The organism is Streptomyces albicerus (assembly GCF_008905045.1).
Lineage (GTDB): Bacteria > Actinomycetota > Actinomycetes > Streptomycetales > Streptomycetaceae > Streptomyces > Streptomyces albicerus.
The window spans coordinates 1-55,343 of record NZ_VWMY01000012.1 but is presented as its reverse complement, the minus strand read 5'-3'; the positions used below and the strand labels follow the sequence as shown (position 1 = coordinate 55,343).

Here is a 55,343-nt window from a genome sequence, read left to right as displayed (position 1 = left end):
GTGCCGGGCGGTTCTCACCGCCCGGCACACTCACGACCGCACAGCGGTCAGACGCCGAAGTGCATACGTTCGACAGCGGCTCCCCGGATGGCTAGAAGGGGAAGGCGTGCGCCTGCTCGCGGAAGGTGACCCACTGCCACTGGGTGAATTCGTCCCAGCTGCTCTGGGAGCCGAACCGGCTGCCGTTGCCGGAGGCGCCCGTACCGCCGAAGGGTGCGTACGCGTCGTTGTTCAGGGTCTGGTCGTTGATGTGGACGATGCCGGTCCGCAGCCGGCGCGCCAGATCGCGGCCACGGTCAGGGGATCCCGTCTGCACCGCGGCGACCAGCCCGTACTCGGTGTTGTTGGCGACCGCGACCGCCTCGTCCGCGTCGCGCACGACGACGACCGGTGCGACGGGTCCGAAGATCTCCTCGCGGAACGCGGGCATCGACGTGGTCACGCCGGCCAGCACGGTGGGCTGGTAGAACAGCCCGTCGTACGAGGCGCCGGCCCTGACCTCGGCCCCCGCCCCGATGGTCTCCTCCACGATCCGGTGCACATTGTCCCGCTGCCGCTCGTTGATCAGCGGCCCGAGGGCCACCTGCCCGGTGAACGGATCGCCCACCGGAAGTCCCTGCGCCCGCTTGGCCAGCCGGTCGAGGTATTCGTCGGCGACGGATTCGAGCACGATGTGCCGGCCCGCGGTCATACAGACCTGGCCCTGGTGCAGGAACGCGCCCCAGGCTCCCGCCGAACTGGCGATCTCCAGGTCGGCATCGTCGAGCACGATCAGGGCGTTGTTGCCGCCGAGTTCGAGCGAGACCCGCTTCAGCGTGCGCCCCGCGGTGGCGCCGACCTCACGGCCGACCGCCGTCGAGCCGGTGAAGGCGATCATGGCGACGTTCGGGTCCTCGACCAGTGCCGCGCCGGGCCCGGCGTCCCCGGGCAGCACATGCAGCAACCCGTCGGGCAGGCCGGCCGCCTCGAACAGCCGCGCGACCAGCGTGCCTCCTGACACCGCCGTCTGTACGTCCGGCTTCAGGACGACCGCGTTGCCCAGCGCCAGCGCCGGAGCGACGGCCCGGACGGAGAGGATCAGCGGGAAGTTCCACGGACTGATCACACCGACCACGCCGAGCGGCACCCGGCGGGCGACGCTCTCCCGGCCGGGCTCACTGGCCGGCAGCAGGTGTCCCCAGGGCTGGGTGGGCAGCGCCGCCGCCTCCCACAACTCTCCCAGCACCAGGTCGACTTCGAACGCAGCCTTGCCCGGCACCGCGCCGCCCTCGCGGACGAGCCAGCGCTCGAACTCCGCACGGTTGTCGGCGAGGACGGCGGCGGCCTTGCGGATCACGGCGGCGCGGGACGGGCCGGTCTGCGCGGCCCAGTCGGCTTGTGCCTGGACGGCTCGGGCGGTCGCGGCCGCCACGTCGTCGGCATCGGCCAGGCCGACCTGGGCCAGGACGGCACCCGTCGCCGGTTCGGTGCTGTCCAGCACACCGCCGTGGGCGGTGGTCCAGCCATTGCTGTAGATCTTGCCCTGCCAGGAAACGTCATCGAGAAGTTCGGTCATCGCGGGGTTCTCCTCAGCTTCGCGTGAGCTCGGGTTGTCAGGCGCCGGGCCGGCGGATGAGGTCCGCTGCCTTCTCGCCGATCATGATCGTGGCGGCGTTGGTGTTGACGCAGACGAGCCTCGGCATGACCGAGGCGTCGGCCACCCGCAGGCCGTCCAGGCCGTGCACCCGCAGATCGGGCCCCACGACGGCCTCAGGCCCGACGCCCATCGCGCAGGTGCCGACCGGGTGGTAGTAGGTTCCGGTGCCCCGGGCGACGAACTCCCGCAGTCCGGCCTCGTCCGTGACGTCGGGTCCGGGAAGCACCTCGCGGGCACGCCAGGGAGCGAACGGTTCGGAGGCGGCGATCTCCCGCGCGACCTCGATGCCGTGCAGCAGCCTGCGCACGTCGGACTCCGCGCCCAGATAGTTCGGATCGATCAGCGGCGGCGTCTGCGGATCGGGCCCCGCGATCCGGATCGAGCCGCGTGCCTCGGGCACCGTGGCGACGCCGAAGGTGAAGCTGTTCTCCGGGGCCTGAAGCGTCGGTGGGTGGAACGGCAGGTGGATGAACATCAGCTGCATGTCCGGGCCCGCGAGGGCCTGGTCGCTGCGCCACAGCATCGACACCTCGGCATGGTTGGCGAGCCCCGGCGGAATGGGCCGGCTCGCCTCGTACACGATCCCGCACAGCGGATGGTCGTGCAGGTTGCGGCCGACACCGGGCAGGTCGTGTACGACCGCGACACCCGCCTGCTCCAACTCGTCGGCCGCGCCCACACCGGAGAGAAGCAGCAGCCGAGGCGAGTCGACCGCGCCCGCGCTGACCACCACCTCCGCATCCGCGTACGCGGTGACGACCTCGCCGCGGCGTTCGTACTCGACACCGGTGCAGCGTGTGCCGTCGAACAGCAGCCTGTGGGCACGAGACTCCGTCGCGACCGTGAGATTCGGACGGCTGTCACGGACCGGGTGCAGATAGGCCGCCGCGGTGCTCTGGCGGTGCCCGTCCGTGATCGACAGGTCGTGCCAGCCGGCACCCTCCTGCACCTCTCCGTTGAAGTCGTCCGTCAGCGGATGACCGGTCGCCGCCGCCGCGTCGAGGAAGACCTGTGACAGCGGATTCGGCTGCGCCGACGGAGCCGGACGCATCGGGCCGCCCTCACCCCGGTACTGCGGATCCCGGCCGCTGACGGTCTCCATGCGACGGAAGTAGGGCAGCACGGAGGCGTAATCCCAGCCGTCGCAGCCCGCCTTGGCCCACGCGTCGAAGTCCGCGCCGTGCCCACGCAGGTACACCATCGCGTTGATGCTGCTCGACCCGCCGAGCGTGCGCCCCCGAGGCCAGTTGTGGACCACCCCGCCAGTGCCGGACTGAGGAACGGTGTCGTAGGAGTAGTCGACCTCCGTGCCCCACAGCGCGGGCCACGCGGGTGGCACGGCAATCTCGGGCGCGTCGTCGGCAGGACCGGATTCGAGCAGGAGAACGCGGGTGTCGTGATCTTCCGACAGCCGCGCGGCCAGAACGCAGCCGGCCGACCCGGCACCGATCAGCACGTAGTCGTAACGAGCAGCCATGGCCACCACAGCCCACCACCTCTGGTTCGGCGGTCCGGCGGGCCCCGTCGCCCGCGCGGTGAAAAACCTGCTACAGATTCTTGTCAGTCACGTTGCAGAGTTGTTGACTAATCCCGCCTCGGCCTTTGTCGTGCAAGGACAAGTCTGGTGGGAGGGCGCACACAGTGATGTCGTCGACCGCATGGACAGAACAGTCAAGCCCTCACCCGGCCGAACTCTGGCGAGAGCAGTTGGGCAGTGCTTTCGGTCGGCTCGTCCCCGAGGCCATCGGAGCGCGGGACGCCCATGGGCAGATGGCCGGTACGCAGCTCGGGGCGATCGCGGCCTACCGGGTGAGCGGCACGCCGCAGGTCGTGCGGCGCACTCCCCGGGCCGTCCGGCAGACGCCGATCGACCTGCTCAAGGTCTGCGTGCAGTTGAGCGGGTACGCCACCGTGTGCCAGGACGATCGCGAGATCTCGATCGCGCCCGGGCAGATGGCGATCTACGACACCGGCAGGCCGTACCACCTGCGACTGGAGCGGCAATGGTCGTGCGCGGTCATGGCTTTCCCCCGGGGCGCGTTGAGCCTGCCCGAGCGCATGGTCGTCACGTCGATGAGCCGTGCCCATCCACTCGCGGACGGACCAGGCGCGGTGCTGGCCGGCTACGTGTCCTCCGCGGTATCGCAGCGAGATTCGATCCACCGGACGTCCGCCGACCGGCTCGGTGAAGCAGGGCTGCATCTGGTGGCAGCGGCGTTGAGCGACGCCGCCCCCTGTGGCGACGATGGCGCAGCGGACGCATTGCGGTTGCAGATCCTGAACTACATCAGAGCGCACCTCGCCGAACCGGATCTGACCCATGCGCGGGTCGCCGCCGTGCACCACATGAGCGCGCGCACACTGCACCGGCTGTTCGAGCACGAGTCATGCACCGTCACCGACTACATCCGATCTCGCCGCCTCGAAGCGGCGATGCGTGACCTGGCCGACCCTCTGCTCGCCCATCGCAGCATCGCGGCGATCGCCGCCCACTGGTGCTTCGTCGGCCAGGCGCACTTCACCCGCGCCTTCCACGCCAAGTACGGCGTGAACCCCTCGGCTGCCCGTCGCGACGCCGTGTAGTCGCCGGACCTCACGAGAGCCTCGCCGCCCCGTGGATCCGGCCATGTAGAAGGGCCGTCGGCCGTACCTTCCCTGAGGGAGGAGCACGGCCAACAGACGGCCCCAGGAGCGCGGTTACCCACCCTGACCTGAGGTGCTGACGAGCGGGCCGGCCTCAGCGCACCGCTCACACGCCGACGTCATCTGGACGGCGACCATGTGGTGGCCCGCACTCGGAGTCACATCAGTGGCTGGTCCGCACCACCGAGAACACCGCGCCCTCCGGATCCGCCACCGTGGCGATGCGGCCGTGGGGGGTGTCGCGGGCCGGCTTGAGGACGTGCCCGCCGAGGTCGAGGACGTGGGTGAGGGCGGCGTCCACGTCGGCGACCTCGAAGTACGTCATCCAGTGCGGGCCGCGGTCGCGCGGCAGGGCGTTGCCGACACCATGGATGCCGGCCACCGGGCGGCCCTTGATGTGGAGGGTGATGTAGTCGAAGTCGGCGGAGACGACGGGCTCCTCCTCAAAGCCGAAGACCGTCTCGTAGAACTTGGCGACGCCGGCGGAGTCGCGGGTGATGAGTTCGTTCCAGGTGGGAGTGCCGGGGACGCCGGTGATGCCCGTGCCGAGGTGGGCCGCGGCCTGCCAGACGCCGAACACGGCGCCCGAGGGGTCAGAGGCGATCGCCAGGCGGCCGGCGTCTTCGGCGTCCAGGGGACCGACGCCGACCGTGCCGCCGCAGTGCCGGACCGTCTCGGCCGTCAGGTCCACGTCGTCCGAGGCGAGGTAGGGCGTCCACGCGATGGGCAGATGGCGGTCGGGCGGAAGCTGGCCGATACCCGCCACCTCCTGGCCGTCGAGCTGCGCCCGCACATACGCGCCCAGCTGCTGTGGGCCCGGCTGGAAGTCCCAGCCGAACAGTTCCCCGTAGAACTCCTGGGTCGCGGCCATCCCGTGCACCATCAGACTCACCCAGCAGGGTGTGCCGGGCGCGTGCGCAGTGCCGTTCAGGCCGGCCGACCCCCGTGCCTCGGTCATCGTCACCCTCTCCTCGGCGCCTCGTGAGGCCGCTTCACTTCCGCTTCCGAAACGCGCGTACCGCCGCCGAGCGCTTCCGCGCCCGGTGCCGATGTTCGCACCACCGGGGGCTGGGCGCGCCCCGGCCGAACGGCCCACGGCGGGAGGATGCCCGATTTGCCGGTGCCCATCCGTTTCCCCGCGATTGCCTGCTGGTGTCCATCGGCTGTACAGCGTGTGGCCGCGCCCGCACGCCGTGTGGTCGGGCCGGTCCGGCCGAGCAGAGTAGCCGGAGCTGGACGATGCGGCCACCCCGTGCGCAAGGATGGTGGCCATGAACGCCATCATCTCCGCATCCCGACTCGCGAGCGACCTGGCGGGTCCGAACCCCCCGGTCGTGCTGGACATCCGCTGGCAGCTGGGCGGTCCGAACCTGCGCTCCGCCTATACGGAAGGGCACATTCCAAGGGCCGTCTACGTGGACCTGGACTCGGAACTCGCTGCTCCGGCCGGTGCGGCGGGCCGTCATCCGCTGCCCGACATAGAGGTCTTCGGCGCGGCCATGCGAGCGGCCGGCGTGTCCGCGGACCGCGATGTCGTTGTGTACGACGGAGGGCTCGGCTGGGCCGCCGCACGTGCCTGGTGGCTGCTGCGCTGGACGGGTCACCCGTCGGTGCGTGTGCTTGACGGCGGCCTCGCGGCCTGGGGCGGCCCGCTCGAGTCCGGCGAGTCGACTCCGGTCGCCGGCACCTTCGTACCGGCCCCCGGCGCGCTGCCCCTGCTCGACGCCGACGGCGCCGCGGCGCTGGCCCGCACGGGTCTGCTTCTCGACGCCCGGGCCGCCGAGCGCTACCGGGGCGACGTCGAGCCGATCGACCGGGTGGGCGGCCACATCCCCGGGGCGGTCTCGGCACCGACCACGGAGAACGTGGCGGAATCCGGCCACTTCCTCCCGGCCGCCGAACTCGCCGAACGCTTCAAGTCCCTGGGCGCGACCGGCACTTCCGAAGTCGGCGTCTACTGCGGCTCGGGCGTCTCCGGCGCGCACGAGGTCCTCGCACTGGCGGTCGCGGGCATCCCGGCCGCGCTGTACGCGGGCTCCTGGTCGGAGTGGTCCCAGGACGACAGCCGCCCGGTCGCGACCGGGCCCGACCCGCATTAGTTCCGCGACGAGGGAGTGGGCGCCCTCGGAAAGGCCCGCGGAAGCGGAAAGGGCTCGCACCGAAACGGTGCGAGCCCCAGCCACGTACAACCGATTAGTCCTGCTTCTTCCGGCGCGTCCCGAAGACGATCTCGTCCCAGCTCGGCACGGCCGCTCTACGGCCCGGTCGGACCCCGTCCGCCTCGGCCTGCCGGTCGGTGGAGCCGACGAGCCGGTCGCGGTGGCTGCCCACCGAGCGCGGCATGAGCACGTCCGCGTAGGCGGAACCGGCCGAGGCCGCGGGAGCCGGGGGCTCCTCCGCCTCGGGCTCCGGGGCCAGCGGTTCCTCCGCCTCGGGACGCTCCGTGGTGGAGGTGGTCGAGGCGGCGGGAGCGGTCGACGGGCGCTCGGGCACCACCATGTCGCCGCGGAAGCTGGGCACCGCCTCCAGGAGGCTGGTGAGCGAATCGCGTTCGCGTTCGCGCTCGGCGGGGCTGTCCTCGACGTCCGGCTCTGGCGACGGCGAGGGCAGGCTCGGCCGCTCCGTCTGCCGGTCCAGGGCCCGGTCCATCTGACGGTCGCGCGGCAGCCTGGCGATGCGCGGCACGAAGGGGAAGCTGGGCTCGGACGTGGCGAGGTCGTCGGTCTCGCCGATCAGCGAGCGCGCCTCGTCGTCGACGGCCTGGACGAGCCGCCGCGGCGGGTCGTACGTCCAGCTCGCCGAGTGCGGTTCGCCCGCCACCCGGTAGACCAGCAGGACCTCCCAGGTGCCGTCGTCGCGGCGCCAGGAGTCCCACTGGACGGTCTCCTTGTCGGCGCCGCGCAGCAGGAGCCTCTCCTGCACCGCCTCGCCCAGCTGGGGGCCGGTGGTTTCGCCTGGGCGGCGGACAGGGGTCTTCCGGGCTCGCTCCGCCATGAAGGCACGCTCGGCGAGAACGGGACCCTCGAAGCGGCGCACACGGTCGACGGGGATACCGGCGAGCTGGGCGACCTCTTCGGCGGACGCTCCCGCACGTATACGCGCCTGAATGTCTCGGGGGCGGAGATGGCTCTCCACCTCGATCTCGATCTGGCCGAGGCGGGGACGGTCGCCGCGAACGGCGGCGCGCAGACGCTCATCGATCGGAAGCGTGTACTCCGTGCTGTCCGCAGCCTTCAGCACCAGCCGTGTGCCGTCGTTAGAGACGGCCACGACACGCAGTTCGGGCATGGGGACCTCCCGGGTGGTGCCTGCCGACGTCACGTGCGTCGCTGCTTCCGCTAGTCGAGTGTGGCCTGCCCGGGTGCAGCCTGCCACAACCTTGCCGAGTTGCCCGGCGTGTCGGGCGGTGGCCCTGGATCGCCGTTATGGCACGGTTACCTATTCGCAACGCTAAGTGACGAACCTCATCACCCTGTGCAACGAGCCCCCTCCCGGCGGTCCTGGAAGGCCCCGGACGCCCTGGCGAGTGTCCGGACCCAGGGCTCGCAACAGTACTCCATTCGGGCCACTTGCGTGGATCGGCACGCCGCCGAACTTCTGTCCGGGGGCGGGAGTTGGCCGCCCGGGGCGACGTTCTCGTGACCATGACGCGCGACGCGCCATGCGGAATCACCAGAAACGGAACTTATCGTTTCGCCCGTACGTCCCCTTCTCGCGCAAACTTCCCGCGTCTCGTGCACACTTCCGGCCCGAATCTTTCGGGCGACCCACCGACCGGCGCGGTTACGTCCCCAGCACCCGGCGCAAGTAGTCGTTCCCGAACCGACGTTCCGGGTCGAGCCGGTCCCGCAGCTCGGTGAACTCGCCGAAGCGCGGGTAGACCTCCGCGAAGTACTCCGCGTCGCGCGAGTGGATCTTGCCCCAGTGCGGCCGCCCCTCGTGCGCGGTGAAGATCCGCTCGGCGGCGCTGAAGTACGCCTGGTACGGCGTGCCTTTGAACATGTGCACTGCGATGTACGCGGTGTCCCGGCCGGACGCCGTGGAGAGCGTGATGTCGTCCTCGGGCGCCGTGCGCACCTCCACCGGGAAGCTGATCCGCAGCGGTGAACGGTCGACCATGGCCTTCAGTTCGCGCAGCGTCTCGACGAGGGCCGCACGCGGGACCCCGTACTCCATCTCCATGAAGCGCACCCGGCGAGGGGAAGTGAAGACCTTGTAGGGAATGTCGGTGTAGGTGCGCGCGGACAGGGCGCGACTGGAGATCTTCGCGATCGAGGGGATCGTGGCGGGCACGGCCCGGCCGACGTAATTGGCCACCTGGAAGACGCCGTTGGAGAGGAACTCGTCCTCGAAGAGGCCACGGACGGTGCCGACCGGCTTCTCCGGGCCCGCGCTGCGGTTGTTGCGCTTGGTGTTGCAGTTGCCGGTGTGCGGGAACCAGTAGAACTCGAAGTGCTCGTTCTCCGTGAACAGTTCGTCGAAGGTGCTCGTGACCTCGTCGAAGCTCATCGGCTCCTCACGGGCCGTGAGCAGAAAAATGGGCTCTACGGAGAAGGTGATCGCGGTGACGACACCCAGGGCGCCTATGCCCATGCGAGCGGCCGCGAAGACCTCGGGGTTCTCCTTCTCGGAGCAGGTGAGGACCGAACCGTCGGCCGTCACCAGCTCAAGACCCTTGATCTGGGCGGCGATCGAGGCCGAGTCACGCCCGGTGCCGTGGGTTCCGGTGCTGGTCGCCCCCGAAACCGTCTGCTCCATGATGTCGCCCATGTTCGTGAGCGACAGTCCCTCGCGCGCGAGAGCCAGGTTGAGACGCTTGAGCGGGGTGCCCGCCTCAACGGTGACGGTGCCTGCCTCACGGTCGATCCTGCGGATACCGGTCAACAGTTGAGGGCGGATCAACACGCCGTCGGTCGCGGCGGCGGCCGTGAAGGAGTGGCCGGTGCCGACGGCCTTCACCCTGAGCCCGTCCTCCGCGGCCTGGCGCACGGCGGCGGCGAGTTCCTCGACGGAGGCCGGAGTGACCTCCCGGGCCGGCCGGGCGGTGACGTTCCCGGCCCAGTTACGCCAGGTGCCGCTCTGCCCGCTCGCTGTGCTGCTCATGGGTCCCTCCCCGCTGCGGAACCGGCCTGCTGAGCCGGCGATACCCGAGGAAACCGACCGCGACCGCGACGGCCCCGGCGGCGACCGGAACCCCGTACCCGGCCCGCGCCCCGGCCGTGTCGATCACCCAGCCGGACAGGGAGGAGCCGAGCGCGACCCCGACCGCGAGTCCGGTGCTCACCCACGTCATGCCCTCGGTCAGTTTCGCGCGTGGTACGTGCAGTTCGACGAGGGCCATCGTCGTGATCATCGTCGGCGCGATGGACAGGCCCGCAACGAACAGCGCCACGGCCAGGAACGGCAAGTTTCCGACCAGTAGGAGGGGGATCATACTCACGGCCATGGCGCATACGCCCAGCACCCACCTGCGGGCGGGCGCCCCCTTGAAGCGCAGCAGCCCGAACACGGCCCCCGCCGCACAGGAGCCCGCCGCGTACACGGCCAGGACGACGCTCGCTGCCCCCTTGTGGCCCTCCTCGTCGGCGAAGGCGATGGTGACCACGTCGACCGCGCCGTTCAGCGACGTGTGCGCATAAGGTCGCATTAGCTCGATCGTGTGATGGTCCGGTCGCAGGCTTGCAGGGTCCTGGGCCGACCGGGTTAGCGTGTCCGTGCGATCTGGGACGCCGGATACGGCGCCAGCGTGCGGGGCCCCTGCTCCACCGGAGTGATGGTTCAGGGCCTCCCCGTCGCCTCTGGCCGTGTCCACTGGCCAGGTCGCAAGGGAACTGGCCTCCTGGGATCGGACCACGCACGGGATGCGTGTCGCCGCCCCGGGGTTGAGTACGCCGGGGACCAGTGCGCCCAAGACCGTTCGGGGCGTGCGGCTGATCGGGCTCACTCCCGCTCGGTCTTCAGGAACGGTTCGGTGGCGCGCTGGGTCGTGAAGACGCCGGCCGCCAGGAAACAGCCCGCCAGCAGCAGTCCGGGCGCGGCGGTGAGGGCGAACAGCGTCGCGGGCCATAGCGCGCGGCGCTGCCCGTCCTGGTCCACAAGCCGCGAGATCTGCGGACCGATCACTGCCGCGGACAGCGCGAGGGTCGCCGAGAGGGCGCCCGCGAGCCTGTACCGCCCGGTGAGCTGGGAGATCATCGTGACCACGCCGATGCCCATCATCGACAGCGGCATCCGGCCGAGGAGGCCCGCGGTGGTGAAGCCCTTGGAGCCGGGGGCGGCGAACAGGGCGCGGTAGGGGCTGGGCACGGGGGTCTCCGGTGAGAATCCGGTAAGGCGTGAATTCGGCTGATACAGCTTACGAGTTAGGCGACCCTAACGCATCTGCCGACTTCGCCCGTCACCCTGCCCGCCTGCCGTCCGGCCCCCCACCGTTGTCCGGCTGTCGGAGCCGGGTGGCAGGATCGAGGCATGCGAGACGTGCTCGATGCCAGCCCCTACGACGCCCTGCTCCTGCTCTCGTTCGGCGGCCCCGAAGGTCCCGACGACGTGGTCCCGTTCCTGGAGAACGTGACGCGTGGACGAGGCATCCCCAAGGAACGCCTCAAGGAAGTCGGGCAGCACTACTTCCTGTTCGGCGGGGTCAGCCCGATCAACGACCAGAACCGCGCCCTGCTGGACGCCCTCCGCAAGGACTTCGCGGACCACGGCCTGGACCTGCCCGTGTACTGGGGCAACCGGAACTGGGGCCCGTATCTGACCGACACCCTGCGCGAGATGGTCGCCGACGGCCGCCGCCGCGTCCTGGTCCTCGCCACGAGCGCGTACGCCTCGTACTCGGGCTGCCGGCAGTACCGCGAGGACCTCGCCGGAGCCCTGGCGACCCTCGAGGGCGAGGGCCTGGAGCTGCCCCGGGTCGACAAGATCCGGCACTACTTCAATCACCCGGGCTTCGTCGAGCCCATGATCGAGGGCGTCCTGAAGTCCCTCGCCGAGCTCCCCGAGGACGTCCGCGCGGGCGCGCACATCGCCTTCACGACGCACTCGATCCCGAACGCGTCCGCGGACACCTCCGGGCCCGTGGAGGGCCACGGCGACGGAGGGGCGTACGTGCAGCAGCACCTGGACGTGGCCGGGCTCATCGCCGACGCCGTGCGCGAGCAGACCGGGATCGACCACGCCTGGCAGCTCGTCTACCAGTCGCGCTCCGGCGCCCCGCACATCCCGTGGCTGGAGCCGGACATCTGCGACCACCTGGAGGAGCTGCACGGCGCCGGTGTCCCGGCCGTCGTGATGGCGCCCATCGGGTTCGTCTCGGACCACATGGAAGTCCTGTACGACCTGGACACGGAGGCGAAGGTCAAGGCCGAGGAGCTCGGGTTGCCGGTGCGCCGCTCGGCCACCGTGGGCGCCGACCCGCGGTTCGCCGCCGCGATCCGCGACCTCGTCCTGGAGCGGGCCGCCGCCGAGAGCGGCAGGGCCGTCACGCCCTGCGCCCTCGGCACGCTGGGCCCGAGCCACGACCTCTGCCCCATGGGCTGCTGCCCGGCCCGCACCCCCAAGCCCGCCGCCGCGGGCGCCGACAGCCAGTACGCGTGAGGAGCGCCGTGACCGCCACAGCGAACGACGAGCTGAAGGCCGAGCTCCTGGAGATCGCACTCGACGCGGCCCACCGCGCGGGCGCCTTCCTGCGCGACGGCCGCCCCGAGGACCTCGGCGTGGCCGCCACCAAGTCCAGCGCCGTCGACGTCGTCACCGAGATGGACATCGCCTCCGAGAAGCTGATCACCGGTCTGCTCGCCGACCGCAGGCCGGACGACGGCGTGCTCGGCGAGGAGGGCGCCAGCGTCGAGGGCAGCAGTGGCGTCCAGTGGGTGATCGACCCGCTCGACGGGACGGTCAACTACCTGTACGGACTGCCCAGCTGGGCAGTGTCCATCGCGGTCCGCAAGGACGGCGAGACGGTCGTCGGCGTCGTGCACGCCCCGATGCGCGGCGAGACCTACCGCGCCGTCCTGGGCGAGGGCGCGTACGTGAACGACCGCCCCGCGCGTGTGCGGCCCGCTCCCGCCTTCGGGCTGGCCCTGGTCGGCACCGGCTTCGGCTATCTCGCCGAGCGCCGGGTCCGGCAGGCCGAGGTGGTCGGGCAGCTGATTCCCCAGGTCCGGGACATCCGCCGTGGTGGCTCGGCGGCGATCGACCTGTGCGATGTGGCGACGGGCCGCCTGGACGCGTACTACGAGCGCGGGCTGAACCCCTGGGACTACGCCGCCGGTGACCTGATCGCCCGGGAAGCGGGCGCGCTGACCGGTGGACGCCCCGGAGAGCCCCTCTCGACCGACCTGACCGTGGCGGCCCCACCCGACCTCTTCGAGCCGCTCCAGACCCGCCTGGAGGAACTGGGCGCCTGGCACGACTGACGGTGCGTACACGTCCGGCGCCGCTGACACCGAGTACAACCGCGCCTGACACCGAGTCCAACAACGGCGACAAGTGAACCGCGTACACAACAGCGGCGAGTGAGCCGAAGGGGCGCGCCTGTGTCGAGAGAGCGAACGCGCGGAGGCCCGACGAAGGAGGGTCGAGCACGATCGTCGTCTCGACACAGGCTTTGGCGCCCCGGAGGCGAACCGAGCCAAAAAAAGGGGCGCCCCGGCACTGGATCGATGCCGGGGCCCCGCTCTCGTGCGAGCTGATCAGACGCGTGACGCGCCGACCTCCACGCCGTGCTCGGCGGCAAGGCGGTGCAGGTCGTCGAGCTCGGCCTGCTCGACCTCCGCGAGGAAGTCGTCGCCGGTCTCGCGAGCCATCGTCAGGTCGGACTCGGTCGCCCTTATGCGCTGCAGAAGTCCTGCGGTGAATGCGTCCATGCTGCGCCCCCTCGTCCTGGGTCGTGGGTCGGTGGCACGGGGGTGTGCCGTTCGGAAGGGGCGATCACGTCTCCTGGGTGCCCAGCGCTGCCCGGGCTGGGCGGCGACGGTGCCGGACACCCACGCCCGCCCTGCGGAAAGCGGACCATGGTGTACCGCATGGTGGTGCGGCACAAGCAGAGCGTGATCGCGGGGTGTAAAGCCGTCCTCCCCGCGCTCCCTTCCACGGAAACCTCAACCGCACGAGAAAATCTCGCATTCCCTGGCCCCCTCACCCGTCTTACAGCCGACTTATGGCCGAAAAGGGCAGGATGGAGGTCCAACCCCCATCAGGCCCTGCCCGCGTGCGCCGAGAAGGCGCTACGCGGGTGGACAGAGGAAGGACAAGCGACGTGCGCGTACTCGTCGTCGAGGACGAGCAACTGCTCGCCGATGCGGTGGCCACCGGACTGCGCCGGGAGGCCATGGCCGTCGACGTCGTGTACGACGGTGCGGCCGCCCTGGAGCGCATCGGAGTCAACGACTATGACGTGGTCGTCCTCGACCGCGACCTCCCGCTGGTCCACGGCGACGACGTCTGCCGCAAGATCGTCGAGCTCGGCATGCCCACGCGCGTGCTGATGCTGACGGCCTCCGGGGACGTCAGCGACCGGGTCGAGGGCCTGGAGATCGGTGCCGACGACTACCTCCCCAAGCCTTTCGCGTTCAGTGAACTGACGGCACGCGTGCGTGCCCTCGGCCGGCGTACGAGCCTGCCGCTGCCGCCCGTCCTGGAGCGGGCCGGCATCAAGCTCGACCCCAACCGGCGCGAGGTGTTCCGCGATGGCAAGGAGATCCAGCTCGCGCCCAAGGAGTTCGCCGTCCTGGAGGTGCTGCTGCGCAGCGAGGGCGCCGTCGTCTCCGCCGAGCAGCTCCTGGAGAAGGCCTGGGACGAGAACACCGACCCGTTCACGAATGTCGTGCGCGTCACCGTGATGACCCTGCGCCGGAAGCTCGGGGAGCCCCCGGTCATCGTCACGGTGCCCGGCTCCGGCTACCGGATCTGATTGTGGTGGCCACGAAGCACGCGCCCCCCATGGCGCCTCCGAAGCCCACCTGGGACCCGCGGAGGCCGGAACCCCCGTTCCCTTGGCTGCGCCCGACCATCCGGATACGGCTCACGCTGCTGTACGGCGGGATGTTCCTGATCGCCGGCATCCTGCTGTTGTCGATCATCTATCTGCTGGCGGCACAGGCGCTGAACACGGGCAGCGATCCGCTGTTCAAGATCGCGGGCGGCACCGATATCAAGGTCACCAGCGAGAACTGCCCCGCGGTCAACTCCAACCAGACGCTCGGCGAGTTCAACGCGGCGATCAGCAACTGCATCGACTACCAGCGCCGGCACGCCCTTGACGACCTCCTCAGCCGCTCCCTCCTCGCCCTCCTCGGCCTCGCTGTGATCGCGTTCGCCTTCGGCTACGCGATGGCCGGCCGGGTGCTCTCGCCGCTCGGCCGGATCACCCGCACTGCGCGCGCGGTGGCCGGTTCGGACCTGTCGCGGCGGATCGAGCTGGACGGTCCGGACGACGAGCTCAAGGAGCTGGCGGACACCTTCGACGACATGCTGGAGCGGCTGCAGCGGGCCTTCACGGCCCAGCAGAGGTTCGTGGGGAACGCGTCGCACGAGCTGCGCACGCCTCTCGCGATCAACCGCACGCTCCTGGAGGTGCATCTCTCGGATCCAGGGGCACCCGTGGAGCTGCAGCAACTCGGCAAGACCCTGCTCGCCACGAACGAGCGCAGCGAGCAGCTCGTCGAGGGCCTGCTGCTGCTCGCCCGCAGCGACAACCAGATCGTCGAGCGCAAACCGGTCGACCTCGCCGAGGTCGCCTCGCAGGCCATCGACCAGGTACGCGGCGAGGCGGAGGCGAAGGGCGTGGAGATCCGTGGAGAGCAGTCCGCCGCGGTCGTCCAGGGCAACGGCGTCCTGCTGGAGCGCATCGCCCTGAACCTCGTACAGAACGCCGTGCGGTACAACGTGCCGGAGCACGGCTGGGTCGAGGTCACCACCGAGATTCAGCACGGCCAGGCGGTCTTCGTGGTGTCCAACACCGGGCCCGTGGTCCCCGCGTACGAGCTCGACAATATTTTCGAGCCGTTCCGGCGGCTGCGTACGGAGCGCACGGGAAGCGACAAGGGCGTTGGTCTGGGCCTGTCGATCGCGCGATCGGTGGCCCGTGCCCACGGCGGTCATATCGTCGCGGAACCGCGCGAGGGAGGTGGGCTGGTGATGCGAGTCACCCTGCCTGTCTGAGACCATGTCGCCCACACACGAGGATGTTCGCTTTGCGCGGAATTTTCTGGGCATGCACCTGGCGGTCTCGTGTGTGATCGATCACAAGGGCGAATTTCCGGCCATCTACTCTCCGTGATCAAGAAGGCTGTCGGAAAGCCGGGAAAATCCGGGTTTTCGGGGGTCGAGATCACGGGAAGTACACGGTGAGACGCCTTTGAAGTGCGGCATTCGGACCGTGTACGGTCCCGTTCGCCATCCAAGCCGATCACTCTTGAGGGGTCCGGTTGGGTGTCGATTGAGTAACAGACCTTGATGTGAGGCAAAATCTCCGCCTCGGGTCGGGCACAAGTCCGGCCTCTCACGCGTTACGTGCGCTGGAGACACCGCAGACACCCAGAGGGGGAGAGCGACATGGCAACGGATTACGACACCCCACGCAAGACCGACGACGACGTCGATTCGGACAGCCTTGAAGAACTGAAGGCTCGCCGGAACGACAAGTCGACTTCGGCGGTCGACGTGGACGAGTTCGAGGCCGCGGAAGGCCTGGAGCTGCCCGGCGCGGACCTCTCGAACGAGGAGTTGGCCGTCCGGGTCCTGCCGAAGCAGCAGGACGAGTTCACCTGCATGAGCTGCTTCCTGGTCCACCACCGCAGCCAGCTGGCCCGCGAGAAGAACGGCCAGCCGATCTGCCGCGACTGCGACTGAGGCAGGGTCGGCCGTGACTGGCTCGACCCCGCCCTGGAAGCGCCGCTTTCGTGACCAGGGAGCGGCCGGTCCGTCTCCGGACGGCATGCGTGACGACGAGCGGGGCCGCCCGGCCTCGCTCGAAGCAGTGGAAGCGACAGGCGCCTCGGGTGCCCTGGCGGTGCCGGATTCGAAGGCGCCTGTCGCCAAACGCAGAGCGGCCGCCGTCGGCCACGGGGTCAGGGAAGGTGTCCGCAAGGGCGGCAGCCGGGCCAGGGCGGGCCTGGCGTACCTCACCGACCGGATCATCGAGAACGCCCCGCGTATCCCCGTACGGGACCTCGCGACGCTCCGGAAGCAGTTCCCGGGCCTCGGTCCCGAGCAGCTCGCGGACAAACTCGTCGCGGGCGCCTGCAACGCGACGTCCACGGTGGGCGCGGGAGTCGGCGCCGCCGCGATGATGCCCGTACCGCCCGCGATGCCCACGGAGCTGGCCGCCGAGGTGACCGGCGTCGCCGCGATCGAGCTGAAGCTGATCGCCGAGCTGTACGAGGTCTACGGCCTGCGGCCGCCGGGCAATCTGAAGCAGCGCACCACCACGTATCTGAACTCGTGGTCGGAGGAGCGCGGCATCGACGTGACCAAGCCGTCGACGCTCAACGCGGCCCTCGGGGGCCAGATGAAGCGCGAGCTGCGCCAGCAGATCATGAAGCGCATGGTCAGAAACCTGCCGAACCTGATGCCGTTCATGGTCGGCGCCGCCGTCGGGGCGGTCATGAACCGCCGTGACACGAGAAAGCTCGCGGAGCGCATCCGCAAGGACCTCCGCAAGGCGCAGGTGCCGTGGGACGCGCTTCCCGCGCTGCCGCCCCTGGAGAAGCCCGCCGACCCACTGACCATGGGGGAGATCCGCAAGGAGCTCGGGCGCTGAGTCGAAGGCGGACCTACTCCGACGTCCGCGCCGCCTCCAGCGCCGCCGCCAGGCGCTCCGGCTCCCGGGTCGACAGGTACACGTACGGGGTCGGGTCCGACGGGTCCGTGATGTCCACCCGCAGAGCCGTGGGGACGTAGGCGCGCAGGAGCATGAAGGCGCGGGGATCGGCCTTGAATGTACGCCAGGCGCGCGCCTCTTCGGGGTCGAGGATGTGGGTCTCGCCCAGGGCGGAGACCGGGATCTTGGCGTCGCCCGCGATCAGGGAGCCGGCCACCACGCGGATCCGCGCGGAGCCGTACGAACTGGCCACCACCGCCGCGGCCGCCGTGCCGCCGACGAGGCCGCCCAGGAGGGGCAGCGTGCCGAACGGCAGCAGGATCAGGGCCATCGAGACGCCCACCAGGAGGCAGATGAGCCACCAGGAGCGGGGCGCGGTCAGACGTTCTTCGTACGGCGAGGCGGAGGGCTGCATACGGCCAAGCCTGCCACGGTGCGTGCGGTCCGCTGACGCGGAGGTAAGGTCTGCGCCTGTGAGTGGTACATCTTCAGCTCTGCGGCCCCCGGCCGACGCCGTGGCGCCGGTGCGGCACCCCGACGCGCCCGCCCCGGGCGAGCTGCTCGGCGCGCACTACGGCCAGTGCTTCGGCTGCGGTGGTGAGCAGCCGCACGGGCTGCACCTGGAGGCCCGCGCGGGTGAAGGCGTGAAGATCATCGCCGAGTTCACCGTGAAGCCCGCCCACCAGGGCGCTCCCGGCCTCGCGCACGGCGGAGTCCTCGCGAGCGCCCTCGACGAGACCCTCGGTTCGCTGAACTGGCTGCTGCGCACCATCGCCGTGACCGGACGGCTGGAGACCGACTTCGTACGGCCCGTACCCGTCGGTACGGTGCTGCATCTGGAGGCCGAGGTCACGGCGGTGGCCGGACGCAAGATCTACTCGTCCGCCACGGGACGGATCGGCAGCCCCGACGGGCCCGTCGCCGTCCGCGCGAACGCCCTCTTCCTCGAGGTGAAGGTCGACCACTTCATCGACAACGGCCGCCCGGAGGAGATCCGGGCCGCCATGGACGACCCGGACCAGGTCCGCCGTGCCCGTGCCTTCGAGGTGAACCCGTGACCCCGCCCCCGACTCCCGTGGGCGTGCTGATCAAGCGCGTCGACCCGGATGTACCGCTGCCGGAATACGCGCACCCCGGCGACGCCGGCGCGGACCTCCGGACGACGGAGAGCCGCGTACTCGAGCCGGGCGAACGTGCCGTGCTGCCCACGGGAGTGTGCATCGCGCTCCCCGAGGGGTACGCGGCCTTCGTGCACCCGCGTTCCGGGCTCGCCGCCCGCTGCGGTGTCGCTCTCGTGAATGCCCCGGGGACGGTGGATGCCGGGTACCGTGGGGAGATCAAGGTGATCGTGGTGAATCTCGACCCGCGCGAGTCCGTGCGGTTCGAGCGCTTCGACCGGATTGCCCAACTGGTCGTCCAGCAGGTCGAGAAGGTGCGCTTCCAGGAGGTGGCGGAGCTTCCCGACTCGGCGCGGGCCGCAGGGGGCTTCGGGTCCACCGGCGGGCATGCCGCTGTGGGCGGCACAGCGGGTGGGAATCGATACGCTTCGGTCGTATCCGACCGGGAAGGACAGTGACGTGTTCGGACGTCGCAAGAAGGGCAGTGCCGCCGAGGACGCGGCGGGCGAGGCCGAGCAGGTCGTCGACAGTGTCGACACTGAGGCGGACGAGGCGGAGCGCGTGCGGCTCGAGCCGGAGCCGCGCCCCGACGGCCCCTGGGACAGCTCCGAGGTACGCGATCCGGCCGAGGGCCGGGTCGACCTGGGCGGTCTCTTCGTGCCCGGGGTCGACGGCATGGAGCTTCGTGTGGAGGTCGCGGGCGACGCCATCGTCGCGGCGACCGTGGTGCTGAAGGACAGCGCCGTGCAGCTGCAGGCCTTCGCCGCCCCCAAGCGCGAGGGCATCTGGGGCGAGGTGCGCGAGGAGATCGCCACCGGCATCACCCAGCAGGGCGGTGTCATCGACGAGGTCGAGGGCCCGCTGGGCTGGGAGCTGCGCGCTCAGGTACCGGTGCAGCTGCCGGACGGGACGGGCGGCTTCCAGGTCGTCCGGTTCGTCGGCGTGGACGGCCCCCGCTGGTTCCTGCGCGGAGTGATCTCCGGCCAGGGCGCGGTGCAGCCGCAGGCCGCCGGTCTGCTGGAGCAGATCTTCCGGGACACCGTGGTGGTCCGCGGCGAGGGTCCGATGGCCCCGCGCGACCCGATCGTCCTGAAGCTGCCGGACGACGCGCAGATGGTCGCCGAGAACGTCCAGCAGGAGGAGCAGGCCGGTTCCCGCTTCTCCGGCGGCATGGGGCAGTTGCAGCGCGGACCGGAGATCACCGAGGTCCGGTAGGCGCGTACACGGAAGTGCGCGATGGGCCGCACTCCCCTCGGGGGAGTGCGGCCCATCGCCGTTCCCGGCGGCGCGGATCAGCCGGCGTCCGGGATCCACGAGCCGTGGATCATCGCCGGTACGCGGCGCGGCAGACGGACCGTGGCGACCGGTGGGACGGACAGGTCGGAGGCGTCCAGGACGAGCAGCCGGGAGGCGTCGGCGTTCAGGTCGCTGACGACGGTCAGCAGATAGCCGGCGTCCTCGTCGGTGGCGTCGGCCGCCGGTACGAACACGGCCTCGCTGGGCAGTTGGCCGTTGCCCACCGGCAGCAGCCGGCGCGTGCCGTTCCGGCGGTCGTACTTGACCAGCGTGTGGTTGCCGATGCCCAGGTCGTCCGGGAACGAGAGCGCGTACTGGTAGCGGTGCTCGCGGCCCGTGAACGCGTCGTTGATGGTGGGGAACTCGACCGTGAGGTCGTCGATCTGCTCCTCCTTCACCCGGCCCGCCGCGAGGTCGACCGTCCAGCGCCTCGTCCGGGACCCGGAGTTGGGCTCCGCCCCGCGGTCCGGGGCGCCGACCCACCAGTTCCAGGAGCGTTGCCAGCCCGTACGGCCCACCGTCGGGCCCTCGACGACGATCCGGCCGTACGCGTCCTCGTAGGCGTTGGCGAAGTGCATCCCGTACCCCTGGTCGATCTCGAACCAGCGGATGCGGGCCGCGCCGCCGGTGCCGCGCGGCATGATCCCGATACGGGACTGCTGGGCGTCGCTCCAGCCGTACGGGATGCCCGAGTGGTCGGTCGGGTCGAAGGTGACCGAGCCCTCCAGGAACACGACGTGGTTCTCGGTGATGGCGAAGTCGTGCTTCAGCGCGGCGCTCGCGCCCGGGACCTCCTGGCTGTCGAGGACCTTGCCGTCCGGTGAGGCCACGTGGTGGATGAGGAAGGGCGGGAACGGGGACGAGGCGAAGAAGTGCAGCTCGCCGGTGGTCGGGTCCTCCTTGGGGTGCGCGGTCATCGCCGAGGTCAGCTTGCCGCCGAAGTCGTACGCGCCCACGGTCTCCAGGTCGGCCGTCAGCTCGAACGGGAGGTTCGCCTCGCACAGCGCGAGGAGGCGTCCGGCGTGCTCGATGACGTGCGTACCGGCGGTGCTGGCCGTCAGATCGGGGCCCCTGTCGGTCATGTAGGGGGCGCCTTCGAGCGCTGGGGTGTGCACCCAGCGGTTGCGGTACCACTCCGCGCGCCCCTCGCGCAGCCGGACGCCGTGCACCATGCCGCTGCCCTTGAACCAGTGAGTCGGGGTGATGCCGGGCTTCGGGTTGTGGCTGTTGCGGATCAGCCGGCCGGTCAGCTCGGGCGGCAGGCTCCCCTCGACGGTGAGTTCGGTGGCGGTGATCTCGTCGGTGACGGGGGTGTAGTGGCCGGTCATATAGGGCTTGTCGATACTCATGACGGGTGACCTCTCTGGTGGTTCGTCGTGGGGTCTCGCTCAGGGGGCAGGAAGGGGCGCGTCTCACCGGCGTACGTGGACACCTCACGTGCCGTATGGCGTCACCCGCGGCGCTCGGCCTCGGACTTCAGCAGTCCGAGCCAGCTCTCCAGGGACTGCCGGAGCGCCTGCCGCAGCTCCTCGGGGCGCTCCTCGACCGGCGCCCCGGCCCAGGACTCCTCGGTACGGACCGTCACGGCCCCGTCGCCGGTCTCCTCGAAGGTCCAGACGTGGACGCCGTCGATGCCGTGCGCCGGGCCGCCCCACACGATCCGCTCGCCGGGCACGACCTGGCTGACCGTGGAGGTGATGTCGAGGCCGTGGGTGAGCCACCGGAAGGAGGCGCCGGGGGCGAGAGGGCCGGTGAAGTCGACGGACTCGATGTCCGTGTTCCAGTCGGCCCAGGAGCCGATGTCGGTGTGCAGGGCCCATACGGTCGCGAGCGGGGCGTCGACGACGGTCGAGAGGCGTACGACGACGGGGGCGTCTTCGTCGACGGTGTGGAGGGGCGTGTTCATGGCGTTCATGACGGGATCTCCTTCAGTGGACTTCGGTGGACTGGGTGGATGTTCAGCGGGTCTTCAGTGAGTCGGAGTGGGGACCTGGGCCTGCTCGGTGAGTGGCGGTGCCGGGACGCGGCGGGCCAGGAGGGGAGTCAGTGCGGCGCCGGCGGCGAGTACGGCCGCCGAGACGAGGAAGGCCAGCCGGTAGCCCTCGGTGAGCGCCTCAGCAGGGGAGTGGTGGTGCGCGGCGGCCGCCGTACGGGACGCGGCGAGTGTGCCGAGCACGGCCAGGCCCACGGCTCCGCCGATCTGCCGGGTGGTGTTGACCAGACCGCTGGCCAGTCCCGTGTCGGCGGGCCGGACGCCTGTCACGGCGGCCCCTGTGAGCTGGACGAACGCAGTGCCGAGGCCGAGGCCGATCACGAGGATCGGGCCGAGTACGTCGGTCAGGAAGGTGCCGTCGGCCGTGATCCGGGACAGCCACAGCAGTCCGGCGGCCTGGGTCAGCAGGCCTGTGGCGAGGGTGACGTGCGGGCCGAGACGGCGGGAGAGCCGCGGGGCCAGTGAGGAGCCGAGCATGTTGGCTGCGGCGAGAGGGAGTTGGGAGAGTCCTGCCTCCAACGGGCCTGCGCCGAGTACCTGTTGCTGATAGAGCGGCAGGAAGAAGAAGAGGCCGACCCAGACGGAGCCCAGCAGCGTCATCACGAGATTGGCGGGGGCGACCAGGCCCTCCGACCACAGCCGGGGCGGCAGCAGCGGGGCGGTGTGCCGCCGCTCGACCAGGAGGAACAGCGCGAGCAGCACGGCGGCGGTGCCCAGGGCGCCGAGGACCCACGGGTCGGTCCAGCCGGAGCGTCCGGCGGACGTGAGGCCGTACACGAGGGCGACCAGTCCGGCCGTGACGGTGAGCGTGCCGAGCAGGTCGAGCCGCCGGGGGGCTCCCTCGTCGGGCGGTGCGGCGGGGACCAGCGCCACGGTGCCGACGAGCACCAGCGCCGCGCCGAGTCCGGAGACGTGGAAGATCCACGGCCAGCCCAGGCCCTCGGTGAGCACCCCGCCGAGCAGGACTCCGGCCGCTCCGCCGGCGCCGGACACCGCGCCCCAGACTCCAAGTGCCTTGGCACGCCCCGGTCCTGGCGGGAACAGCCGCATCACCAGCGAGAGCGCGGCGGGTGCCACGGCGGCGGCTCCGACGCCCTGCGCGGTGCGGGCGGTGATCAGCGTCCAGGGGCTGGTGGCGAGACCCGCGGCGACCGAGGCCGCGGCGAACAGCGCGAGGCCCGCGAGGAGTACGCGGCGCCGTCCGACCAGGTCGGCGGCCCGTCCGCCGAGCAGGAGCAGCGCTCCGAAGGCGAGCCCGTAGGAGTTCACGACCCAGGACATGCCGGTGTCGGACAGCCCGGCACCGTCGCGGACCGCGGGCAGGGCGACGTTGACGATGGACGTGCTGAGCGCGACCGCGAACTGCGCGGCGGCGAGGACTGCGAGCGCGGCGCCGTGGCGGACCGCGGTTGCTCCCTCTCGCGTGCTGAACATCGGGTTCCTTTCCCTGCACCGGCATGACGTGCATGAGCGGCCGAATGAGTGGTCAACCACTCACTCTTCAGGTCGAAAAAGACGGCGGGACTGTGGGGCTGCGAAAAACGGTCCCTCGTCCCGCCGCGGCGGGCTCGTCAGTAGTGCCGGATGCCCGCCGTGAGCGTGCGCGTCCAGGGCGCGTCCACTTCCTGCGCCTCCATCGACACCACCAGATGACAGAGCATGCCGACGGCGAAGAACTCCTGGACCTGGCGGTCGTCACCCCCCGAGGCTCCGCGGACGTACTCCACCGTGCGGGCGTATCCCGCTCGTACGGCGTCCCGGATCGCGGGGACCGAGACCGCGGCAGCCTGGGCGTGCAACTGTACGAGCAGTAGGTCGTTGTCGCTGATCAGGTGGGCGTAGGCGTCACCCATGGAGGAAAGCACCGCCTCCGGAGAGCTGCCCTTCGCCTCGGCCGCGCCCGCTTCCAGGCTCTCCCGCACCTTGACGAAGCAGTGCTCGACGACCGCGGCGAACAGGGACTCCTTGTTCGGGAAGAGCCGGTAGACGTACGCCTGGGAGATGCCGGCGGCCTTCGCCACCTCCGTGGTCGTCGTGCCGAAGTAGCCACGCGAGGCGAAGGCGCCGATGGCCGTGCGGAGCACCGTTTCGCGGCGTTCCTCGGCGGTGGACAGGTGGCGGCGTCGTTCGGTCTGCATGTGAGTACTTAACCACTCACGCTTTTCTGTCGTCAAGAGCCATCAAGAGCGGAGGGCTTGTTGGGCTGAACGAGTGAAGAAATGCCTGAGCCGGAACTTGTCGGCGGCTACGCTGCGTCACCCAGGGGAGAGGTGACGCTGAACCGTCAACTCGCCTGTACCGCACACGACTTACCGACTCAGCGACCTACACGGGGGACCCGGAATGAGCACGATCTGGATCGAGAAAGCGCAGCGGCTGGGCGACGGGAGCATCGGAGGCGCGATGGACCATCCGTCGGCCCCGGCCCGCGTCGTCTGGCACACCACGGAGAGCGGCACCGGCGACGACGCGTTCCGTGCCGTTGCGGCGCACCTGATCCGCGTTTCCGCCGAGCCGCACCTGCTGTACGACCCGACCACCGACCGGCTGGGCCAGTTCGGTCCGCTGGACAAGAGCGCCCGCGCACTCAAGAACGACGGGTCGACGAGGACCAACCGCGTCGGAAAGGCCTGCATCCAGATCGAGGTGCTCGGGCGGGCGGCCAAGCCGTTCACCGCCACCTGGAAGCCGGGGCCGAACTTCAAGGTCATGATGGCCGCGATCCGCTCCTGGAAGATCCCGGACGCCTTCCCCGCGGGCCGCCTCGCGACCTCGGCCGCCGACGCGACCAACCGCCCCCGCACGGTGTGGATGACCAAGGGCGGCCACTACGGCCACGCGAACATCCCCGGCAACGACCACTGGGACCCGGGCAACATCGACAAGTCCGCCCTCTTCGAGGCGGCCCCGGCCGGGAAGCCGGCGCCCGGCACCGGCACCAAGCCGCCCAAGCGGGTCGTCGACCTCAGCAACCTCGTCGCGGCCGCGCGTCGCGACCCCGGCCTGCCCCAGGGCGGCACGACCCACAAGGCCGACGTCCTGGTCGTCGAAAAGGCCCTCGTCGCCGAGGGGTTGCTGCCCGCCCAGTGGGCCGACGGCTCCTTCGGCACCAGGACCGTCGAGGCGTACGCGGCCCTCCAGCGCCGGTACGGCTTCAGCGGGGCCGACGCCAACGGCATCCCGGGCCAGACCACCCTGAGCAAGCTCGGCAAGGAGCACGGCTTCACGGTCAAGGCCTGACTGAGCGGGCAGGCCGGTCAGACTGGGCAGGCCTGACCGGGGTCGAGCCGGTAACCGGCTCTTATCCGAGCTGAACCGTTGCCCGTCCGGGCGTCAGTTGGTGATACTGGCGCCCGGCCTACGGGGGAGGGGCATGAGCCAGGTCGCCACGGAAACCATGGTGCGCGTCGAGAACGTCCACCGCTCGTACGGGAGCGGAGCCACCGCCGTACACGCCCTGCGCGGGGTCTCCTTCGACGTCCCGCGCGGTGAACTCGTTGCCCTCAAGGGGCGTTCGGGTTCCGGCAAGACGACGCTGCTCAACCTGGTCGGGGGGCTCGACGAGCCGGACGAGGGGCGGATCACCGTCGACGGGCTCGACCTCTCCGGGCTCGGGGAGAACGGGCTGCTGGAACTGCGCAGGGATCGTATCGGCTTCGTCTTCCAGTCCTTCGGGCTCATCCCGATCCTGACGGCCGCCGAGAACGTGGGCGTGCCGATGCGGCTGCGCAGGGCCGACCCGCGCGAGCGCGAGGAGCGCGTCGAACTGCTGCTCTCACTCGTCGGGCTCGCCGATCACGCGGCACAGCGGCCCGGAGAGCTGTCGGGCGGGCAGCAGCAGCGCGTGGCCATCGCCCGCGCCCTCGCGAACGACCCCGCGCTCCTCATCGCCGACGAGCCCACCGGCCAGCTCGACGCCGAGACCGGTCTCGCGGTGATGGAGCTCCTGCGGGCGGTCGTCCGCAGCGAGCGGGTCACCGCGCTCGTCGCCACCCACGACGCGGCTCTCCTGGACCTGGCCGACCGGGTCCTGGAGCTGAGCGACGGCGAGATCGTGGAGCACTGAAGCCCGAGTTCGTGGACCACTCAAGCCCGAGTTCGTGGAGCACTGAAGCCCGGAGGGGCCTGCGAGCCAGCGCCGGTTCGCGTACGCCGGGCGCCTCAGGGCCGGCCCCGGCGCATCAGAGTTCCGTCAAAGACGCCCGTACGCCCGCCCCTCACCCCATTTGTCAGGATTGTTGGCCGTAAGGTCGACGCAGCGTACGCAGTGCGTTTGGGAAGACAATGAGGCCATGGGACGCGGCAAGCTTCGGATCTACCTCGGTGCGGCACCGGGCGTCGGCAAGACGTACGCGATGCTGTCCGAGGCGCATCGCCGTGTCGAGCGGGGCACCGACTGCGTCGTGGCCTTCGTCGAGCACCACAACCGGTCGCGTACGGAAGTGATGCTGCACGGGCTGGAGCAGATTCCCCGCAAGGAGCTGGAGTACCGCGGCGGCGTCTTCACCGAGATGGATGTCGACGCCGTCCTGGAGCGGGCTCCGGCCGTCGCGCTGGTGGACGAACTGGCCCACACGAATGTCCCCGGCTCGCGGAACACCAAGCGCTGGCAGGACGTCGAGGAGCTGCTCGCCGCCGGGATCGACGTCGTCTCGACGGTGAACATCCAGCACCTGGAGTCGCTCGGTGACGTCGTCGAGTCGATAACCGGCGTGCGGCAGCGCGAGACCGTGCCGGACGAGGTGGTGCGGCGGGCCGACCAGATCGAGCTGGTCGACATGTCGCCCCAGGGGCTGCGCCGCCGGATGGCGCACGGCAACATCTACAAGCCCGACAAGGTCGACGCGGCCCTCTCCAACTACTTCCGGCCCGGCAACCTCACCGCCCTGCGCGAGCTGGCCCTGCTCTGGGTGGCCGACCGGGTCGACGAGTACCTCCAGCAGTACCGGGGCGAGCACGGCATCCGCTCCACCTGGCAGGCCCGCGAACGCATCGTGGTGGGGCTGACGGGCGGTCCCGAGGGCCGGACGCTGATCCGCCGGGCCGCCCGGCTCGCCGAGAAGGGCGCGGGCGGTGAGGTACTTGCGGTCTACATCGCGCGCAGCGACGGGCTGACCTCCGCATCGCCGAAGGAACTGGCTGTCCAGCGAACCCTGGTCGAAGACCTCGGCGGAACGTTCCACCACGTCATCGGGGACGACATCCCGTCCGCGCTGCTGGAGTTCGCACGCGGCGTCAACGCCTCCCAGATCGTGCTGGGGTCCTCGCGGCGCAAGGCCTGGCAGTACGTGTTCGGCCCCGGCGTCGGCGCCACGGTCGCCCGGGAGTCGGGGCCCGACCTGGATGTGCACATCGTCACGCACGACGAGGCGGGCAAGGGGCGCGGACTTCCCGTGGCGCGGGGTGCCCGGCTCGGCCGGTCCCGGATCATCGCCGGCTGGCTGGTCGGTGTCGTCGGGCCCGCGCTCCTCGCGCTGCTGCTCACCCACAGCGACGCGGACCTCGGCCTCGCCAACGACATGCTGCTCTTCCTGACGCTGATCGTGGCGGCCGCCCTGCTCGGCGGACTGCTCCCGGCCCTCACCTCGGCGGCCTTCGGCTCGCTGCTGCTGAACTACTTCTTCACCGAGCCGTTGCATCGGCTGACCATCGCCGATCCCAGGAACATCGTCGCGATCGTCATCTTCGTGGCTGTCGCGGTGGCGGTCGCCTCGGTCGTCGACCTGGCGGCCCGCCGCACCCACCAGGCGGCCCGGCTGCGCGCCGAATCGGAGATCCTCTCCTTCCTGGCGGGCAGTGTGCTGCGCGGCGAGACCAGCCTGGACGCCCTCCTGGAGCGGGTCCGCGAGACCTTCGGCATGGAGTCGGTGGCCCTGCTGGAGCGGGAGAGCGACGTCGACCCGTGGACCTGCGCGGGCAGCGTGGGCCCGCACCCGCCGACGCTCCCCGAGGACGCGGACGTCGACATGCCGGTCGGCGACCACACCGCCCTCGCCCTCTCCGGCCGGGTGCTGCCCGCCGAGGACCGCCGGGTGCTCGCCGCCTTCGCCGCCCAGGCCGTCGTCGTCCTGGACCGCAAACGGCTCCAGGAGGAGGCCGAGCAGGCCCGTGCGCTCGCCGAGGGCAACCGCATCCGTACGGCCCTGCTCGCCGCCGTCAGCCACGACCTGCGCACGCCGCTCGCCACCATCAAGGCCGCCGTGTCGTCCCTCAGGTCCGACGACGTGGCCTGGTCGGAGGAGGACGAGGCCGAGCTCCTGGAGGCCATCGAGGCGGGTGCGGACCGGCTCGACCAGCTGGTGGGCAATCTGCTCGACATGTCCCGCCTGCAGACCGGCACGGTCACGCCGCTGATCCGGGAGATCGACCTGGACGAGGTGGTGCCGATGGCGCTGGGCGGCGTGCCGGAGGACAGCGTGGAACTGGAGATCCCCGAGACCTTGCCGATGGCCGCCGTCGACCCCGGGCTGCTGGAGCGGTCGGTCGCCAACATCGTGGAGAACGCCGTCAAGTACAGCCCCGCCGGCGCGCGGGTGCTGGTCGCCGCCAGCGCCATGGCCGACCGGGTGGAGGTGCGGGTGGTGGACCGCGGCCCAGGCGTCCCGGACGAGGCCAAGGACCGCATCTTCGCGCCCTTCCAGCGCTACGGCGACGCGCCGCGCGGCGCCGGCGTCGGGCTCGGCCTGGCGGTCGCCCGCGGCTTCGCCGAGGCCATGGGCGGCACCCTCAACGCCGAGGACACCCCCGGCGGCGGCCTCACCATGGTCCTCACCCTCAGGGCGGGCCCGGCCCACCCGAGAGCACTCGTGGAAGTCGCAGAACTCGTACAACCGGAAAGGCAGGCTTCATGACCCGCGTCCTCGTGGTCGACGACGAGCCGCAGATCACCCGAGCCCTCGTGATCAACCTCAAGGCACGCAAGTACGAGGTCGACGCGGCCGCCGACGGCGCCACCGCGCTCCAGCTCGCGGCCGCTCGCCACCCCGACGTGATCGTGCTGGACCTGGGCCTGCCCGACATGGACGGCGTCGAGGTGATCAGGGGGCTGCGCGGCTGGACGCGCGTGCCGATCCTGGTGCTGTCCGCCCGGCACTCCTCCGACGAGAAGGTCGAGGCCCTCGACGCGGGCGCCGACGACTATGTGACCAAGCCCTTCGGCATGGACGAACTGCTCGCCCGTCTGCGGGCCGCCGTCCGCCGGGCCGAGCCCACCGGGGCCGGCGAGGACGACGTGATCGTGGAGACCGAGGACTTCACGGTCGACCTGGCCGCCAAGAAGGTCAACCGGGACGGGCGAGACGTGCGTCTCACGCCGACCGAGTGGCACCTCCTGGAGGTACTGGTGCGCAACACGGGCCGCCTGGTCGGCCAGAGACAGCTGCTCCAGGAGGTCTGGGGCCCCTCCTACGGCACCGAGACGAACTATCTGCGGGTCTACATGGCCCAGCTGCGCCGCAAGCTGGAGGTCGACCCCTCGCATCCCCGGCACTTCATCACGGAGCCGGGGATGGGGTACCGGTTCGAGAAGTGAGCCGATGTGAGAAGCGGCCTGTTCGAGAACTGACCTGTTCGAGAGATGGCCGGTTCGAGTGTCGGCTCACCGGAAAGCGTGTTCGAATGGCGGGTCGTGGGGGTACGTAGCTTTCAGCGCCCCCCGGTACGCTTCAGATATGAGTGCTGTTCCTCGTTCCGAAAAGCCGGCGGGCCGGTTCCGGCGCATGATCGACCGGCTCTCCTCGTCGCAGGAGGACCTGGAGTCGGAGGAGCTGCGCGAGGACGCCGAGACCGCCGGCTGTACGCGTATCGGTGACTGCCACGACCGACAGGTGGTCACCGTTACTGGTACCTTGCGCACGGTCACCCTGCGCCCGAGGGCCGGTGTCCCGGCCCTGGAGGCCGAGCTGTTCGACGGTTCGGCCGCCCTGGACGTGGTGTGGCTCGGCAGGCGCTCCATAGTGGGGATAGAACCGGGGCGCAAGCTGATCGCATCGGGCCGGATCTCGATGAGCCGGGGCCGCCGGGTGCTGTTCAATCCCAAATACGAACTCAGACCCCTCGGACGGGAGTAGCCGGTGACGTCGCTCGACAAGCCGACCGAAGACGCCCAGCACGATTCGCGGGCGGTGACCGAGGCCGCGCTCTTCGAGGCGTTCGGTGGTCTGCGCGGCATGATCGAGACGGTCCTGCCCGGCCTGCTCTTCGTCACGATCTACACGATCAACAAGGATCTGCACTCGGCGGCCATCGCGGCCCTCGGTGTCTCCATCCTGCTCGTCGTGGTCCGCCTGGTCATGAAGGACACCGTCAAGCACGCCTTCAGCGGTGTCTTCGGTGTCGCCTTCGGCGTGGTCTTCGCGATGATGACGGGCAACGCGAAGGACTTCTATCTGCCGGGCATGCTCTACACGCTCGGTCTCGCCCTCGCCTACATCATCACGACGCTTGCGGGAGTGCCGCTGATCGGGCTCATTCTCGGCCCGGTCTTCAAGGAGAACCTCTCCTGGCGTACGCGTAACCCCGGCCGTAAGACGGCTTACTCGAAGGCCAGTTGGGCCTGGGGACTCATCCTGCTCGCCAAGTGCGCGATTCTCTTTCCGCTGTACTGGTGGGCGGACACGACTCAACTCGGCTGGGTCCTGGTCGCGTTGAAGATTCCGCCGTTCCTGCTGGCGGTGTGGCTGACCTGGGTGTTCCTGGCGAAGGCTCCGCCGCCGATCGACGTCTTCGCCGAGATGGAGGCGGAGGAGCGCGCGGAGAAGGAGCGGCAGGCCGCGCAGCGGGCCGGCGTCACCGAGGAGTGATCGCCCCCGCCGCCCCTACCCGCCCCATCCCTGGTGGCTGCCGCCCCCAGACCCCCGCTTCGGCCTGAACGGCCTCGTCCTCAAACGCCGGACGGGCTGGGTGGGTCTGGGCTGGCGTGGATGGGTGGGATGACCCGGGTGGGGAAACGGCCTGAACGGCCCCGTCCTCAAGCGTCGGACACGCCAAAAATGGGGCGCCCCGAGATCTCGGGGCGCCCCATCCTCGTATCTCCGGGGACGGTCAGCCCACCGCGTCCTCGCGGCGTACCGACAGCAGGTCTTCCAGTTGTTCCTCGCGGGCCTGGGCCGCCACGAACAGCAGCTCGTCGCCTGCTTCCAGGGAGTCCTCCCGGGAGGGGGTGAGGACGCGGGTGCCGCGGATGATGGTGACGAGGGAGGTGTCCTCGGGCCATTCCACGTCGCCGACCCGGGTGCCGGCGAGGGCGGACTCCGGGGGCAGGGTCAGCTCGACGAGGTTGGCGTCGCCGTGGCTGAAGCGGAGCAGACGGACGAGGTCGCCGACGCTCACCGCCTCCTCGACCAGGGCCGACATCAGACGCGGGGTGGAGACGGCGACGTCGACGCCCCAGGCCTCGTTGAACAGCCACTCGTTCTTGGGGTTGTTGACGCGGGCGACGACCCGCGGGACCCCATACTCGGTCTTCGCGAGCAGCGAGACGACCAGGTTCACCTTGTCGTCGCCCGTCGCGGCGATCACGACGTTGCAGCGCTGCAGGGCCGCTTCGTCCAACGAAGTGATCTCGCAGGCGTCGGCGAGCAGCCACTCCGCCTGCGGGACGCGCTCGACCGAGATGGCGGTCGGCGCCTTGTCGATCAGCAGGACCTCGTGCCCGTTCTCCAGGAGCTCGCCCGCGATCGAGCGGCCCACCGCACCGGCACCGGCAATGGCGACCCTCATCAGTGACCGCCTTCCTCTTCAGGGCCCTCGGCGAACGACGCCTCGACCTTCTCGACGTCGTCCGTGCGCATCATCACGTGCACCAGATCGCCCTCCTGCAGCACCGTCTGCGAGGAGGGCAGCATCGCCTCGCCCAGCCGGGTGAGGAAGGCGACGCGCACCCCGGTCTCCTCCTGGAGCCGGCTGATCCGCTGGCCCACCCACTCCGTCGACGTGTGCACCTCGGCGAGCTGCACACCGCCGGTGGGGTCGCGCCACAGCGGTTCGGAGCCCGAGGGCAGCAGCCGACGCAGCATCTGGTCGGCGGTCCAGCGGACGGTGGCGACGGTCGGGATGCCGAGGCGCTGGTAGACCTCGGCGCGGCGCGGGTCGTAGATACGCGCCGCCACGTTCTCGATGCCGAACATCTCGCGGGCCACCCGGGCGGCGATGATGTTCGAGTTGTCACCACTGGAGACGGCGGCGAAGGCGCCGGCCTCCTCGATGCCCGCCTCGCGCAGGGTGTCCTGGTCGAAGCCGACTCCGGTGACTCGACGGCCGCCGAACCCGGAGCCCAGACGTCGGAAGGCGGTGGGGTCCTGGTCGATCACGGCGACCGTGTGCCCCTGTTGCTCCAGGGTCTGGGCAAGAGCGGAACCCACTCTTCCGCAGCCCATGATGACGATGTGCACGACCGTCCTTCCGATGTTAAAAGTTGCTGCTCAGGCTGACACGCGGAAACAGCGTCTCAGACCGACGCCCAAGCTACACACGCGCGGTCCGCCCGTGGCACCCCCGTGCACGTTCGTCCACGGGTTCCCGGCGATCAGCGGCGGCTGATGCTGCGGACACTGACGAGGGTGAGGATTCCGAGGCCGACGAGTCCGGCGGCGGCGCCGATGAGTTCCGCGGTGGCGTGCATGGGACCTCCAGGAAGTGGCAAAGGGGGGCAAAGTTTTGGCTTTTTTCATATAGGCATGCCGATCCGCCCGGCGATGGAATCCGCAACCGGGCCCGTCCCTGATTTCACTCGGAGGGCAGATGGCGGACTGAGGTCCCCACCTTGAGCGTCGCCGAGGGCGGGGGAGGGTGGGCGAGGGCCTGTTCGACGGCTTACGATCCTCTGCGTGTCCAAACTGACCGACGTGCCCAAACGGATTCTGATCGGGCGCGCACTGCGCAGTGACCGGCTCGGAGAGACACTCCTGCCGAAGCGCATCGCACTCCCCGTCTTCGCTTCCGACCCGCTCTCCTCCGTGGCGTACGCACCTGGAGAAGTGCTCCTGGTCCTCTCCATCGCGGGCGTGTCGGCCTACCACTTCAGCCCCTGGATCGCCGTCGCGGTCGTCGTGCTGATGTTCACCGTCGTGGCCTCGTACCGGCAGAACGTGCACGCGTACCCCAGCGGCGGCGGCGACTACGAGGTGGCCAACACCAACCTCGGCCCCAAGGCCGGCCTCACCGTCGCCAGCGCGCTGCTCGTCGACTACGTCCTCACCGTCGCGGTGTCGATCTCCTCCGGCATCGAGAACCTCGGTTCCGCGATCCCCTTCGTGGTCGAGAACAAGGTGCCCTGCGCGATCGCCGTCATCGTGCTGCTCACGCTGATGAACCTGCGCGGAGTCAAGGAGTCCGGCAGGCTCTTCGCCATCCCGACGTACGTCTTCGTCACGGGCGTCTTCGCCATGATCGCCTGGGGTGCCTTCCGTGGCCTGTTCCTCGGGGACACCATGAAGGCGCCGACTGCCGACTTCGAGATCAAGGCCGAACACCAGGGGCTCGCGGGCTTCGCCCTCGTCTTCCTGCTGCTGCGCGCCTTCTCCTCCGGCTGTGCCGCGCTCACCGGCGTCGAGGCGATCAGCAACGGCGTCCCGGCCTTCCGCAAGCCCAAGTCCAAGAACGCGGCCACCACGCTCGCGATGATGGGTCTGCTCGCCGTCACCATGTTCTGCGGCATCATCGGCCTGGCCATGGCGACGAACGTGCGCATGGCCGAGAACCCGGCGCACGACCTGCTCCGGGACGGCGTCGTGGTCGGCGCCGACTACGTCCAGAACCCGGTGATCTCGCAGGTCGCCGAGGCCGTGTTCGGCGACGGCAGCTTCATGTTCATCCTGCTCGCCGCGGCCACCGCGCTCGTGCTCTTCCTGGCCGCGAACACCGCGTACAACGGTTTCCCGCTGCTGGGCTCGATCCTCGCGCAGGACCGCTATCTGCCGCGCCAGCTGCACACCCGCGGCGACCGTCTCGCCTTCTCGAACGGCATCGTGCTGCTCGCGCTCGCGGCCGTGCTGCTCGTCTGGGTCTACGGGGCCGACTCGACCAAGCTGATCCAGCTCTACATCGTCGGCGTGTTCGTGTCCTTCACGCTCAGCCAGACCGGCATGGTCCGGCACTGGAACCGGCATCTGCGTACGGAGAAGGACCAGGCGAAGCGCCGCCACATGATCCGCTCCCGGGCGATCAACACCTTCGGCGCCTTCTTCACCGGGCTCGTGCTGGTCGTCGTCCTCGTCACCAAGTTCACGCACGGCGCCTGGGTCGCGCTGCTCGGCATGGTCATCTTCTACGCGACGATGTCCGCGATCCGTAAGCACTACGACCGGGTGGCCGAGGAGCTCACCGCGCCCGAGGGCCCGTCCGACGACAGCGTGCGCCCCTCCCGTGTCCACTCCGTCGTCCTGATCTCGAAGATCCACCGGCCGACGCTGCGGGCGCTGGCGTACGCCAAGCTCATGCGCTCGAACACGCTGGAAGCGCTCAGTGTCAACGTGGACCCGGCCGAGACCAAGGCGCTGAAGGAGGAGTGGGAGCGCCGCGGTATCGACGTACCGCTGAAGGTCCTCGACTCGCCGTACCGGGAGATCACGCGGCCCATCATCGAGTACGTGAAGGGGCTGCGCCGCGAGTCCCCGCGCGACGCGGTGTCGGTGATCATCCCCGAGTACGTGGTCGGCCACTGGTACGAGCATCTGCTGCACAACCAGAGCGCGCTGCGGCTCAAGGGGCGGCTGCTGTTCACGCCGGGCGTGATGGTGACCTCCGTGCCGTATCAGCTGGAGTCCTCCGAGCTGGCCAAGAAGCGGGCCCGCAAGCGGCAGGACTGGAACGCGCCGGGTTCCGTGCGGCGTGGTCCCGCGGAGCAGCGGTCGAAGGAGTCGTCGGCTCCGAAGAACTGAAGGGCCCTCCGGGTTCGAGTGCCGGCGGGCTCGTGGTGAGCGGTCGGGCGGCGTCCACGTAGACTGGTGGGCTGTTGTCCGGCCGTTTCCCATTTCGCATCTGGAGTCACCCCGCCATGCAGGCAGAACCGAAGAAATCGCAGGCGGGGTCGCTGGTGGGGCAGGAGTACGAGGTCGAGATCGGCCCCGTCGCCCACGGCGGGCACTGCATCGCCCGTACCGACGCAGGTCAGGTCCTCTTCGTACGGCACGCGCTGCCCGGCGAGCGGGTCGTCGCGCGCGTGACGGAGGGCGAGGAGGACTCGCGCTTCCTGCGCGCGGACGCGGTGACGGTGCTGGAGGCGTCCAAGGACCGTGTCGAGGCCCCGTGCCCGTACGCCGGTCCCGGGCGCTGCGGCGGCTGCGACTGGCAGCACGCCAAGCCGGGTGCGCAGCGGCGCCTCAAGGGCGAGGTCATCGCCGAGCAGCTCCAGCGGCTCGCGGGCCTGACGCCCGAGGAGGCCGGCTGGGACGGCACGGTGATGCCCGCCGAGGGCGACAAGCTGCCCGCCGGTGAGGTGCCCGCGTGGCGTACGCGCGTGCAGTACGCGGTGGACGAGGACGGCAACGCCGGTCTGCGCCGCCACCGTTCGCACGAGGTCGAGCCGATCGAGCACTGCATGATCGCGGCTGAGGGCGTCAGCGAGCTGGGCATCGAGGAGCGCGACTGGTCGGGTATGGAGTCGGTCGAGGCGATCGCGGCGACGGGTTCCCAGGACCGCATGGTGATCCTCGAGCCCAGGCCCGGCGCGCGACTGCCTCTCGTCGAACTCGACAAGCCCGTCTCCGTCATGCGCGTCGAGGAGAAGGACGGCGGGATCCACCGCGTCCACGGCCGCGCCTTCGTCCGCGAGCGCGCCGACGGCCGCACCTACCGCGTCGGCAGCGGCGGCTTCTGGCAGGTCCACCCGAAGGCCGCGGACACCCTGGTCCTGGCGGTCATGCAGGGCCTGCTGCCGCGCAAGGGCGAGATGGCCCTCGACCTGTACTGCGGCGTCGGCCTCTTCGCCGGCGCCCTCGCCGACCGCCTCGGCGACAAGGGCGCGGTCCTCGGCATCGAGTCCGGCAAGCGCGCGGTGGAGGACGCCCGGCACAACCTCGCCGCGTTCGACCGCGTCCGCATCGAACAGGGCAAGGTCGAGGCGGTCCTCCCGCGCACCGGCATCACCGAGGTCGACCTGATCGTCCTCGACCCGCCCCGCGCCGGCGCCGGCCGGAAGACGGTCCAGCACCTGGCTTCCCTGGGGGCACGCCGGATCGCGTACGTCGCCTGCGATCCGGCGGCGCTGGCACGGGACTTGGGGTACTTCCGGGACGGGGGGTACCGGGTGCGGACGCTACGGGCGTTCGACCTGTTTCCGATGACGCATCATGTGGAGTGTGTCGCGATCCTTGAACCGGCCGCGAAGGGTTCCTGACCTGCGGTTTTGCATATGTGCTTTATGTGCGGTGTGGGCGTTACGGACGATATCTTGACGCTTGTCCCGGAAGGGGCGAGCGAGTGCGGTGACCTGGCGTGATGAGGGCGTGGTGGCCTCTGAGTTGCGCGAATGGACTTTCGGTTGCTTCACGCTCGTGTCGGTTGAGGCCGGAAGTCCCAGAGGACTCCCACGGCTGGCGGATGCCCTTTCGCTCCACTCGAGGTAAGGCAGCGCGGCATGGGTTGGAGCCTGTGCGCTGGTGGTCGGCCTGGATCGAACGGCAGCACGGGCTCCCCGGGCGCGATGTTGTCGACGAGAGCGCTCGAACCTCGGTGCCAAGTGGCTGGCGTTAGGCCGATGCGAGCGGGATCGTTGGCTCCTGATGATCGACGACGACTTTACGGTCGCCGACGGCGGTGAGCCGACGGAGCCTGCCAAGCCTCGGTCGCCCTATAGCGAGCGGCCCATCGCGCGCGCCCGGCGGGCGAAGGCGCAGGCACTGATCGAGCGGCTCGTCGCCGAGGGGCGCGTCCGGATCGCTGATCCCGATGACGACGAGGTCGCGGAGTGGCGGCGCGTCGTCAATTACGCGAAGCGCCACGGCCTGGAGCCGGCGGGTAAACGCATCGAGAAGGTCCCTTATGGCGGGCCGGGGCTGGAGCTGTTCCTTGCGGAGGGCCTGCACCCCAACGCGCGGAGTCAGCGGCCGAAGGCGGCCGGGGGGCCGATTCCTGTCCCCGCACGGCTGGGACACCTGCATCCGGTGGTGGCTGCGCTCAAAGACGACGAGAGTCCGCTGGTGATGCCGTCTGCGCTGCGCCGTAGGTCGCTTCTGCTGCTGCAGGGTCTGGCGGCTGAGGCAGTACGGCGGGGGTATGAGGTGCGGAAGGCACGGTCGTCCTTCTTCCCACGCGAGGGCGGAGTGGACGTCGCTGTCGACGGCTTCGCGTGCACCGTCTCCGTCAGGCAGGAGTTCCCGGAGTCCATGGATCCGGAGCGCTCCACTCGTCTCGTCGTGGAGCTTGCCCATGGTCTGACCGGTCGGCCCGGGCGCTGGCGGGATCGGAAGAGCCGGACGCTTGAAGAAGCCTTGGGTGTGAGGGGAAGGTCCCGTCCGGTGCCGTGCCGTGCCGTTCGGGCGGGACCATACGCACGGGTGGAGGGCAGGTGGGGATTCCCACTGCTGCGGATATGTAATGGCTCCGACCTGGCTGCGCACCCAGTGAGCGCTCATTCCGAGCCCGGCAGGGAGGAGTGCGACAGCAAACCGAGGAATGGCCGAGAGTCTGCTGGGGGTGAGCTGAGAGAGGGGTCGGCTGTCTCAGGAAGTACCGCTCGGGATCACGCAGTTCTTCGGCTGTTCCTTGCCGGTGGGCCAGCCCAGACCGACGAACTTCAGGGTCCCGCGCACGCCCTGGCCCGGGTTCAGTTCGACCACCGCGACCGGCTTGTCGTACGGATTCCCGCCGCTGGTCAGGCAGATCAGGCCACTCGTGCCCCTCACCCGGTGCACCGACTGGAGTTTCGACCACTCCTGGCGGACGTCCGCGAGGCCGGGCGCCTGCTCGGCGTCGTTGCCCTGTACTTCGTGCAGGGCCGTGCCGATGGTGACGAGGCCGTCGTAGACGAGCATGGTGCGGGAATCCTCCAGGTTCGGGGTGGAGCCGAGGTCCGTGCCCGCCTTGCTCGTGCTCTTGATCAGGTCGCTGAGGGCGTCCAAGGCAGCCTTGGGCTCCGCGAGGTAGTGGGGGAGTTCGTTCGCGGTGGGCTCGCGGTCGTGGGTCGCCTTCCACTGCTTGGTCCAGGCGGCCAGTTCGGTGTCCCAGGCGGCCGGGTGCGCGGGGGCGGCGTACTGGACCGTCACCTTCGCCCCGCCGTCCTCGCCGCGCATCTGCGCCCAGTCCTTCTCGGACATGGCCTGCCGCAGCGAGGCGGCGTCGGAGCCGCTGACCAGGGTGAAGTGTCGGTCCGCGCAGGTCTGCTTGGCGAGCGTGAGTGCGAAGATCCGCAGGTGCAGCGTGCGCCCCGCGAAGTAGACGGTGTTGGCCGCGGAACCGCAGATGTTGTTGGCGATCTGCTCGAACTGGCTGCCGGTCGAGCCGGCCTCGTCGATCCCCGGGGATTCGAAGGGCATATCGGCGGGACCGGCGGGACCCGTCTCCTTGATCCCCCGGAACGCGCTCGCCAGCGACTCGACGTAGGCGTCCGGGCGGGTGTCGTAGACCAGCACCGTCCTGGCGTTCTCCCGGCCCCGCTCGCCGTTGAAGTTGGCCAGGGCCTCGGCCGCGTTGCCGTTGGTGGGGATGATCCGGGCCAGGCCGGGGAATCGTTGCTTCTCCCCGTCGACGTTCGCGATCCCGTCTCCGCTGATCCGGGAGGCGAGCACCGGGACGCCGTTTTCCGTCAGACGTTCTACGGCCTCCTCGGTGGCGTCGAGCGTGAGGTTGAAGCCCGTGACGGTCCGCAGCTTGTGCTTGTCGGATTCGGCCATGTCGAGCAGCGTGCTCACGACCTTGTCCTGATGGCCGTAGTTCAGCCCGGGGTTGGCCAGCACCAGCCGGATCTTGGGCACTTGGCCCTCGCCCGAGTTGGCCTGCCGCTGTCCCAGATACGCGCCCTGGAGGTCGCTGCGCATCTGCCGCCGCAGCCCCGCCGTGTCCGACTGGAGGGGCAGCATCATCGCCACGGTGACGTGGGGCTGGTTCGCGATCCTCTTGTTCTCCTCCGAGATGGCCTTGGCCACGGCGCTGATCTCCGGTGTGCCGAAGTCGTAGCCGGCGCCGTCGACGCCGATGCACTCGCCGTCGATCTTCTCGATGCCGTCGTGGCAGGTGTCCGGCTTCTGGAAGGCGGGAACGCCGTATACGCCGGCGGCCACGAGCACCGTCACGCCCGCCAGCGCGTAGAGGATCTTTCCCCACCTGGGCAGTCTGTTCCACCTGGGTATCCAGCTTGGCATCCCGGTTACCTCCTTCGGCCGAGCTCATCGGTGCAGTCGCAGCGCAGCAACGGCTGCTCGTTCGCGGCCAGTTGGCTCCACTCGGTGGCTGTCGGGCCGAGTTCTCCGGCACCGTCGAAGTCCATGGTCGAAAGTTGCCTCAGCAACTGCTCCAGCGTGCGGGCCATTTCGCTCCCGGTCGGCCTGGTGCGCTCCTCGCACAGCCATACGGCGTGCAGCAGTTGGTCGACGGTGCGGCGCAGCGGCGGTCCGTCCACCCGTACCAGACCCTGGGCGCGCTTGCGGCGCTCGTCCGCCCCGCCCGGATATGGCGCCTGGGCGGTCTCCAGCAGTTCCTCGCACCACTGACGGGGGCGGCCGGGGAGGGCGGCGGCGAGGTGGCGGACCACGTCGTCGACGCCGCCGGAGACGAGGTGGTGGTTCATATGGTGGGTCGTCACCGAGTGGAACGCACCGCCGCTCGGCCCGCCCACGGCGTAGTGGTCGCGCAGCAGATGGTGGTCGGCGTACCAGGCGGCACCGTCGCGCGACAGCCCGTACAGCCGGTGCACCAGCAGCTGGCGCAGGCCGAAGTCCCCGATGAAGTGCCGCTCGCAGCTGGGCCACCCGGTGTCGTTGAGCAGCCGCGCGACCTCATCTGCCGTCAGGCTCAGGACACGGTCTGCCTGGTGATGGCGCAGCAGGACGTCCGCGCACTCCGGGTCGTGCGCCACGGACAGATGGGTCAGGAGATCGAGCCACTGGTCATGGTGCTCGTCCGCCAGCCGCACCGGCAGCTGGTCGAGGATCAGCTCCTGGAGCAGTACGTCCGTCACCGGCCGCTCGGGGGCGCCGTCCGGGTGGTGCAGCTTGGCGTCCAGGATGGCCCGGTCGTTGGCGTCCGTCTCCATCCGGTGGTCGGCGGCGGCGGTGGCCAGCCGGATCACCGTGTGCGGCCGTCCGCCGCTCAGCTGGGCCACGGCGGCGGTGATACGGCGGCGATGCGCACCGTCTTCCCGCTCCGCGCCCAGCTGTATTCGCTCGGTCGCCTTGCGGAGCTGGTCGCCGGAGAGGAAAGGCATCCGCAGCAGGAGCACCCCGGCGGACAGCGGGCCCCGGTCCCCCTCCGGGTCCCTACGGCGGGACCAGGTGGCCGGTACCCCGTCTGCGGGCCGGAACGCCGCCACCTCCCTCGGTGGCAGACCTCCGTGCAGGAAGTCGCCGCCGTCCGCCCGGCGCGCCGTGCCCACGATCACCACGCGGTCGCGCTGCCCGCCCCGGCGGTCGGTGAGCACGGCGCGCAGCAGCCGCTCGCCCAGCGGTTCTTCGGCGTGGTCCAGCAGCAGTCCCGGGCGGCCGACCCGGCCCAGCCAGCCCCCCAGCCCGCCGTACGCCGCCTCCAGATCCTCGCGCAGCGCCCGGAACAGGAAGCGCTCCGCGTCCTCCCGCCGCTCGTCGCCGGTCCGGAAATCGGCGGCGAGCCTGCGCAGCCCGTGCTTGGGCTGGCCGGCCGCGCCGGGATACTCGCCGTAGATCCGGGTCAGTTCCGCCTCGCCCCGTGGCGTCAGGCGCTCGAAGAGGGAGTCGAGCAGCGCGGTGAGCGCGGCGGCCCCGTACGGGCCGAGCGTCTGTCCGGCCAGGACCTCCAGCATTTTCCGTACGGCCCCGAGGAGCGCGCCGCGCCAGAAGTCGCGCGCCCCCAGACCGCGCAGGCGCGGCTGCTGGATCAGTTCCTCGTACCGCTCGACCTCTGTCCTGATCGCCTGACGGGTGTCGTCCGCGACGCCGGTCGCGATCACCGCCAGGCCCGCGAAGAACCGCGGGAAGGTGAACGCGCCGCCCGTTCCCCGCCAGGTGTGCAGCAGCAGGGCGGCCTCGACCAGGGCCTCGGTCACCGCCGAGCGGGCACCGGGCTCCGGCGCGGCCCGGTCCGCATACACCAGTGAGGCGCAGTCCAGGCGGATTACCGGCACCTGGCGGGCGAAACGGTCGTGCACCGCCCGCAGCAGCCGCCCCTTGCCCATCCCCGGGCCGCCGGTGAGCAGCACCACGGGCAGGTCGGGTCCGTACAACAACTTGCGGTCGGCACCCGACGGCGACCGCCCTAACAGGTGTGCGAAGAAACCGTCCGCGCCGAGGAGTTTCTTGAAGCCCAAGTCCTCATACACGCATCTCCCCCGTGGATGCTCTCCCGCCCGGGAGCGGGTGGCCGATGTGGTGGATGGAGATTAGTGGAACACGAGACCTTCAGCCAGGACAACGGCCGTTATGTGAAAGGAAGTTGGTGGTGGGGATCCTTGGTGCGTCATGTCGTTGCTTCATGGCGCGGTGGGGACCGACGTGCCTGAGCTCCAGAGGGTATGAGTACGGCCGCCCAGCACGGAGTTGGAAGTCAGCGTGGCGTCGTCGTGACGGTGTCGCCGCGGTCGGCTTCCTTCGCGTCCAGCGTCGACGCGCTCACCGCGTCGCGAGTGCGGCGAAGGCCTCGTCGAGCAGGTCGTCGAGATCGACGCTGCCGTCGGACGCCGTCCAGTGGTTGACGGCGATGTTCAGGCAGTCCACCGCGGCCGCGGCCCGCACCAACGGACCCAGCGTCGCCGGGCGTGAGGGATCGGTGCGCTCGGTGAGGGCCTGGGCGATGGCGGGGCGCCAGCCGTTCTGCTTCTCCAGGCTCCGGGCGCACAGGACGGCGTCCTCCTTGGTGCCGAAGTAACGCAGGAAGGTGCTGCGGGACACCCCCGCGGCCTTGGCCAGGCCGTCGAAGGTGACCTTGTCGAAGCCCTGTCGACGGAACAACTCGAAGGCCACCTGGGCCAGTTCGGCCCGGATCGCGGCTCGTGCGATGTCCCGTGTGCTCGTACGCGCTGCTCCACTCACCTCGTGATGGTATCTCTTGGACGAACCTGGATTGCAGTAGAGAGTCTAAGTGGCTACTGTGAAACTCAGTTTCACAACGGGTATGGATATCCATCGAATGAGAGACATGACGCCGTGACCCAATCTCAGCCCCAGACCCAGACCCAGACCCAGACTCAGCCCCAGGCCCCCCGGGCCCAGACTCTCGGACTCATCGGCAGTGGCATGATCGGCAGCGCGCTGGCCCGTCTGGCCGTCGCCGCCGGCCTGGACGTCGTCCTGAGCAACTCCCGCGGTCCCGGGACGCTCACCGACCTCGTCGCCGACCTCGGCGAGCGGGCGCGGGCGGCCACACCCGCCGAGGCCGCGCGGGCCGGCGACCTGGTGGTGGCGACCGTCCCGCTCAAGACCCATGGCCGGCTGCCCTCGGCCGCCCTGGCCGGCAAGACTGTGATCGACACGATGAACTACTACCCGGAGCGCGACGGCCGGTTCGCGGAGCTGGACGCGGGCGAGCTGACCTCCAGCGCCCTGGTGCAGCGGCACCTGGCCGACTCGCACGTGGTCAAGGCGTTCAACAACATCGACTTCCGCCGCCTGTTCACCAGCGCCCGGCCCGCCGGCGCGGCCGACCGCAGCGCCCTGCCCGTCGCGGGCGACGACCCGGCCGCCAAGGCGGACGTGACCCGGCTCCTGGACGCCCTCGGCTACGACGCGGTGGACATCGGCACCCTCGCCGACAGCTGGCGCAGCGAACCCGGAACCCCGGTCTACGTCAACCCGTACATGGCGGAGCGGCCCGAGGGGCTGAGCCAGGAAGAGGCGGGACGCTGGTTCCTCGAGACCCCGGGCGTCCCGGTGCCCGCCGCCTGGGTGAAGGAGCTGACCGACGCCGCAGTCCGGGGCCCCGCGGACGGCTCCCGCGCGGCCGTCTCCGGAGACTGAGTCGGCTTACAGGTCTGCGACGTGAACGGCCCTCTCCTGCAAGCCAGTTCAGTGCCGACGGCCCGGACCCCGCGTCACTGCGGGACGGTGACGAGGACACGGCCCCGGCCGCCGGTGTCGACCCGGTCATGGGCTTCGGCGATCTCGTCCAGCGGATAGCGGTCGCCGACGCCGACGGTGAGGGCGCCGACGGCGGCCGCGGCGGTCAGGTCGCGGGCGGCCTGCCGTTTCGCCTCGGCTGGAAAGTCGTCGCTGCCGAGCAGGCGCAGGGTGACGTTGTTGAACAGCAAGGGCGAACTTGCGGGCGATGCCCCCTGCGGGGTCGGGGATGCGCTCGACGAACCTGGCCCGGCTTCCGCTGGGGTGCAGCCCTTCGGTCGGTGTGGCGGTCGGTGCCGGCGGTTCGGCATGTGCGATATGTGCCATGCATCAGATATGTATGATGCACATTCTGTGCATGATGCATCCCGAGGGTGCGGTGCGTCGCGCCATGGTCCGGAAGCGCAAGAGGGAGCCCCCGGTGGATAGTTCCGACAGTCCCAAGGCCGAGACCCGCTCAGGCGGTGTCGTCGGCATCCTCGCCTTCGCGGGCATCGTGGCCGCGATCACGCAGACCCTGGTCGTGCCGCTGATCGGGGAACTGCCGACGCTGCTCGACACCAGCGCCTCGAACGCCTCGTGGGTGATCACCGCCACGCTGCTCGCCGCGGCGGTGGCGACACCCGTCGCCGGACGCCTCGGTGACATGTACGGCAAGCGGCGCATGCTGCTGGCCTCGCTGGTCCCGCTCGTCGTGGGCTCGGTGGTCTGCGCCCTGTCCTCCTCGGTGATCCCGATGATCGCGGGACGCGGACTGCAGGGCCTGGGCATGGGCGTGGTCCCCCTGGGCATCAGCCTTCTGCGCGACGTCGTGCCGACCGAGAAACTGGGCTCGTCCATCGCGATCATGAGCGCGTCCATGGGCGTGGGCGGCGCGCTCGGCCTGCCGTTCTCCGCGGCGATCGCCGAGAACGCAAGCTGGCGCGTGCTGTTCTGGATAGTCGCCGCCCTGGCCCTCGCGGTCGCCACCCTGATCTGGTTCGTCGTGCCCGCGGGCCGGGTGAACACCGCTGTGGGCGGCTTCGACCTGCTCGGCGCGGTCGGCCTGGGCGTCGGACTCGTCTGTCTGCTCCTCGGCATCTCCAAGGGCGCCGACTGGGGCTGGGGGAGCGGCACCACCCTCGGGCTGCTCGCCGCCGCGGTCGTCGCGCTGCTGGTCTGGGGCTGGTGGGAGCTGCGTACGAGTGAGCCGCTGGTCGACCTGCGTGTGACCGCCCGCCCGCGGGTGCTGATGACGAACGCGGCCTCGATCCTGGTCGGGTTCGCGATGTACGCGCAGTCGCTGGTCGTGCCCCAGTTGCTGCAGCTGCCCGAGGCCACCGGCTACGGCCTGGGCCAGTCAATGCTGGCGATGGGTCTGTGGGTGGCCCCGTCGGGCCTGATGATGATGGTGATGTCGCCAATCGGCGCCAAGGTCTCGGCCGCCTTCGGACCCAAGGTGACACTGAGCGTCGGAGCGCTCGTCATCTCCCTCGGCTACGGCCTCTCCCTGCCGTTGATCGGTTTCGACTCCCCCTGGGGTCTGCTCGCCGTGACCATCGTCGCCAACACGGGTGTCGGCTTCGCCTACGGCGCGATGCCGGCCCTCATCATGGGCGCGGTGCCCCAGTCGGAGACCGCCTCGGCCAACAGCTTCAACACCCTGATGCGTTCGATCGGCAGCTCCGTGTCGGCCGCCGTGATGGCCGTGGTTCTGGCCCAGATGACCACGGACTTCGGCGGTTTCGTCCTGCCCTCCGAGGACGGTTTCCGCGTCGCCATGCTGATCGGCTGCGGTGTGGCCCTCGCGGCGGCGGTCGTCGCCTTTCTCATCCCGGTCCCGAAGGCGGCCGCGCAGCCGGAGCCCGACGCGGCAACGCCGTCCGCCCCCGAGGCTGCTGAGGCCGAGGTCAAGGCCTGACCCGAACCTCACCGAGCCGGCCGCCACCGCTTGTCGCGGGGGCGGCCGGCCGCGTCAGCGCCCGAACCGTTGAGGACCCGGACTGGAGGAGCCTGAACTCCCTGGTGGGCAACCGGAGTTCGTACGCCGCGGAGGTGTGCCGGGTGAGCCCGGCCGGGGCCGCGTGACCGGCCCCTCGCACGCCGAGCACGCGCGTCCGCAGAGGGAGGGAGCCGGGCGCCGCAGCAGCCTCGGATCTTCCTACCAGCGAGACCGCATCTGCCATGGTGAATCACCCAAAACATTGCAAGTGCGAGATCAGAAGACTTAATCTGTCGCATATGCAGTCCTACACCATCGGTCAGGCGGCGCGTCTGCTGGGCGTCAGTCCCGACACCGCGCGGCGCTGGGCGGACGCCGGCCGGGTCGCGACCCATCGCGACGAGGGCGGACGCCGCCTCATCGACGGCCGGGATCTCGCCGCGTTCTCCGTCGAACTCGCCCAGAGCGGCGCCGCGGGCACCGGCGAGGACGACACCGCGTACACGTCGGTCCGTAACGCGTTTCCCGGCATCGTCACCGCCATCAAACTCGGTGATGTCGCGGCCCAGGTCGAGATCCAGGCGGGCCCGCACCGGCTGGTCTCCTTGCTGACCCGGGAGGCCGTCGAGGAACTGGGCCTGGAGGTCGGTATGCGGGCCACCGCCCGTGTGAAGTCGACGAACGTACACATCGACCGCACCTGACCAGGACGTCCGCCCGCCGCCCGCAGTCCCAAGGAGCCTCCACCGTGTCCCCCGCCTTCACCCGCCGTCGAACCGCTGTCGCCGGTCTGACCGTCGCCCTGCTCGTGTCCCTTGCCTCCTGCGGCGACGGTGACGGCGGTACGAAGGCAGCGGGCTCCTCCCGAACCGATCTGACCGTGCTGGCGGCCTCCTCGCTCACCGACGTCTTCAAGACCGCGGGCGCGGCGTACGAGAAGGAGCACCCCGGCACGAAGATCACCTTCTCCTTCGCCGGTTCCCAGGAACTGGCCGCCCAGGTGGAGCAGGGCGCCCCCGCCGACGCGCTCGTCACCGCCGACACCAAGACGATGGACGGGCTGGGGTCCGACACCGGCACCCCGGCCGTCATCGCCAAGAACCGCCTGGTCATCGCCACCGACAAGGGCAACCCGGAAAAGATCGAGGGGCTGGGGGACCTCGCCGACACCAGGCTGAAGGTCGTGCTCGCGGCCCCCGAGGTCCCGGTCGGCCGCTACAGCCGGCAGATCCTCGACACCCAGAAGATCACCGTGAAGCCGGTCTCCGAGGAGGCCAACGTCCGCGCCGTACTCAGCAAGGTCGAGCTCGGCGAGGCGGACGCGGGCATCGTCTACAAGACCGACGCGGCCGCGGCGACCGACAAGGTCGACACCGTCCCGATCCCCGACGACCAGAACGCCATCGCCTCCTACCCGGCAGCCACGCTCAAGGAGTCCCAGCACTCCGCGGCGGCCGCGTCCTTCGTGAAGTGGCTCTCCTCGGCCGAGGCCCAGAAGATCCTCCGCGACGCCGGCTTCGAGAAGCCGTAACAGACCATGAAAGGCGTACGCACGACCGGGCCGGACCGCGAGAGCAGGCGCTCGCGTGGCTTCCGTACGCCCCTGCCGCTGGCCCTTCCCGCCCTGCTCGCCATCGCCTTCCTGGTGCTGCCGCTGGCCGGCATCCTGGCGCGCACGAGCTGGGGCGATCTGGGCGGGCACCTGACCAGCCTCGGCGCGAGCCAGGCGCTCGAGCTCTCGCTCGTCGTCTCCTTCTGGTCGCTGGGTCTTTCGCTCGTCCTCGGTGTCCCGCTGGCCTGGCTGCTCGCCCGGGTGCCGTTCCCCGGCAAGGCCCTCGTCCGCTCGCTCGTGCTGCTGCCGATGGTGCTGCCGCCGACCGTCGGCGGGGTCGCGCTGCTGCTCGCCTTCGGGCGGCGCGGGCTGCTCGGGCCCTGGCTGGAGGACACCTTCGGCATCACGCTGCCGTTCCACACCTCGGGCGCGGTCCTCGCCGCCACCTTCGTCGCGATGCCCTTCCTGGTGATCAGCCTCGAAGGGGCGATCGCGGGGCTCCGGCCGCGTTACGAGGAGACGGCCGCCTCGCTCGGAGCCTCGCCGGTACGGGTCTTCGCGACCGTCACGCTGCCCATGGTGGCCCCGGGTCTGATCGCCGGAGCCGCGCTCACCTGGGCCCGCGCCCTCGGTGAGTTCGGCGCCACGATCACCTTCGCGGGCAACCTGCCGGGCACCACCCAGACCCTGCCCCTCCAGGTCTATCTGCTCCTCCAGGACAACCCGGAGGCCGCCACCTCGGTGTCCCTCCTCCTGCTCGCCATCGCCATGGCGGTCCTCGTCGCCCTGCGCGGCCGCTTCACGGGCACACCGGGCGGCGCCCGCACGTATGTGGCCAAACCGTTGGTCGAGAGCCCGGCCAAGTCCCGGGCGGAGGAGGACAGTTCACCGGCCGCCGACACGGACCCCACCGCCTCCTACGGCGAACTCTGGTCCCTGCACGCCGAAGTCACCGGCTTCAACCAACTGGTCCTGGACGCCGACCCCGGCACCACCATCGCCGTCGTCGGCCCCAACGGCGCCGGCAAGACCACCCTTCTGCGGGCCCTGCTCGGCCTGACCCCGCGCGCCCACGCCGAGCTGCGCCTCGGCGACACGGACGTCACCGAACTGCCCCCGCACCGCAGGGGAGTTGCCTGGGTACCCCAGGACGGTGCGCTCTTCCCACACCTCACCGCGCTCGCCAACACGGCATACGGGCTCCGGGCCCAGGGCGTGCGCAGGGCCGAGGCCCGCCGGATCGCCCAGCAGTGGCTCGACCGGCTCGGCGTCGGCCATCTCGCGCACCGCAAGCCGTCCCAGATCTCCGGCGGTCAGGCCCAACGCGTCGCCTTGGCACGGGCGTTGGCCACCCGTCCGCGTCTGCTCCTCCTCGACGAACCCCTCGCGGCCCTCGACCAGACGACCCGCGCCCAGGTACGCCACACCCTGCGCCGTCACCTCGACGGCTTCGGCGGGGTCTGCCTGATCGTCACGCACGATCCGGTCGAGGCGGTGTCCCTCGCGGACCGTGTCCTCGTACTCGACGACGGCCGCGCCCTCCAGGACGCCCCGCCCGCCGAGGTCACCCGGCACCCCCGCTCGCCCTGGGTGGCCCGGATGCTGGGCCGCAATGCCTGGCCCGGCACCGCGACCGCCGATGGACTCCGACTCGCCGAGGGCGACGGCCGGTTGGTCGTCGCCGACCCGCTGCCCGAGGGCACCGAAGCCCTCGCGATCATCGCCCCGGAGGCGGTCTCCGTCCATCGGGACAGGCCCGGCGGCAGCCCCCGTAACGTATGGCCCGGAACCGTGCGCGAGATCACCGCCACGGGCAGCAGGCTGCGGGTCCTGATCACCTCGGACCGGGCGCCCGACCTGGTCGCCGAGATCACCCCGCAGGCAGCCGCCGAACTCGGTCTGGCCGACGGCACCGCGGTGTGGACCAGCGTGAAGGCGACGGAGACGACCGTCGTGACGCTCTGACTCCTTGAAGCGCGCAGCCGTGTCCCGGTCGCCGGGTGATCAGTACACGTCGCGGACGTACCGCTTCTCCGCCGCGAGCTGCTTGACGTACGCGGCGGCCTCGGCCTCGCCCAGGCCGCCGTGCGTGACGGCGATGTCCCGCAGCGCCCGGTCGACGTCCTTGACCATGCGGGAGGCGTCACCGCAGACGTAGAAGCGGGCGCCGCTCTGGAGCCAGGACCACAGTTCGGGCCCGTGCTCGCGCATCCGGTCCTGGACGTAGACCTTGGCGCGCTGGTCGCGGGAGAACGCGGTGTCCAGGCGGGTGAGGGTGCCGTCGTCGAGGAAGGCGGTCAGCTCGTCCTCGTAGTAGAAGTCGGTGGCCCGGTGCTGTTCACCGAAGAACAGCCAGTTGGGCGCCCGGTGCCCGAGGGCCCGCCGCTCCTCGAGGAAGCCGACGAAGGGCGCGACTCCGGTGCCGGGCCCGACCATCACCATCGGGGTCGCCGGGTCCGCCGGGGGTCGGAAATGCGGGGAGCGCTGTACGAACACCGGTACCGGGGTGTCCGGTTCGGCGTCGGCGAGGAAGGGCGAGCAGACGCCGCCGCGGGCCTGTCCGCCGAGGTTCTCGTACCGCACGACGGAGACCGTCAGCGACACGAGGTGCGGGTCGACGAGCGGGCTGGACGATATGGAGTACAGGCGGGGCTGGAGCCGCTTCAGGACCCCGGCCCACTCCTGGGCGCTCGCCCGCACGGGATGCTCGGCGATCACATCGACAGCCTGCCGCCCCCAACTCCACTTCGCCAGCCCGTCCTTGTTGTCCGGCCGCATCAGCCTCTTCAACTCCCGGTTGTCACCGGTCCGTTCGGCCACGAAGCGCAGCAGATCCGGGGTGATCCTGGTGATGTCGAGATGCCGGCCCAGCGCGTCGGCGAGGGAGGTATGGCCAACTCCGTTCACTTCCACGGTGGTTGAGGCGTCAAGCCCGGACACCTCCAGCCATTCCCGAACCAGGCCGGGCGAGTTGACCGGCCGCACACCGAGCGCGTCCCCGGCCTCGTACGTCAGCGGGGTGTCGCTCTCCCGCGTGTCGAACGTGAACCGGCGGACCTCCTTGTCCGCACCGGGCAGGCTGAGCAGCCGGTTGCCGGTGAGTCGGGCGGTGACGGGCGCGGGCTTCCTCGATGTCGATGCCGGAGCGCTCGGAACCGGCGCCGGGGCGGTTTCCTGACCAGGGGCGAGCGCGGTGAGCACCTGGTCCAGCCAAGCCTGCGCGGAGGGCTCGTAATCCGGCTCGCAGTCCGTACGCGGGGCGAGCCGGACCCCTCCCAACTCGTCCAGCCGCTGGTCGAGTCGGCGCCCGTGCCCGCAGAAGTCGTCGTACGAGGAGTCCCCGAGGGCCAGCACGGCATAGCGCACACCGTCCAGGCGCGGCGACTCGGGCGTGTCCAGCGCCGCCCAGAACCCGGAGCCGTTGTCGGGCGCATCCCCGTCGCCGAACGTACTGGTGATCAGCAGCAGATCCGCCCCCGGTGGCAGCGCGCGCGGATCGGCGTCGTCCATGTCGACAAGCGTGGCCTTGTGCCCGGTCGCGGCAAGCCGCTCGGCAGCGGCCGTCGCGACCTCCTCGGCGTTCCCGGTCTGCGAGGCCCACAACACGACGACCTCACGGAGGGGAGTGGCTGTCGCTTGTGGTGCGTCGGCCGCCCGGGAGTACATCCCGGCGAGCACACCGTTCACCCACAGCGCGTGCTCAGGCATGAAGGGAGCGTCGGACGGAAGCACGGGCACACCGGGCGCGCCGGCGGAGAGCCCGGCGAGAAAGCCGGTGAGGTACTGGCGTTCCTGGGCGGTGAGGACGGGCGGAGGGGCGGGCGCGAGCCCGAAGACGAGGGCAGTGTCAGCCCCTCCGGCGATAGCGGCAATTTCAGCCCCTCCGGCGTTTGAGGAGCGGGGGTCTGGGGGCAGCGCCCCCAGGGGGGTCCGGGGCAGCGCCCCGCTTTCGGGAAGGGGTGGGGTGGGGGAAGAAACCCTCGCCACAGCCACCGCACACACCTTCAACTCCGGCTGAAACGAAACCGGATCCACGGCGTCACTAGTGACGGCATTGACGCTCAGATACTCCCCGAACAGATCGTTCCAATGGAACGGCGCGAACAGACACCCACGCAGCACCCGATCCGTCACCACCGCAGGCAACACGGCCCGCCCCCGCCGCGAGGCAACCTCGACCCTGTCACCCTCGACGACACCGAGCACCGCGGCATCCTCCGGATGCACCTCCACGAACGGCCCGGGATTGAGCTTGTTGAGCTTGCCCACCCTCCCGGTCTTGGTCAGCGTGTGCCACTGATGCTGAAGCCGCCCGGTGTTCAGCACGAAGGGAAAGTCGTCGTCGGGCATCTCCGCGGCGGCCATGTGCGGCCGAGCGTGGAACACGGCCCGCCCACTGGCGGTAGGAAATACGGGACCCTCGTCCACGGAATCCACGTACCGGATCGGATTCCGGTCGGGCCCGTCCTCCCGCCCGGCCGGCCACTGCACGGACGTGTCCCGCAGCCGCTCGTACGTCACACCCCGCAGATCCCACCCGGTCTTCGGATTCCACGCGCGCTTGATCTCCTCGAAGATCTCCTCCGCGCTCTCGTACGAGAACCCCTTCTCGTATCCCATCGCGCAGGCCACCCGCGCGATGATCCGCCAGTCCGCGAGCGCCTCGCCGGGCGGCTCCACGGCGGGCCGCGCGAGCGTGAGGTTGCGCTCGCTGTTGATGAGGACGCCCTCGGTCTCGGTCCACATGGCGCCGGGGAGCACGACATCGGCGTACGCGTTGGTCTCGGTCTCGGCGAAGACGTCCTGCGTGACGACGAACTCGGCGGCCTCGAGCCCCTCGATGACGGTCCGGCGATTGGCGACCGAGGCGACGGGATTGGTGCAGATGATCCAGCAGGCCTTGATCTCGCCGTCGGCCATCTTCTGGAACATCTCGACGGTGCCCTTCCCGACCCCGTCCTTCCGAATCGAGTCGGGCGGCAGCTCCCACAGCTCCTCGACGAAGGCACGCTCGTCGTCGACGAGTACGGACCGCTGTCCCGGCAGACCGGGCCCCATGTACCCCATCTCGCGGCCGCCCATGGCGTTCGGCTGCCCGGTGAGCGAGAAGGGCCCGGAGCCCGGGCGGCAGATGGCACCGGTCGCGAGATGCAGGTTGACCAGGGCGTTCGTGTTCCAGGTGCCGTGCGTGGACTGATTGAGGCCCATGGTCCACAGGCTCATCCACTCGTCCGCCTCGCCGATCAGCCGCGCGGCCTCACGGATGTCCGCCTCCGGGATGCCGGTGATCTCGGCGACGGCCGCGGGCGTGTAGTCGGCGAGGAAGCCGGGCATCGCCTCCCAGCCCTCGGTGTGGGCGGCGATGAAGTCGGGGTCGGTGTGCCCGTTCTCGTGGAGGAGATACAGGAGCCCGTTCAGCAGGGCCAGGTCCGTGCCCGGCTTGATCTTCATGAACAGATCGGCCTTGTCGGCGGTCGCGGTGCGCCGCGGATCGACGACGATCACCTTCGCGCCCGCCGACTTCACCCGGTCCATCATCCGCAGGAAGAGAATCGGATGGCAGTCGGCCATGTTCGAGCCGATGACCAGGAAGACGTCCGCCTTCTCGAAGTCCTGGTACGAGCCGGGCGGCCCGTCGGCACCCAGCGACAGCTTGTAACCGGCGCCCGCGCTCGCCATGCACAACCGCGAGTTCGACTCGATCTGGTTCGTCCGTACGAAGCCCTTGGCCAGCTTGTTCGCCAGGTACTGGGCCTCCAGGCTCATCTGCCCCGAGACATAGAAGGCGAAGGCGTCCGGACCGTGCTCGTCGATGATCGCGCGCAGCCGCCGCGCGGTCTCGGCGATCGCCGCGTCCACGGGCGCCGCCACCGGCTCCGCGCCGCGGTCGTCCCGTACGAGCGCGGTGGACAGCCGTCCCGGCGCGGCGAGCATGTCGGCCGTGGTCGCGCCCTTGGTGCACAGTCGGCCGTGGTTCGCCGGGTGCGCCTTGTCCCCGGAGGCCTTCAGGACCGTACGCCGCCCGTCGGGGCCCATCCCGATGTCGAGGACCATGCCGCAGCCCACACCGCAGTACGAGCAGACCGTGCGCACCTGCGTCGTGGGGGTGGTCGTGGTCACACAGCTGCCTTTCGCCGGCCTTCTTCGGTCCTCGGGCCCCTTCTCGAAACGGAACCTCCGTCCGTGAGCGTACGAATTGCCCGTTACGCCTGTGTCACATGTCGCGATCATGAGGAGTTACACGCGCCACACAGCCGCCGTCGGCGCGATGTGAGGGGCCCCATAGGACCGCGGTCGCTGCGGACCGTGTCGCATTGGGCCGAACGGGTGACCATGCGCAAGAATGGCCGGTGCAGACAGTCAGTGCGGCAATGCGGCAATCAGCGCGAGTCAGGTCGGGGGGAGCCGGTGAACAGCCACGACGTCACCGATGAACAGTGGGAAGGGCTCGCCCAGGTCGTACCGCTGCGCGGCCGCGATGCCTGGCCGTCGGCGGTCGACCACCGGTCGATCCCGGAGGCGGCGACCGAGGCGCGGCGCCGCTTCGTGGTCCTGCGGGTCAACATCTTCGCGGACGCCCGCGACGTCGCCGAGACCCTGATGGCCGGCGTTCCGGTCCTCCTGGACCTCACAGGCGCGGAGACGGACGTCGCCAAGCGCGTACTCGACTTCAGCACGGGCGTCGTCTTCGGACTCGCGAGCGGGATGCACCGGGTCGACCGGAACGTGTTCCTTCTCACGCCGCCGGGGACCGAGGTGGGCGGGCTGATGGAGGGCGCGGGGATTCCCGGGGCGTGAGCATCCCTCCGATCCCTCCGATCCCTCCGATCCCTCCGATCCCTCCGATCCCTCCGATCCCTCGATCGTAGGAAGGTCTGCCGGGCGAAACGGTTCGGCCTGACGGCGGAGCTCTACCGTCCGGATATGACCCTGTCATCTCCCGGGACCCGCCCGTCGGCCGAGGCACGCCCGGACCGGCCCAGCGTCACCGAACTGCGGCTCGCCGCGTTCGCCGCGCACCGCCGCGCCGGCTTCCCGCTCGGACCGCTCAGCCTCTTCGCCGGGCCGAGCGGCAGCGGCAAATCGAGCGCTCTGCGGGCGTACGAGGCCCTGGCCCGGCTCGGCGGCGGGGCCGAACTGGCCGAGGTGTTCCCGGATCCGGTCGCGTGCGTGCCCGAGCGGGCCCGGCCCGACGCCCAGCGGCGGCGCGGGTTCCGCATCGGCTGCACGGCGGACGGTCCCGAGGGCCCGGTACGGCTCGACGTCGCCGTGCAGGCCGAGCCCGAACTGCGCATCGTGGGCGAGCGGTTGACGACCGGCGGCCTGACCCTGCTGGAGACGGCCCTGCGCGATCCGAGCCGGCGTGCCGTGCAGGCGGCCTGGCACACGGCGGGCTCGTCCCCGGTGACGAGGGCGCCCCTCCCCGACGACCGCCTCGGCACGGCGCTCCTGCCCCTGCGCGTCGCGGGCAAGACGGACGGCCAGCGCCAAGTCATCGCCGCCGCCGAGCAGATGGTGGTCGCCCTGCGGTCCGTCTTCGCCTGCGACCCGCTGCCCCGCTCCATGCGCACCGCCGTACCGCTCGGCGCGGGACGGCTGCTGCGCGGCTGCGACAACCTCGCCGAAGTGCTGTGGCGTACGCGCTCGGAGTGCGGCCGTCGGCACGGGCTCCTGGTCGACGCGGTGCGGGCGGGATGCGCGGGGCCGGTCCTCGACGTCCTGGCCGAGCGGCCGGCCGGTGGGATCGACGGGACGGTTCGGGCGCTGCTCGACCGGGGCGACGGGCTGCGGACGCCGCTCGGGCTGCTGGGCGACGGGGAGTTGAGGTATCTCGCGCTGTCCCTGGTACTGCTCACCGGCCCCGGCGTCCTCGAGGTCGACCCGGCCGGTGAGGTGCCCGCGGCGCTGCAGACGCTCACCGTGCTCGCCGACGGGTTCGACCGCGATCTGGACGTACGGCAGCGGGAGGGGCTCGTGCGGCTGGCGGCGCGGATGTGCGAGCGCGGGCACATCCGGCTGGTGGGGGCCGTGAGTGACGCGTCCTGGGCGGCGGGGGTGGGCGGGGTGACGGTGGTAGACCTTGAGCCGTGACTGAACTTGATGTGGCGACGCTGCAGCGCAGGCTGGCCGAGTTCGCGGCGGCGCGGAACTGGCAGCCGTACCACACGCCCAAGAACCTCGTCGCCGCGCTCAGCGTGGAGGCGTCCGAACTCGTCGAGATCTTCCAGTGGCTGACGCCCGAGGAGTCGGCCCGGGTGATGGACGACCCGGAGAGGGCTCCCCGTGTGACGGACGAAGTCGCCGACGTGCTGGCGTACTTGCTGCAGTTGTGCGAGGTGCTCGGTATCGATCCGCTTGCGGCGCTCGATGCGAAGATCGACCGGAACGAACGGAGGTTTCCGGTGGGAGAGGGTTCCTGACCGTCTGCCGGTCGCCCTTGGAACGGACTCGAGGACCCCGAATGTCACTCTCCGGAGTTATCGATCTATCCACATCCAATTCCGTGTCCGCAGATTTCAGGCTTCCTCTGGCTTTTCGTCCCCAGTCACTTCACTCTGGGTAGTGGACAGGCGGAGTTCGGGCAGGCGTGTGAAGAGCGCGTCGGGACAGACGGGGACAACGCATGGACGCGGTGCGGCTCATCGGCGCGAGCAGATGTGCCCTGGTGGGGAGCGGGGACGCTCCCGGGATCATGGCGGAGGCCTGGCAGGCGCAGGCCCTCGCCCAGGCGATAGGCAGCCGGCTGGCGGTGTCCGGGCCTCCTGAACTGCGAGGTGAGGCACTGGGGTTGACCGAGCTGGCCGGTCGGGGATGCGGGGTGCTGGACGCGCCGGCGCTCGATGCGGGAAGCCTGCGGGCCGCCCAGCTCACCGAGCTCGGCGATGCGCGCCGCGCGCTTCTCGACCTCGGCGGGCTGCTCGGCGAGGTCGGTATCGCCCTCGTCGGGATCGCCTGCGCGGCGGACGACGAGGGGACGTACTGGCAGTGCATGGAGGCCATCGACGCGGCGGACGAGTCCCGGGACCGGGTACTCGAGATGCTCCGAAGACTCGCGGTGCGGGATCAGGGGGCGGCGGCGGGGTAGTGGGGGTTTTGCTCGCCCCCGCCGCCCCTACCCGTCCCATCCCTGGGGGCTGCGCCCCCAGACCCCCGCTATCGGCCTAGCGGCCTCGTCCTCAAACGCC

Annotated in this window: 45 protein-coding genes and 2 pseudogenes; 28 read left to right on the top strand and 19 right to left on the bottom strand. The window is 70.5% G+C overall.

Annotation, left to right across the window (positions count from 1 at the left end):
- Positions 1–91: 91 nt before the first annotated feature.
- The gene (locus tag GAS53_RS12250; RefSeq protein WP_151477544.1) at positions 92–1,555 is read right to left on the bottom strand and encodes a benzaldehyde dehydrogenase; all 1,464 of its coding nucleotides are present in this window, start codon (positions 1,553–1,555) and stop codon (positions 92–94) included.
- A gap of 37 nt (positions 1,556–1,592) precedes the next feature.
- Entirely contained in the window at positions 1,593–3,113 is a 1,521-nt protein-coding gene (locus GAS53_RS12245) for a GMC family oxidoreductase (RefSeq protein ID WP_151477543.1), read from the bottom strand.
- Positions 3,114–3,280: 167 nt separating this feature from the next.
- Here GAS53_RS12245 and GAS53_RS12240 point away from each other — a divergent pair, with 167 nt between their 5' ends.
- A complete protein-coding gene (locus tag GAS53_RS12240) occupies positions 3,281–4,219 on the top strand; it encodes an AraC-like ligand-binding domain-containing protein (protein ID WP_151477542.1) in 939 nt (312 codons plus the stop codon).
- 223 nt (positions 4,220–4,442) lie between these two features.
- On the opposite strand, the gene GAS53_RS12235 is transcribed toward GAS53_RS12240, so the two are convergent.
- Positions 4,443–5,237, bottom strand: a complete 795-nt coding sequence (locus GAS53_RS12235) for a VOC family protein (RefSeq protein WP_151477541.1) — start codon at positions 5,235–5,237, stop codon at positions 4,443–4,445.
- Between the two features lie 313 nt (positions 5,238–5,550).
- Between GAS53_RS12235 and GAS53_RS12230 the strand changes: the two genes are divergently transcribed.
- On the top strand, positions 5,551–6,378 hold the full coding sequence (locus GAS53_RS12230; RefSeq protein ID WP_151477540.1) for a sulfurtransferase: 828 nt from the start codon (positions 5,551–5,553) through the stop codon (positions 6,376–6,378).
- 94 nt (positions 6,379–6,472) lie between these two features.
- Here GAS53_RS12230 and sepH read toward each other — a convergent pair whose 3' ends face one another.
- The 3 genes and pseudogenes from sepH to GAS53_RS58305 all read right to left on the bottom strand — a co-directional run.
- The gene (sepH, locus tag GAS53_RS12225) at positions 6,473–7,567 is read right to left on the bottom strand and encodes a septation protein SepH (RefSeq protein WP_151477539.1); all 1,095 of its coding nucleotides are present in this window, start codon (positions 7,565–7,567) and stop codon (positions 6,473–6,475) included.
- A gap of 495 nt (positions 7,568–8,062) precedes the next feature.
- Complete coding sequence (locus tag GAS53_RS12220) at positions 8,063–9,382, bottom strand: D-arabinono-1,4-lactone oxidase (RefSeq protein ID WP_151477538.1); 1,320 nt, start codon at positions 9,380–9,382, stop codon at positions 8,063–8,065.
- Positions 9,342–10,585: pseudogene (locus GAS53_RS58305) on the bottom strand (MFS transporter); the annotation flags it as partial. The pseudogene GAS53_RS58305 and the gene GAS53_RS12220, both read right to left, overlap by 41 nt.
- 162 nt (positions 10,586–10,747) lie before the next feature.
- On the opposite strand from GAS53_RS58305, the gene GAS53_RS12200 reads away from it, so the two are divergent.
- Entirely contained in the window at positions 10,748–11,875 is a 1,128-nt protein-coding gene (locus tag GAS53_RS12200) for a ferrochelatase (RefSeq protein WP_151477537.1), read from the top strand.
- An 8-nt stretch (positions 11,876–11,883) separates the two neighbouring features.
- Positions 11,884–12,696 carry an inositol monophosphatase family protein gene (locus tag GAS53_RS12195; protein ID WP_151477536.1) on the top strand — a complete coding sequence of 271 codons (813 nt, stop codon included), beginning with the start codon at positions 11,884–11,886 and terminating at the stop codon, positions 12,694–12,696.
- Between the two features lie 276 nt (positions 12,697–12,972).
- Here GAS53_RS12195 and GAS53_RS55095 read toward each other — a convergent pair whose 3' ends face one another.
- On the bottom strand, positions 12,973–13,146 hold the full coding sequence (locus tag GAS53_RS55095) for a hypothetical protein (RefSeq protein ID WP_189841132.1): 174 nt from the start codon (positions 13,144–13,146) through the stop codon (positions 12,973–12,975).
- 392 nt (positions 13,147–13,538) lie between these two features.
- Between GAS53_RS55095 and GAS53_RS12185 the strand changes: the two genes are divergently transcribed.
- The 4 genes from GAS53_RS12185 to GAS53_RS12170 all read left to right on the top strand — a co-directional run bounded on the left by GAS53_RS12185 (position 13,539) and on the right by GAS53_RS12170 (position 17,042).
- On the top strand, positions 13,539–14,192 hold the full coding sequence (locus GAS53_RS12185; protein ID WP_151477535.1) for a response regulator transcription factor: 654 nt from the start codon (positions 13,539–13,541) through the stop codon (positions 14,190–14,192).
- A 5-nt stretch (positions 14,193–14,197) separates the two neighbouring features.
- Complete coding sequence (locus GAS53_RS12180) at positions 14,198–15,442, top strand: sensor histidine kinase (protein WP_151477534.1); 1,245 nt, start codon at positions 14,198–14,200, stop codon at positions 15,440–15,442.
- A gap of 393 nt (positions 15,443–15,835) precedes the next feature.
- Entirely contained in the window at positions 15,836–16,132 is a 297-nt protein-coding gene (locus tag GAS53_RS12175; RefSeq protein WP_005481602.1) for a DUF4193 domain-containing protein, read from the top strand.
- 13 nt (positions 16,133–16,145) lie between these two features.
- Positions 16,146–17,042 carry a hypothetical protein gene (locus tag GAS53_RS12170; protein ID WP_151477533.1) on the top strand — a complete coding sequence of 299 codons (897 nt, stop codon included), beginning with the start codon at positions 16,146–16,148 and terminating at the stop codon, positions 17,040–17,042.
- Positions 17,043–17,055: 13 nt separating this feature from the next.
- Here GAS53_RS12170 and GAS53_RS12165 read toward each other — a convergent pair whose 3' ends face one another.
- Complete coding sequence (locus GAS53_RS12165; RefSeq protein ID WP_151477532.1) at positions 17,056–17,517, bottom strand: DUF3093 domain-containing protein; 462 nt, start codon at positions 17,515–17,517, stop codon at positions 17,056–17,058.
- Positions 17,518–17,575: 58 nt separating this feature from the next.
- On the opposite strand from GAS53_RS12165, the gene GAS53_RS12160 reads away from it, so the two are divergent.
- Genes GAS53_RS12160 through GAS53_RS12150 form a run of 3 tightly spaced genes read left to right on the top strand, consistent with a single transcriptional unit; the run spans position 17,576 to position 19,435 of the window.
- Positions 17,576–18,160 (top strand): PaaI family thioesterase, encoded by a 585-nt coding sequence (locus GAS53_RS12160; protein ID WP_151477531.1) that lies wholly within the window; start codon positions 17,576–17,578, stop codon positions 18,158–18,160.
- A complete protein-coding gene (dut, locus tag GAS53_RS12155) occupies positions 18,157–18,678 on the top strand; it encodes a dUTP diphosphatase (protein WP_151477530.1) in 522 nt (173 codons plus the stop codon). Before GAS53_RS12160 ends, dut begins: the two co-directional genes overlap by 4 nt.
- Position 18,679: 1 nt before the next feature.
- A complete protein-coding gene (locus tag GAS53_RS12150) occupies positions 18,680–19,435 on the top strand; it encodes a DUF3710 domain-containing protein (protein WP_151477529.1) in 756 nt (251 codons plus the stop codon).
- A 77-nt stretch (positions 19,436–19,512) separates the two neighbouring features.
- Here the strand turns inward: GAS53_RS12150 and GAS53_RS12145 are convergent, their stop codons facing one another.
- The 4 genes from GAS53_RS12145 to GAS53_RS12130 form a co-directional block, all read right to left on the bottom strand.
- Entirely contained in the window at positions 19,513–20,865 is a 1,353-nt protein-coding gene (locus tag GAS53_RS12145) for a carotenoid oxygenase family protein (protein WP_151477528.1), read from the bottom strand.
- Between the two features lie 101 nt (positions 20,866–20,966).
- Entirely contained in the window at positions 20,967–21,431 is a 465-nt protein-coding gene (locus tag GAS53_RS12140) for an SRPBCC family protein (protein ID WP_225858878.1), read from the bottom strand.
- A gap of 54 nt (positions 21,432–21,485) precedes the next feature.
- Complete coding sequence (locus tag GAS53_RS12135; protein ID WP_151477527.1) at positions 21,486–22,943, bottom strand: DHA2 family efflux MFS transporter permease subunit; 1,458 nt, start codon at positions 22,941–22,943, stop codon at positions 21,486–21,488.
- A 137-nt stretch (positions 22,944–23,080) separates the two neighbouring features.
- Positions 23,081–23,647 carry a TetR/AcrR family transcriptional regulator gene (locus GAS53_RS12130; protein WP_151477526.1) on the bottom strand — a complete coding sequence of 189 codons (567 nt, stop codon included), beginning with the start codon at positions 23,645–23,647 and terminating at the stop codon, positions 23,081–23,083.
- Positions 23,648–23,852: 205 nt separating this feature from the next.
- On the opposite strand from GAS53_RS12130, the gene GAS53_RS12125 reads away from it, so the two are divergent.
- From GAS53_RS12125 to GAS53_RS12100, 6 genes are all read left to right on the top strand, one after another.
- Positions 23,853–24,749, top strand: coding sequence for a peptidoglycan-binding domain-containing protein (locus GAS53_RS12125; protein WP_151477525.1), 897 nt, complete (start codon positions 23,853–23,855; stop codon positions 24,747–24,749).
- Positions 24,750–24,882: 133 nt separating this feature from the next.
- Positions 24,883–25,575 carry an ABC transporter ATP-binding protein gene (locus tag GAS53_RS12120; protein WP_151477524.1) on the top strand — a complete coding sequence of 231 codons (693 nt, stop codon included), beginning with the start codon at positions 24,883–24,885 and terminating at the stop codon, positions 25,573–25,575.
- Between the two features lie 226 nt (positions 25,576–25,801).
- On the top strand, positions 25,802–28,360 hold the full coding sequence (locus GAS53_RS12115) for a DUF4118 domain-containing protein (protein ID WP_151477523.1): 2,559 nt from the start codon (positions 25,802–25,804) through the stop codon (positions 28,358–28,360).
- Positions 28,357–29,040: a response regulator gene (locus tag GAS53_RS12110; RefSeq protein ID WP_151477522.1), complete on the top strand. Its 684-nt coding sequence runs from the start codon at positions 28,357–28,359 to the stop codon at positions 29,038–29,040. Before GAS53_RS12115 ends, GAS53_RS12110 begins: the two co-directional genes overlap by 4 nt.
- A gap of 139 nt (positions 29,041–29,179) precedes the next feature.
- Positions 29,180–29,578, top strand: a complete 399-nt coding sequence (locus GAS53_RS12105; RefSeq protein WP_151477521.1) for an OB-fold nucleic acid binding domain-containing protein — start codon at positions 29,180–29,182, stop codon at positions 29,576–29,578.
- 3 nt (positions 29,579–29,581) lie between these two features.
- A complete protein-coding gene (locus tag GAS53_RS12100; RefSeq protein WP_151477520.1) occupies positions 29,582–30,310 on the top strand; it encodes a DUF3159 domain-containing protein in 729 nt (242 codons plus the stop codon).
- 241 nt (positions 30,311–30,551) lie between these two features.
- Here the strand turns inward: GAS53_RS12100 and GAS53_RS12095 are convergent, their stop codons facing one another.
- Positions 30,552–31,229, bottom strand: a complete 678-nt coding sequence (locus GAS53_RS12095; RefSeq protein ID WP_151477519.1) for a potassium channel family protein — start codon at positions 31,227–31,229, stop codon at positions 30,552–30,554.
- Positions 31,229–31,900, bottom strand: a complete 672-nt coding sequence (locus GAS53_RS12090; RefSeq protein WP_151477518.1) for a potassium channel family protein — start codon at positions 31,898–31,900, stop codon at positions 31,229–31,231. Before GAS53_RS12090 ends, GAS53_RS12095 begins: the two co-directional genes overlap by 1 nt.
- Positions 31,901–32,335: 435 nt before the next feature.
- Here GAS53_RS12090 and GAS53_RS12085 point away from each other — a divergent pair, with 435 nt between their 5' ends.
- Together GAS53_RS12085 and GAS53_RS12080 are read left to right on the top strand one after the other, a co-directional pair.
- Positions 32,336–34,387, top strand: coding sequence for an APC family permease (locus GAS53_RS12085; RefSeq protein ID WP_151477517.1), 2,052 nt, complete (start codon positions 32,336–32,338; stop codon positions 34,385–34,387).
- Positions 34,388–34,503: 116 nt separating this feature from the next.
- A complete protein-coding gene (locus tag GAS53_RS12080) occupies positions 34,504–35,844 on the top strand; it encodes a class I SAM-dependent RNA methyltransferase (RefSeq protein WP_151477516.1) in 1,341 nt (446 codons plus the stop codon).
- Between the two features lie 1,324 nt (positions 35,845–37,168).
- On the opposite strand, the gene GAS53_RS12070 is transcribed toward GAS53_RS12080, so the two are convergent.
- The 3 genes from GAS53_RS12070 to GAS53_RS12060 all read right to left on the bottom strand — a co-directional run bounded on the left by GAS53_RS12070 (position 37,169) and on the right by GAS53_RS12060 (position 41,662).
- Entirely contained in the window at positions 37,169–38,806 is a 1,638-nt protein-coding gene (locus GAS53_RS12070; protein WP_151477515.1) for a type 1 periplasmic-binding domain-containing protein, read from the bottom strand.
- A 5-nt stretch (positions 38,807–38,811) separates the two neighbouring features.
- Positions 38,812–40,953 carry a P-loop NTPase family protein gene (locus GAS53_RS12065; RefSeq protein WP_151477514.1) on the bottom strand — a complete coding sequence of 714 codons (2,142 nt, stop codon included), beginning with the start codon at positions 40,951–40,953 and terminating at the stop codon, positions 38,812–38,814.
- A 289-nt stretch (positions 40,954–41,242) separates the two neighbouring features.
- Positions 41,243–41,662 (bottom strand): TetR family transcriptional regulator, encoded by a 420-nt coding sequence (locus tag GAS53_RS12060; RefSeq protein WP_225858877.1) that lies wholly within the window; start codon positions 41,660–41,662, stop codon positions 41,243–41,245.
- Positions 41,663–41,776: 114 nt separating this feature from the next.
- On the opposite strand from GAS53_RS12060, the gene GAS53_RS12055 reads away from it, so the two are divergent.
- Positions 41,777–42,586, top strand: coding sequence for an NADPH-dependent F420 reductase (locus tag GAS53_RS12055; protein WP_225858876.1), 810 nt, complete (start codon positions 41,777–41,779; stop codon positions 42,584–42,586).
- Positions 42,587–42,660: 74 nt separating this feature from the next.
- On the opposite strand, the pseudogene GAS53_RS12050 reads toward GAS53_RS12055, so the two are convergent.
- Positions 42,661–42,879 (bottom strand): annotated as a pseudogene (locus GAS53_RS12050) (NADPH:quinone reductase); the annotation flags it as partial.
- 227 nt (positions 42,880–43,106) lie between these two features.
- Here GAS53_RS12050 and GAS53_RS12045 point away from each other — a divergent pair.
- The 4 genes from GAS53_RS12045 to GAS53_RS12030 all read left to right on the top strand — a co-directional run bounded on the left by GAS53_RS12045 (position 43,107) and on the right by GAS53_RS12030 (position 48,123).
- Positions 43,107–44,585, top strand: coding sequence for an MFS transporter (locus GAS53_RS12045; RefSeq protein ID WP_225858875.1), 1,479 nt, complete (start codon positions 43,107–43,109; stop codon positions 44,583–44,585).
- Positions 44,586–44,905: 320 nt separating this feature from the next.
- Positions 44,906–45,310, top strand: coding sequence for a TOBE domain-containing protein (locus GAS53_RS12040; RefSeq protein ID WP_151477513.1), 405 nt, complete (start codon positions 44,906–44,908; stop codon positions 45,308–45,310).
- A gap of 44 nt (positions 45,311–45,354) precedes the next feature.
- A complete protein-coding gene (gene modA / locus GAS53_RS12035; RefSeq protein ID WP_151477512.1) occupies positions 45,355–46,137 on the top strand; it encodes a molybdate ABC transporter substrate-binding protein in 783 nt (260 codons plus the stop codon).
- Between the two features lie 6 nt (positions 46,138–46,143).
- The gene (locus tag GAS53_RS12030) at positions 46,144–48,123 is read left to right on the top strand and encodes an ABC transporter permease (protein WP_151477511.1); all 1,980 of its coding nucleotides are present in this window, start codon (positions 46,144–46,146) and stop codon (positions 48,121–48,123) included.
- 39 nt (positions 48,124–48,162) lie between these two features.
- Here GAS53_RS12030 and GAS53_RS12025 read toward each other — a convergent pair whose 3' ends face one another.
- Positions 48,163–52,212 (bottom strand): molybdopterin-dependent oxidoreductase, encoded by a 4,050-nt coding sequence (locus GAS53_RS12025; protein ID WP_404829211.1) that lies wholly within the window; start codon positions 52,210–52,212, stop codon positions 48,163–48,165.
- Positions 52,213–52,566: 354 nt separating this feature from the next.
- Here GAS53_RS12025 and GAS53_RS12020 point away from each other — a divergent pair, with 354 nt between their 5' ends.
- The 4 genes from GAS53_RS12020 to GAS53_RS12005 all read left to right on the top strand — a co-directional run bounded on the left by GAS53_RS12020 (position 52,567) and on the right by GAS53_RS12005 (position 55,243).
- Positions 52,567–52,956 (top strand): cell division protein SepF, encoded by a 390-nt coding sequence (locus tag GAS53_RS12020; protein WP_151477509.1) that lies wholly within the window; start codon positions 52,567–52,569, stop codon positions 52,954–52,956.
- 126 nt (positions 52,957–53,082) lie between these two features.
- Positions 53,083–54,249, top strand: coding sequence for an AAA family ATPase (locus GAS53_RS12015; RefSeq protein WP_151477508.1), 1,167 nt, complete (start codon positions 53,083–53,085; stop codon positions 54,247–54,249).
- Positions 54,246–54,578: a nucleotide pyrophosphohydrolase gene (locus GAS53_RS12010; RefSeq protein WP_151477507.1), complete on the top strand. Its 333-nt coding sequence runs from the start codon at positions 54,246–54,248 to the stop codon at positions 54,576–54,578. The genes GAS53_RS12015 and GAS53_RS12010 overlap by 4 nt, the downstream gene beginning before the upstream one ends.
- Before the next feature lie 203 nt (positions 54,579–54,781).
- Positions 54,782–55,243: a DUF6099 family protein gene (locus tag GAS53_RS12005; protein ID WP_151477506.1), complete on the top strand. Its 462-nt coding sequence runs from the start codon at positions 54,782–54,784 to the stop codon at positions 55,241–55,243.
- Positions 55,244–55,343: the final 100 nt, after the last annotated feature.

Excerpts from the sequence above, each read along its gene's own strand:
- GAS53_RS12030 (WP_151477511.1), top strand. The coding sequence starts at position 46,144 with ATGAAAGGCGTACGCACGACCGGGCCGGACCGCGAGAGCAGGCGCTCG.
- GAS53_RS12115 (WP_151477523.1), top strand. The coding sequence starts at position 25,802 with ATGGGACGCGGCAAGCTTCGGATCTACCTCGGTGCGGCACCGGGCGTC.
- GAS53_RS12140 (WP_225858878.1), bottom strand. The coding sequence starts at position 21,431 with ATGAACGCCATGAACACGCCCCTCCACACCGTCGACGAAGACGCCCCC.
- GAS53_RS12135 (WP_151477527.1), bottom strand. The coding sequence starts at position 22,943 with ATGTTCAGCACGCGAGAGGGAGCAACCGCGGTCCGCCACGGCGCCGCG.
- GAS53_RS12015 (WP_151477508.1), top strand. The coding sequence starts at position 53,083 with ATGACCCTGTCATCTCCCGGGACCCGCCCGTCGGCCGAGGCACGCCCG.
- GAS53_RS12175 (WP_005481602.1), top strand. The coding sequence starts at position 15,836 with ATGGCAACGGATTACGACACCCCACGCAAGACCGACGACGACGTCGAT.
- GAS53_RS12130 (WP_151477526.1), bottom strand. The coding sequence starts at position 23,647 with ATGCAGACCGAACGACGCCGCCACCTGTCCACCGCCGAGGAACGCCGC.
- GAS53_RS12005 (WP_151477506.1), top strand. The coding sequence starts at position 54,782 with ATGGACGCGGTGCGGCTCATCGGCGCGAGCAGATGTGCCCTGGTGGGG.
- GAS53_RS12110 (WP_151477522.1), top strand. The coding sequence starts at position 28,357 with ATGACCCGCGTCCTCGTGGTCGACGACGAGCCGCAGATCACCCGAGCC.
- GAS53_RS12025 (WP_404829211.1), bottom strand. The coding sequence starts at position 52,212 with ATGGTCCTCGACATCGGGATGGGCCCCGACGGGCGGCGTACGGTCCTG.
- GAS53_RS55095 (WP_189841132.1), bottom strand. The coding sequence starts at position 13,146 with ATGGACGCATTCACCGCAGGACTTCTGCAGCGCATAAGGGCGACCGAG.
- GAS53_RS12105 (WP_151477521.1), top strand. The coding sequence starts at position 29,180 with ATGAGTGCTGTTCCTCGTTCCGAAAAGCCGGCGGGCCGGTTCCGGCGC.
- GAS53_RS12235 (WP_151477541.1), bottom strand. The coding sequence starts at position 5,237 with ATGACCGAGGCACGGGGGTCGGCCGGCCTGAACGGCACTGCGCACGCG.
- GAS53_RS12165 (WP_151477532.1), bottom strand. The coding sequence starts at position 17,517 with ATGCAGCCCTCCGCCTCGCCGTACGAAGAACGTCTGACCGCGCCCCGC.
- GAS53_RS12080 (WP_151477516.1), top strand. The coding sequence starts at position 34,504 with ATGCAGGCAGAACCGAAGAAATCGCAGGCGGGGTCGCTGGTGGGGCAG.
- GAS53_RS12120 (WP_151477524.1), top strand. The coding sequence starts at position 24,883 with ATGAGCCAGGTCGCCACGGAAACCATGGTGCGCGTCGAGAACGTCCAC.
- GAS53_RS12240 (WP_151477542.1), top strand. The coding sequence starts at position 3,281 with ATGTCGTCGACCGCATGGACAGAACAGTCAAGCCCTCACCCGGCCGAA.
- GAS53_RS12230 (WP_151477540.1), top strand. The coding sequence starts at position 5,551 with ATGAACGCCATCATCTCCGCATCCCGACTCGCGAGCGACCTGGCGGGT.
- GAS53_RS12220 (WP_151477538.1), bottom strand. The coding sequence starts at position 9,382 with ATGAGCAGCACAGCGAGCGGGCAGAGCGGCACCTGGCGTAACTGGGCC.
- GAS53_RS12200 (WP_151477537.1), top strand. The coding sequence starts at position 10,748 with ATGCGAGACGTGCTCGATGCCAGCCCCTACGACGCCCTGCTCCTGCTC.
- GAS53_RS12250 (WP_151477544.1), bottom strand. The coding sequence starts at position 1,555 with ATGACCGAACTTCTCGATGACGTTTCCTGGCAGGGCAAGATCTACAGC.
- GAS53_RS12245 (WP_151477543.1), bottom strand. The coding sequence starts at position 3,113 with ATGGCTGCTCGTTACGACTACGTGCTGATCGGTGCCGGGTCGGCCGGC.
- GAS53_RS12125 (WP_151477525.1), top strand. The coding sequence starts at position 23,853 with ATGAGCACGATCTGGATCGAGAAAGCGCAGCGGCTGGGCGACGGGAGC.
- sepH (WP_151477539.1), bottom strand. The coding sequence starts at position 7,567 with ATGCCCGAACTGCGTGTCGTGGCCGTCTCTAACGACGGCACACGGCTG.
- GAS53_RS12145 (WP_151477528.1), bottom strand. The coding sequence starts at position 20,865 with ATGAGTATCGACAAGCCCTATATGACCGGCCACTACACCCCCGTCACC.
- GAS53_RS12070 (WP_151477515.1), bottom strand. The coding sequence starts at position 38,806 with ATGCCAAGCTGGATACCCAGGTGGAACAGACTGCCCAGGTGGGGAAAG.
- GAS53_RS12095 (WP_151477519.1), bottom strand. The coding sequence starts at position 31,229 with ATGAGGGTCGCCATTGCCGGTGCCGGTGCGGTGGGCCGCTCGATCGCG.
- GAS53_RS12040 (WP_151477513.1), top strand. The coding sequence starts at position 44,906 with ATGCAGTCCTACACCATCGGTCAGGCGGCGCGTCTGCTGGGCGTCAGT.